Here is a 57,671-nt window from a genome sequence, read left to right as displayed (position 1 = left end):
CTACCGGCGATCTCAAAAAGGAAACCTCTAGCAATGGGGAGATTAAGGTAGTGACTACTTTTTATCCGATGTATGATTTTACTAAAAATATTGTAGGAGACGAAGGGGATGTCTCCTTGATGATTCCTGCTGGAACAGAGGCACATGATTATGAGCCATCGGCCAAAGAATTAAAGAAGCTGCAAGATGCTGATGTCTTTGTTTATAATAATGAAAATATGGAGGTATGGGTTCCTTCAGTGGCGAATGTCTTGACTGAGGGCGGGGTAACGGTCATTAAAGCGACAGACAACATGGTTTTGTTACCAGGTACTGAAGAGGAACATGATCATGCTGAAGAAGATCATTCCCATGAAGGTCACAGTCATGAGTTAGATCCTCATGTGTGGTTAGCGCCAAGTTTGGCGATTAAGGAAGTGTCAGAAATTCGCGATCAATTAATCGCAGCATATCCAGAAAAGGAAGTTATTTTTACGAAAAATGCTGCTGCCTACTTAACTAAATTGACGAATTTGGATCAGTTGTTTAAAGATACGCTGTCTGGGGCAAGCCAAAAAAGTTTTGTTACCCAACATGCTGCCTTCGGCTATTTAGCACTGGAATATGGGTTAAAGCAAGTGCCGATTGCGGGACTATCACCTAGTGAAGAACCATCGGCTGCCAGATTGGCAGAATTGAAAGATTATGTCGAAGACAATGATGTGACCTATATCTATTTTGAGGAGAATGCCACAGACACAATTGCCCGCACATTAGCAGAGGAAGCAAAGGTAGAACTGCTTGTCTTGAATCCTTTAGAAGGGCTGACTGAAGAGCAAATGGCAGCGGGGGCTGATTATGTCTCAATCATGAAGGAAAATTTAGCTTCTTTAAGCAAGACCATTAATTCAGGCACCTCATCAAAGCTTGACTCTGCTGAAGAAACGGAAAAGACTGTTTATAATGGCTATTTTACTGATGGGCAAGTCAAAAATCGCGAACTGGCTGATTGGGCAGGTCAGTGGCAGTCAGTCTTTCCCTATGTGCTAGATAATACTTTAGACCCAGTATTTGAATATAAGGCGAAGTTAAACAAGGATATGACAGCTGAGGACTATAAAGAGTATTATAAAACAGGCTATGATACAAAGATCGATCAACTAAAGATAACAGGGTCCTCCATGACGTTTATTGATGATCACGGGAAATCGATTTCTTCTGAGTACAAATATGTGGGATACAAAATTCTCGAGTATGAGAAAGGCAATCGTGGGGTTCGCTACTGTTTTGAAGCTGTTGACCCAAGCAGTGGGGCCTATCGAACGGTGCAGTTTAGTGATCACACGATTGAACCTAGCAAATCGGCTCATTTCCATTTGTATTTCGGAAATCAAAGTCAAGAGGAGCTGTTGCAAGAGTTAACTAATTGGCCTACATACTACCCTTCAGAGTTATCAGGTTTTGAAGTTGCCCAGGAAATGATGGCTCATTGATGTTTAACAGATTATCGCTTGCGAGACAATAAAGTAACTAAACGAAGACTGTTGAATAAATAGGCAACTATTTGTTTAACAGTCTGTTGCTGTATCACGAAAAATCGCGAATTTTCTGCTATTGCTAAACTTTTTATTGTGGCTTTCATGTGTGATAGTCGCTGTTTTTAGGTCGAAAATCATGGTATACTTTTCTTAATAAGCCTCATGATCTGTTTTTTGAAAGACGTTCAGAAGCTGGTGTGTTTTTCGAAAAGATCGTATTTTTGTTATAAATGTATGAAGATTATTAGGAACTTATTTCGGGGAATAGAATAGGGGAATTAATATGGAAGAGATAATAAAAAATGATTTTGTCTTGTTTTTACAGCGTAAGGTCAATGCAGAATTAGGGACAGTTGGCTATGAGATATTGTTGAGGGATAGTAAAAATAGCCATCGATTCCCTCGTGATAAATTTGCTCAAATACGAAATAATCGTCAGTATTACAATGATTTTTTAATATGGATGACAGATGAGGTCGGCAATCTGCTGAAAAAATATCCCAATAGTTGCTTTTCAATTAATTTTACACGAGCAGAATTGATGTATGATGAAACGATTGACTTATTGGAGCGAAGTCGGCAAATTAGTCATCGGCTGATTGTGGAAGTCACCGAAGAAGTGGTAATTAACTCCAAACTGGTGCCCCATGGCGAAGGGATCTCGTTCACCTCACAATTAGAAAGACTTAAGGCGATGGGGTATCAGATTTCAATTGATGATATTAGCTCAGGACAAAATAGCGTTGGCAATATTTTGGAATGTTTGCCATATATTCACGAATTGAAGATCTCTTATGTTAACTTTGCTAAACTTGGCTTAGAACCGTTGGCTTTGACTAGTTTGATTAATTTTTGGCAATCTTTTTGTGAAAAAAATCATTTGCGATTGGTGATCGAAGGCATTGAGACAGAGGAAGTTTTTAAACAGCTTAAGAATCAGGGGTTAACTTTTTTTCAAGGCTATTACTTTTCAATGCCTTTTCAAGGAGATACATAAGGCTTATCTTTAAATGGAATCAGAGGAACACTTGAAACACTCGCTTATAGTGGGATGCAACGAGACGTTGCACAACGATATGACAGAGGCAATGAATTTGTGCGACCAGCAGGATTTACTAAAATGAAAGGGCGATGTATGATAAATTTAGCAATTGGGGCCAAACTAAAACGGGCTCGAACTGAATTAAAGCTATCTCAAGCTGACGTAGCAGCCTGTCTGATGATCACACGCCAAACCTTATCAAAGTGGGAACTTGGTAAAAGTCTTCCTGACTTGATGAGTTTAAAACAGTTAGCGCTACTGTACGATGTGTCTCTGGATTCTTTGCTTGAGATGGCCAAGGAGAAGATGGAAATGTTATCAACGATTAGTAACGAGGAGCTAAGTCAATTGATGGTAGCTGAGATGTGTCAGCCAAAAGAAGCGACTGATGAGCAAAGAGCTTTTATCTTGGAGCAGGTTATTTCGGTGATCGGATCTCAAGCAGAATGGTGGCATGAACTAATTTGGTTCGCAGTTGATAAGCAACCGATCATACCAAGTCGCTACTATATGCCAAATTACGCCATTACGACTGAGACGTCAAAAACCTGTCAAGCCCTTTTTCCAGGTTATAATTACAAACTGTATTTGTTGACTAAAAGTGATTTTGTTATTATGAACTTATTCGACTGGTTTGAACGGTCTCAGCTTACGGTCTATTCTTTGGCTAAGATGGATTTTATGGCGGTAGGTAAGCTCTATGATCCGTCAATAGTTGCTGGAAATTCTTCCGGAATCTGTTACCGTACTGAGACTGGTCATTTTGATTTAGTATCACTGACATCATCTGAAGCGGCTAAACTTAGTCATGTGCTAGCAGTACTCGATCCACAACATCACTATTTTATTGAACTGGAAACGATGAGTCTGTCTCAGTTTTATAAAAAATATGCCAAAAAAGGGTATCAAGATCGATAAAGGGGATGTAGTAAGGTGGAAATTGACAAACGAAGACTTTATCTGATGGGAACGGTCATTGAACTCTGGGTTGATCACGATCATTCTGAGCAGTTACTGGATCAGGCCGAGGAGATGTTGATCGATTATGAAAGACGATTTAGTGCTAATGACGCCAGTTCTGATTTAATGAGAATCAATCAGCAGGCAGGACACGCACCAGTCAGCGTTCGAGAGGATCTATTTGAGCTAATTCAAAAAGGAAAAGAACAAAGTATTTTGAGAGACAGTTATTTAAACATTGCAATTGGTCCGCTGATTCAAGAATGGCGCGTGGGCTTTAAAGACGCCAAATTTCCGACTGATGGACGGATAAAGCAACTGTTGACTGTGATTGATCCGCGATATATTACCCTTGATGATGAGCGGCAATCCGTCTTTTTGGAAAAAAAGGGCATGGCCATCGACTTAGGCGCTTTAGCTAAGGGATATTTTGCGGACAAAGTGATTGAGTTTTTTAAAAGGCGAGAAGCACGGGCGGGTTTAATCGACTTAGGTGGCAATGTCTTAACGTTTGGCGATGCCCCCAATCATGCAGATGGAAAATGGCGTGTCGCCATTCAGAATCCTTTTTTGCCACGAGGACATTCGGCTGCGATTGTTCTGGTGAAAAATCAATCAGTTGTCACATCTGGGATTTATGAGCGAAGGTTTGAGTGGCAAGGAAAAAGCTATCACCATATTTTTGATAGTGAGACAGGTTACCCGCTTCAATCGGAGCTGGCCAGTCTTACGGTGATTTCTGATGAATCTTTGGTGGGGGAAATTTGGACAACCCGTTTATTTGGTAAAAAAGCGGTCACGGTTATTAGAGAACTAAGAACGGTGGCAGGCGGCGAAGGGTTGGTCATTACCACTGATGGTCAATTAGCTCATACTGAAGGGGTGGTTTTGGAAGATTAAAAGAAGAGAAAAGAGAGGGGGAAATCGTGATTTCCTTCCTCTCTTTTTTACGTGGTCTTAAAATCTTGCTGAAGGTTATTTAGAAAGGTTGTGATTAGTTCTTTTTCTGCGACGATTAAGGTTTTAGAAGCTTGGTGGGCGATAAAATAATCCAAAGATAGTAAATCCAACGGCAAGGGATAGATGTTAAAATGATCTTTGGTGTTGCTAATTTTGACACTTTCTGGCAAAAAGGTGACGCCCATATTTTTCGTGGCCAGTTCAACAATCGTGAAAATATTGTTACTTTCAAGTATGATCTCAGGTTGGACGTTATTTTTTTGAATTAAATAGTCAACCTGTTTGCGAATAGCTGATCCTCTGGTCGTTAAAATAAGCTTTTCTTGTAAGAGTGATTTGATGGAAAGACTGTTTGCTTCAAGTAACCGTTTATCCTTTTGGTACAAGCTTGATGATTCTGGGATAATGGCGTAGTATCCGTGCTGTCCATAATTATGAATGGTTAAATTGGGTGAGATCGTTTCCGGATTTTGCCCAATAAAAAAGTCCAATTCGCCATTCAAAATTTTGCGATCGTTGTGGGAAGGCGTATCTTCATGGAGTTCTATTTTTATTTGAGGATGTTCCTTCACAAAATCAGGCATAAATAATGGCAATAAATAAGTGCCTAAGCTAGCAAGAATGCCAATGCGAATGATATGTTGATCATGTGATGAGTATTGAGCAATTTTTTTACGAAAACGATCTTGCTCTGCTTCTAATGAATACAAGTATTGGTAATAAAGGCGCCCCGCTTCTGTTAATTGAAGTGGTGAGGACTGACGGTTAATGATAGTGATGTCTAGCTCTTTTTCAGTTCGCTTTATCAATTGAGTCAAATAGGGTTGAGAGATATATAAGTCTTTGGCCGCTTTGGTAAAATTTCCGTGTTTTAGCAGCATGTCGAGATAGTATAGCATATTAGGCGAATCAAGGGTCATGGTGCACCTCCTACTGTTTAGTGAATCCATTATAACAAATTTGTTATGGAATGATAGTTAAATAAATATTTCACAAAAGATTACTTGTGATATAAACTACTAACTAAGAAGAGAAATAAAGCAAATTGATTAGAACATCCACAAAAAACTGTCTTATTAAGCATTCATTGTAGTTGTTTGTTATATTTTTCTTAGATTTTATTGTTCATCTTAGCACAAGAAAGGAAGTTGTTTCATGAAATTTATCAGTATTGTTGGAACGAATTCAAATGATTCGACAAATCGAAAACTGTTGCAGTATATGAAAAAACATTTTGCAGAAAAAGCTGTCATTGAGGTTTGGGAAATTAAAGACTTGCCTGCCTTTAATGAACCAGAGGATAAGCTTGCACCAGTGGGGATTGCAGCATTATCAGCTGAAATCTTGGCGGCCGATGGTGTGATTATTAGCACCCCAGAATACGATCATGCGATTCCTGCGGCCCTAAAAAGTGTTTTAGAATGGTTATCTTATACAACTCGTCCTCTGATTGACAAACCGGTGATGATCGTTGGCGCCTCTCATGGTTCTCTAGGTTCTTCACGAGCGCAGGCTCATTTAAGGCAAATATTGGATTCACCTGAACTAAAAGCTCGTATTATGCCCAGTTCGGAGTTTTTATTAGGGCGATCTTTAGATGCCTTTGATGAAGAAGGAAACTTGATCTATGGAGATAAAATAACCGAATTGGAGGAGTGTTTTGCCGAATTTAGTCTGTTTGTGGAAATCACTAATCAATTGGTCAAAGATCATCGATTTAAAGCTAATCAGACCAAACTATTTTCTTGGGAACACCTAGCAGATGGAGGGCTTAACTAATGAAATTTATTGGAATTGTCGGGACAAATGCCGAAGTATCTTATAATCGGATGTTATTACAGTACATGCAAAAACACTTTGATCACCAAAGTGAGATTGAAATTTTGGAGTTGACAGATGTTCCCATGTTTAATGAGTCGGATGATCAGTCAAATAGTGAGGTTATTCAACGCTTTCACACTAAAATTACCGAAGCAGATGGCGTCATCATCGCCACACCTGAGCATAATCATTCGATCCCTTCTGCCTTAAAAAGCATTTTAGAATGGTTATCCTTTAATTTGCATCCTTTGGATGGTAAACCGGTCATGATTGTCGGTGCCTCTTATGATGTTCAAGGGTCTTCAAGAGCTCAATTACATTTACGTCAAGTGCTTGATGCGCCAGGTGTAAATGCGACGGTCATGCCAGGCTATGAATTTTTATTAGGTCGGGCTCATCAGGCCTTTGATACTGAGGGCAACTTAAAAGATGAACGAACCATTGATTTTCTCGAAAGTTGTTTTTGGCGCTTTTTGCGTTTTACAGAAGTGGCCAACTTATTGAGTGTGCCAGAAGAGGTTCAATTTGAATCAGGGGCGTTTACTGTGACGACTCCTGGACACAATGGGGACATTCCGATGGTTGTGACCTTAAAGAATAATCGAATTGAAGACATTAGCATTGATACTTCAGGTGAATCAGAAGGAATTGCGGATGTGGTGTTTACACGTATTCCTAAACAAATCATTGAAGGTCAAACTTTGAATGTGGACATTTTATCTGGGGCGTCAGTGACGAGTAATGGCGTGATCGATGGAGTGGCAAAAGCGATTAAATTAGCGGGATCAAATCCCGACATCTTGAGAAAGCGTCCCAAGGCCCCAAGTGCTTTAAATACTGAGGATGTGGATTATACCACTGATGTGGTCGTTGTGGGAGCCGGTGGAGCTGGTTTGACAGCTGCTGCGAGAGTGCTTCAACAAGGCAAACGAGTGATTGTCGTCGAGAAATTTCCAGCAGTTGGCGGCAATACGGTTCGGACAGGTGGACCGATGAATGCGGCGAATCCTCAATGGCAACAGAGTTTTGCTGCGATACCTGGAGAAAGCCACACCTTGGAAGAGTTGGTCGCCATTGATGAAGCTTCAATTGATAAGGACTATCTTGAAGATTTTCGCACATTAAAAAAAGAGATCGCTCATTACTTAGCCAAAACGTCGACAAGTCGTCCGTACTTATTTGATTCTAATATTTTTTACCGGATTCAAACGTATTTAGGTGGCAAACGCAAGGATCAGCATGGTCATGAAATTGTGGGACAATATGATCTGGTTAAACTACTGACAGATAAAGCTCTTGAATCGGTGGAGTGGTTGGAGTCAATTGGGGTTGAGTTTGATAAAGAAGACGTGACAATGCCAGTCGGCGCTTTATGGCGTCGTGGTCATAAACCTCTTAAAAATGAAGGGTATGCCTATGTCTCTGCTCTCCAATCATTTGTAGAAGATCACGGTGGTCTAATCATCACAGATACTGGCGTAAATGAGTTAATTCTGGAAGAGGGACGCGTCGTTGGCGTTATTGGTAATGGCATGAATGGTCAAAAGGTCACTGTTCGTGGCGAAGCGGTTATTTTAGCATCGGGGGGCTTTGGAGCTAACACTAAAATGTTAAAAGAATACAACACCTATTGGAGCGAAATTAACGATGACATTAAAACCTCTAATTCACCTGCAATCACAGGTGATGGCATTGTTTTGGGGCAAAGTGCTGGGGCAGACTTAGTTGGCATGGGATTCTCACAAATGATGCCCGTCTCAGATCCAGAAACAGGAGCCTTGTTCAGTGGCTTACAAGTTCCACCACAAAATTTTGTGATGGTCAATCAACAGGGGCAACGGTTTGTGAATGAATATGGCAGTCGAGATGCCTTAACGCAAGCGGCGATTGATAATGGTGGACTATTTTATTTGATTGCGGATGATGAGATCAAAAAGACCGCTTATAATACAACTCAGGAGAAAATTGATAAACAAGTCGCAGCTGGCACACTCTTCCGCGATGAGACATTGGCTGGCTTGGCCAGACAATTGGGAATTGATCCTGTTAGTTTTGAAGCGACCATTTTAGCTTATAACAGCTATGTTGATCAAGGAAAGGATCCAGAATTTGGTAAAGATGTCTTTGATTTGAAAGTGACAAAAGCACCATTTTACGCTACCCCGCGAAAACCAGCTGTTCACCATACGATGGGTGGGTTAAAGATTGATGCTAAAACCCATGTCTTAAGTCGTGATGGCCAAGTGATTGCTGGCTTGTATGCGGCGGGTGAAGTGGCTGGGGGGATTCACGCCGGCAATCGTTTAGGCGGGAATTCTTTAACAGATATTTTTACGTTTGGTCGTATCGCTGGTGAAACAGCCGTGACTGAGTTAGCGAATTAAGCGTGACGTGTCATCAACTAAAAATGTGATGGAGGAGAATCATGAGTAAGAATATTAAGCGGTGGCAAGTTTTGGTGGCTTCGACAGTTGTTTTGCTTTGCACTGGTGCGGTCTATGCTTTTAGTGTTTTTGCTGGCCCGATGAGTGCGACCAAAGGCTGGTCAATGTCAGAGATTATGTTAGCCTTTACGATTAATGCAGCAATCGGCCCAATCCCAATGATCTTAGGCGGTTTTTTAACGGATAAAGGCTTAGCGAAATGGGCGATTGCTATTGGTGGGTTGTTGTTTGGTTTAGGCTTTTTTCTAACAGGCTTTGCAACAAGTCCTGCTATGCTCTATTTGACTTATGGGGTTATCGGTGGTTTAGGGCAAGGGTTAGCTTATTCTGGCTGTTTGAGTAATACTATCAAGTTATTTCCAGATAAAAGAGGGTTGGCCTCTGGAATTATTACGGCAGGCATGGGAGGTGCGGCTATTATTGCTGCTCCGATCGGTAATTATTTCATTCAGCAGTTTGATGCACTGTATGCCTTTAGAGTGTTAGGGATTGCTTATATGGTCATTGTGGCTGTGGCTAGCTTTTTTATTCAAACAGCTCCGGCAAATTATCAACCAGAGGGCTGGACTCCTCCGCAACAGCCAGGTGGCAAACCATTAGTTAATAAAAATTGGCAAAACATGTTACGAACACCGTTCTTTTATTTAATTTTTCTGATGCTGTTTACTGGTGCCTTTTCAGGGTTGATGATTGCTTCTAATGCGTCAGTAATCGGCCAGCAAATGTTTAATTTATCTGCTGGAACGGCCGCTTTTTATGTCAGTTTATATTCTTTGAGTAATTGCGCTGGAAGAGTGGTCTGGGGAACTGTGTCAGATAAATTGGGACGAAATCATACACTCTCAGTGATTTTAAGCATGATCATTGTAGCTTTCTTGATCTTAGTGCTTCTGTCCTCACAACTTGGTTTTGCTACAGGAATTGTGATATTAGGACTGTGTTTCGGTGGTGTGATGGGTGTTTTTCCGCCGATGGTCATGGAAAACTATGGACCGGTTCATCAAGGTGTTAATTATGGCATCGTCTTTTGCGGGTACTCGGCGGCAGCCTTTTTTGCACCCAAAGTAGCTGCCAGTATGGCGACAGCGAATAAAGGCGATTTTACTAAGGCCTTTTATGTGGCGATAGTGGTTGCTTTAGTTGGATTTGCTTTAAATATTGTCTATATGCAATTGAAAAAAAGAGTGATAGTTCCGGCGATCTCTTAAAGTGAAAATAGTAAGCCTGGTAATCCACCAACGATTGATTAAATTTCGTCGTTCTTTGGGTTATCAGGTTTATTTGCGTGTCAGCAGGCGCAACCTAATGTTGAATTTGAGGAATTCAGGCATCCATGATATGATAAATGAATTAATAAATATCTACAAAAACGTGTGAAAAAGGATGGTTAAATTAATTTTAGGTGTTCGATAAAACAACGACTTATTTAAAGTTTAGCAAAGGAGATTTTATATGAAAAAGTGGTTAGCGGTTGGTTTGGTGATTATGATATTGGGCGGTTGTTCCAAAAGTGAAAAAGTAGCTGATAGCGATCTCAGGAGCAACAGTCGTCAGGAAGAGACAGCTAATTTGGCAAAAGAGAAAACGTCGAAGAGACGAAAAAAAACGAAACTCTCTACCGAATCTTCGACTAGTGCTACATTGGATGAGAAAAGTGAGAAGACAACAGAGTCAACCGAAGAGAAAAAGGCTCAAATTGAAAAATCAATGACAGTTTTTTGTGATCCAGATGAGAGTCAAGAAGTCGGTTATTTTAATGACGGTCAATCCTTTGGGGCGATTGTTCCAGATTTTAAGGCCTATAATAAAGAGGATGCCTTTGTTATCCTTGGTGAACCATCAATTATTGTGACGGAAAAAAGTGAATTGGTTGCTCGACTGGACTTAGAAGGAAGTGAAATGGAACGGATAAAAGAAGAATTTCAAAAGGAGAAACTGACTGAAAGTCAAGCTAAAGCGTTTATGTTTCAAGCAACAGATATTAAGTTGGTCACTGAGATGGGCTTAGAAGTGGAAGGCTTAATTTATGATGATCCGCAAAAACCGAATGTGTATCTATTAGATGGAGAAGTGGCTTATGTGACGCCTGTGATTGAGTATCTGGAATTTCACGGAAGATTGCCATTGAAATAACAGCATTCAGATCCTCTTGCGAATTGGCAGCTCCGTGGAATTCTTGTTATAATGAATGAGAGGGGATGAGGCAGATTATGGAATTAAGATTATTGCGCTATTTTTGGACGGTTGCTGAAGAAAAAAATATTTCCAAGGCGGCGAAATTACTAGCGATCACTCAGCCAACTTTAAGCAGGCAAATCAAGGATTTGGAAGAACAAGTTGGGTTGCCGCTATTCATCAGAGAATTCAATCACTTGGAATTGACCGAAGATGGCCTCTTTCTAAAAGAAAGAGCCGAAGAAATATTGGCGTTAAACGATCAGTTAACCTTGGCCTTGTCCGATAAGAAAAATCAGCAACTAAAAGGAAGCTTTTCCGTCGGCTGTGTTGAAGCAGACAACTCAGATACGTTGGCCTTGATGTTGGAAGAGTTGGTCAGTGATCATCCTCAAGTACACTTCAAACTTGTCTCAGGAACGAGCGACGATATTTTGGAGAAGTTGGAGAAAGGTCTGTTGGATTTAGCCATTTTACTGGAACCGATCAACACCGATGCTTATGAGTGTTTGCCATTCCCTCGTGACGAACGCTGGGGCTTGCTAGTTGCGACTAACTCTTTATTAGGAAAAAAAGAGTCGATAATGGCAGCTGATTTAATCGGGTTGCCTTTGCTTTGCTCAAGTCGTCAAGAGGTTCAAAAACTTTTGGCAGAGTGGTCAGGAATGCCTTTTGAGACGTTGAATGTGGTCGGGACCTTCAACTTAATTTTTAACGTCTTTGCTTTAGTTGAAAATCAGGTGGGAGCGGCTTTAACTGTTGAAGGAGCTACTGTCAATCATCGTTTTCCGGAGGTGACGTTTGTGCCCTTAGCACCAGAAGTGAAAACCAAGTGTGTGCTTGTTTGGAAAAGAAGATTACAAACGCCTGTTGTAAAAGAGGTTATAGCTCGTTTTAAGCATGCTTATCAAGCATAGTACTATGGGGGCTAAGCATTGGACGAATAATAGTTTTAAGCCTATGATGACATTATACGTGATTATAGGTTTTTTTGGCGTAGGAAAATTTAGGAGGTTGTTAACATGGCAAAGTATGAAGAACTAAAAAATGGCGTTATATTCCCTCCTGGTGAGAAGAATGTGGTCACAGCGGAGTTTTTCACTGGACAGAGTTATCTACACCTATTGATTAACGATCCGGCGATTAGTGTTGGCGTTGCGACAGTGACATTTGAACCAATGTGTCGGAATAATTGGCATATCCATCATGGGGGCTTCCAGCTCTTACTGGTAACGGGTGGAGAGGGGTGGTATCAAGAAGAGGGGCAACCGGCTCGTTTTTTGAAGATCGGTGATGTTGTGACTATTTATGAAGGCATTAAACACTGGCATGGTGCGACAAAAGATAGTTGGTTTGAACATATTGCCATTACTAGTGGGACTGCTGAATGGTTGGAAGCAGTTTCTGAAGAATCGTATCTACAATTAGATAAAAGGGGCGAAAATGATGAAAAAACAAACAGCAGGTCGTGAGAAATTAGGGGAGTTTGCGCCACAATTTGCAGCATTAAATGACGATCTTTTATTTGGGGAGGTCTGGTCGCGAGAAGCACAATTATCGGCTCATGATCGTAGTTTAATTACCTGCTCTGCTTTACTGGCGATGGGGGCACCTCAACTAGAAAATCATTTAATATTGGCCAAAGAAAATGGTGTGATCAAGGCTGAAATCGTCGAATTGATCACTCATTTAGCCTTCTATGCAGGATGGCCAAAAGCGTGGAGTGCTTTTACAATGGCGAAAGAGATTTTTGAGTCATCAGATGACCATTAAGGCGGCAAACTTATCTAAAATTGGTCTTTTGTCAGTGTCATTACTTGTGGTCTCAGGCGGCGCTATCGCAGCTAATATCCCAGCGATCTCCCAAAGCTACTCAGATGTTAGCCAGACGCTAATTGAGTTACTGACAACCATGCCATCGCTTTTTATTATGTTAACATTGCTGGTAGGTCATAAAGTTGCGACTAAAATCGGTTATTCTCGGACTATCTTAATGGGGATATTTTTAGTGTTGATTGCGGGACTTCTGCCTGTCTTCACTCGTTCTTTTATGACTTTATGCTTTAGTCGGGTCCTTTTCGGGATCGGGATCGGTTTATTTAATCCTTTATTGTATGTAGTTTCCACCACACTTTACAAAGGAGCTGAATTAGCTAAAGTTATCGGCTTACAAAGTGCTTTTGAAGGCATTGGCGGCATGGTGATGACCTTTTTGGTTGGTCAGTTATTGATCATTAACTGGCGGGTCTCTTTCCTAGCTTATGGTTTAGCCTTGCCGATTTTTTTATTATTTGCTTTATTAGTGCCGAAAATACCGGCTGTTGAAGCAGACAAAGCTGTGATAACTAAAAAGGCGGATATTTCTGTCTGGGGTTATGCTGTATTGTTAGTAGTAGCGGTGACGGTTTATATGTCATTGACCGTCAAGCTGACTTCGCTATTGTTGACTAAAGGAATAGGCAATGCAACGGATGGCAGTAATTTAATGGCCTTAGTAGGTTTAGGTGCCATGTTAGCTGGTCTCGTGTTTGGTCCAGTTGTGACCAGCTTAAAAAGATGGACTTTACCATGTTCGTTTCTAGGTTTAAGTTTTGCTATGTGTTTAATTGCCGTTGCTCAACATTTAGTCGTAGCTGCTTTCGCAGTTATGTTGTGTGGGTTGTCTTTTCGTACCTTTGTTCCATATATCTTTAATGAAGTGAATCAACCCGTTAATAATGGCCAAAAGAATACAACAGTTTTACTGATTGCCTTCAATCTTGGAGCGGCTTTTGCTCCTGTGACGATCGCTTTCTTTAATCGAATGGTTGTCAATGCAAGCCTCTCGGGCTTATTTCTGAGCGAAGCACTCTTAATGCTCTTGTTAGCAGTAGGGAGTGGGCTATGGTTGTTGTTTAAGTCGAGAATTGAGCGACTCAGAGCCAGCTAACAAATTCTGCGATCTTAATTTAAAGGTGACTAAATTGATAGTTTTACCAACACTCTTGAGAATGGTCATTTTTCAAGAGTGTTTTTGCGAACGAAAAAGAAATTGGTTCCCATGTGTTGACGGAAAAATGGCCCAGGTATAGAATAAAAGAGAGTTAACAGTTGATATTGGAGGGATTTTAATGAAGGGGATACAAGTATCGGCATTTGGTGAAAGCGATGTCTTAACGCTGTTGGACATTGCTGACCCTGTTATGGGGGAAAAGGACATTTGCATTCGGCTGAAAGCAGCTGGAGTTAATCCTGTGGAGACTTATATTCGTTCTGGGAACTATGGGGTATTGCCTAATTTACCTTATACTCCTGGTTCTGATGGGGCCGGCATTATTGAACGTGTGGGAGCAAAGGTGGAAGGTTTTCAAATAGGGGAGCGGGTTTTTGTGTCAACGATAGGTGGTCGTGGGACAGGAACTTACGCTCAAAAAATCGTCTGTGAAGCAGACTCGGTTTATCATTTGCCAGATGAGCTTAGTTTTGAAGAGGGGGCTGCCCTTGGTACTAGTGCTTTTACGGCAGTTCAAGCACTGTATCAAAAGGCTAAAATCCTACCGGGAGAGTATGTTTTGATTCACGGCGCATCAGGAGGAGTAGGCAGTCTTGCCTTGCAATTAGCAAAGTTAAGTGGTTCTATTGTGATTGCCACGGCAGGTAGTCAGAAAGGCTTAAAGCTATTGTCTACTCTGGGAGCTGATGTTGTGTTAAATCATCACCAAGTAGATTATTTGCGAGCCTTGCCGACACTAACCAAGGGTCATGGCGTGGATGTTGTGATTGAAATGTTGGCCAATGTCAATTTGCAGCGGGACCTTGAGATTATGGCAAAACATGGGAGAATTGTGGTGGTTGGCAATCGTGGGAGCCTTGAATTTAATCCGCGCTTGGCCATGAATCAAGAGAGCCAAATTATGGGAATGTTATTAGCTAATATGACAGATGATCAAAAAAGAGAAAATGGCTATCGCTTAAAAGGAGCCTTAAATCATGGGGTAAAACCGATCATTGATCATGTTTTTTCTTTAGCAGAAGCTAGAATGGCCCATGAGCTTGTAATCAGCCAAAGAGAGTCTGCAGGTAAAATTGTGCTAAAAATTGACTAATATGGAGTGATAGTGGTGGAGATTATTTCAGAAGAAATTTTAGGTCAAACAATTCGTGCGCGCGAGCCGATGTCTCATAAAGGCAATTATGGCAGAGTCTGTCTAATTGGCGGTGATCAGCATTATGGCGGCGCGATTATTTTGGCTAGTCAGGCCGCCGTTCATTCTGGTGCAGGATTAGTTACAACAGCGACGATGAAGGTTAATCATGGGCCGTTACATGCCAGACTACCAGAGGCGATGGTTGTCGACTGGTCAGAGTCTGACCGTCTGACCACTAGTATTCAGCAGGCAACTGTCATTTTGATTGGACCTGGTCTTGGTTTAGCGACTGACAGTTTGACCTTACTTAAACGGACCTTGATGTTATTAACCAAAGGACAAATCTGTCTGATTGATGGGTCAGCGATTACGTTGATAGCTGACTATCGCTTGACGTTACCTGATGGGCCAACGTATATATTTACTCCCCATGAAAAGGAGTGGGAGCGACTAAGTGGTCTCTTGATAGAAAATCAAGACCGAGAAAGCAATCGCTTGAGTGTCAATCAGCTAAAGGGCATTGTGGTATTAAAAAAACATCGAACAGAGGTTTACCTGGCTGATGGCATTTGGCAGAACCCTCTGGGGACAGCGGCTATGGCAACTGGTGGAATGGGAGATACCTTGGCGGGGATGATCGCTGGCTTCGTCGCGCAATTTCCCCTAAATAACGCGATTTTAGCAGCTGTCTACTTGCATAGTTATATTGGTGAAAGATTAGGTAAAGCTCACTATGTGGTGTTGCCTAGTGAGCTTATTACCCACATCAGTTCATTGATGAAGCGATTTGAAGGGAACTAAGCTTGAGGTTTGGCCAGTGATTTTAACGGATATTTAATGATTTTTTCTTGGATTTCTCCTTGTATTTGTTTATAATAGGGTTGTAAAAAGCAATGGGGTATGTACTATGGGGAAAAAAATCCTAACGTTTTTTTATTGGGTATTGGCAATCCTAACGATTCTTTTTATTATTGTGGCTTGGCTAATTATTATTGACGTGATTAAGATTGGGATGTAGGGGTGTCAATTATGTAGATAGAAATGAGGTGTAAGTGGCTAAGGAGTTATTTACACCTCGTTTTTATGTATTTTCATCTGTAAGCTATGATATGATTTAAGTGGACATGACTAAATGAAAATGGAGCACAACGTTTATGGAAATCAGAATGGCCAAACAAGAGGATCTGCCCATCCTTTTCACCATGGATCATCACATCGAAACAGACTTTTTAACTCGCGCTGTTTTAGAAAAGCGGGTCTTTGTTGCAGAATTAGCAGGTATAGTGGGTTGGTTGCGTTATAGTTACTTTTGGGAATCAATTCCTTTTATGGATATGTTAGTAGTGGTAGAAGAACAGCGGCATCGGGGTTATGGATCAAAATTAGTCGATTATTTTGAACAGTATTTAAAGGAGCTTGGGCATACAGTGGTTATGACCTCTACTTCGGCTGTCGAGAATAGTCAACACTTGTATTATCAACTGGGGTATCAAGCTGTGGGTGGTTTTTTTCCAGTGGATGAACCATATGAGTTATTATTGAGGAAAGAGCTATCTACTAATCAAAAAACAGGGGGGGCAAGGATAAATACTTGCTTTTTTAAAGGTGAAAAGTTCTTGATACATGACTGTTTGTTTTCTTGTTGTCAGGTAAAGTCAGATAAAGATTCTGAGAGTTTTTTAAAGCAAGGTTAAACCCTTGTTTTTAGTTAGATTACACATAAATAGGAGGTTCGCGATGATTGTCTTACAAGAAATTGATCAATCGAATTATAAACAGTGCGCTCAACTGAAAACTAAAGCCAGTCAAGGTCACTTTGTGGCACCTAATTGGTATTCATTATTGGAAGCCAACTATGAAAGCAATAGAAAGCCATTTGCTATTAGTTCTGAGGGTGATATCATCGGTTTTATCATGTACAGTTATTATCAGGCTGACTCAAGTTATCCAGTTGATTCATGGTGGATCGAGCGTTTTATGATTGACCAGGACCAGCAAGGTAAAGGGTATGGAAAGGAAGGAATATTGGCAGGGGTTAACTGGTTTAAACAAACCATGGATGAAACTGAATTGAGAATCTCGGCAGAGGTTACCAATGAAGTAGCGATCCGCTTGTATCAAAAACAAGGATTTAGTTTGACCGGAGAAGAGGTAGAAGGAGAGAAAGTTCTTTTGTTAAAGTGGTAAAAAGTTAGTGGGTTTTCCAGTGAAGCAGCGATTATTGCCGTTGATATTGCCTCGAAATCTGCCAATATTGAGATTGGCTTTTTGGATCGATTTAGTGGTTCTGTGGTTATTACTGGTAAGGTGGGGGCGGTTGAGTCTGCCTTAAAGGCGGTGATAACGGGGTTAGTCACCATCTTAGGCTTTACCGGTGTGGAGGTAACTCGAACTTGAGTTTATGGAGTGCTTGACCTAATTCAAAGAAGTACCTGATGGTGTGTATTCCGCCATCAGGTACTTCTTTGAGTGTGAACTATTATTGTGGGTCGAACTTGTCCAATAAGCGCCTAAAGAGGGGTGCTAGCATGATATAGAAGCCAAGATTGCCGACAGCATGTAGCAAATCAAAAGACAAACCTTGGATATAATAAGGCCAAAAAGCCGTCATGCCATACATTTTATAGCTGACAAGGCTGATGATGAAGCCGTATAAAAAGCCAGCCAAGAAACTAAAAGCCGTTTGCAATAATAAATTCCGCTTAAATAAGGGCCATTTGGCTAAGAGACCAACTAAACACATGATAATGGCGTAGCTGAACAGTTGTGCGACTGTCCAAACGCCCATGCCTAAATAGAGATTAGTGATGATGACTGACAACAAACTGACGACTAATCCTTGACGAAGACCACGGTAAATGGTCATTATCAGCAAAATCGTGGTCATTGGTTGTACATTTGGAATAAATTGAAATAATAAACGTCCAACTACACAAGCAGCAACCATCAGTGACAGGTTCGCAATTTCCTTGACAGAAAAAACAGATGTTATTTTTGCGTTTTTATTAGAATTTTGCATAGGTAAACACTACCTTGTCCCCATCGTTAAGCTTAGTGTCTTTTGCTCCGGTATTGACCATTTCATCATTGATTGTATAGGTCCAAAATAAGTTGTCAGCAGTACTTTGTTCAACACCTTCAATCGAGGTGATCATGCCACCTTCTTCAACAACGTCGAAATTATCCTGAAGTGCCTCCATTAAGTTAGTTTCTTTGGCAATGGTAATGGTTTTCTGACTGAGTTCTTCATCGTCTTTAATCAAGGAAACACTGACTTCAATTTCTTCTTTTTTGATTGTTTCAGCTGTGGAGCTTGATTCTTTAGTAGCATCTGTTCCATTTTCTTTGGTTGCGCAACCACCCATGATAAGTAAACTCAAGATTAACGATAAACTGACTAGAACAATGCTTTTTCTATTTTTCATTTTTTTCCTCCTGATAGGTTATAGGCCTAGTTTATTATAGCCTATGTTATTTTATACTAATTTGTTGGACTTGTGAAGTCCATCGCCATGATTTTAAAATACCAAGCTGTTAATCAATTCTTTTCGTGGATTTGGTAAGACAATATGATTAATAATCATCGCTTCTTCTTTAGCGCCTTCGATTCCAGCTTCCACGGCAGCTCGAACTGAATCGACATCACCTGTCAGCACAACAAATGATTTGCCAGCAATTCCAGTTGCCAACTGCAAACTAATTAACTCAACATCAGCTGCCTTTACAGCATAATCGGCTGCAATAATTGAGCCTGCTGCTGAGTAGTACTCAATCGCACCAACCGCTCTGGTATCATCAGGAATGTGAGTCATGTTGATCGCACGAATAACTTGCGGATTTATTCTAGGGATTACCAGTTTTCCAACGACATGCATCCCACCAATTCTAGCGCCTTCACTAATTGATCGGTCAATTGAATCAACTTTGCCAGAGATTAAGATATAGTACTTGCCAGGACAGCTGGCCTTGGCTGAAATGAGCTGGCAATCTGCCGCTTTTAACATAAAGTCAACGGCCTCAATTCCTTTAGCAATACTATTTAATTCTAAGAAGCCCAGTGTGTCAATCTCCGTCATTTACGCCACATCCTTTCTAATTTGAATCAATTGGTCACCAACTGCCACAATTTTACCACTGATACTGGCATGAATGGGAGCCCCTAAGGTGTCACCCTCAATGGTTGCAATGAGTTGTCCCTTTTCGACGTGGTCGCCTTTTTGGACAATCGGTTGACATGGTGCCCCAATGTGCATTTTCAAAGGAATGAAGACTTCTTCGGTTTCATATGAAACTAGTTCCGTCAAATCGATGTCAGCGTATTTTTCTAAGCCCATCTTTAGTAAAATATTTTTGGGCGGTGTTTTTTGATACTCACGCATCTCCTGAGGGACAAGCTCAGCACCATCATAAACATACTTAATGCCTTTTTCGGCTAACCGCTGTTTCACATAAATATTAACCTGTCTAGGCGACAGAGACATCGGACAAGCGATGACTTCGCAAATGCCACATTCACAACAAAGAACGGCTTGTTTCCAGACTGGATCATCGTCAATATCTGCTGGAACATCAGTCATTGACAAATGTCTCATAACTTGATGTGGCCGCAATGGGTGCCCGATTTGGTAACGAGGACATAAATCGGTACAAAGGGTACACTGAATACAAGAAGACTTTGCCTGATTGATAATCTGAATCATTTGACGTTCGTGAAGTTTATATAAGTATTCCCGTTCCTCAAGAATGATGATCCCAGAGGTTGTTTTTGTGACGACTTGATCGCTAAAATTAAGATGGTTGCCAATTTTGCCCATCATTGGGCCACCGTTTAAAAAGATAAATTGTTTGAGAGGGGTCCCGCCTGCTAATTCTAAACAGGTCGCAAAAGGCGTGCCAATAGGAACTGACAACATCGTCGGCTGATTGACAGCGCCCGTAACGGTCAACAATTTTTCGGTTAAAGGTTGATCTTCTGTCAGGGCATGGTAAACATTTAGCATGGTAGTGATGTTTGAGACGACACAACCAACTTGCAAAGGGATGCCTCCTGGGGGGACGGTTCTCCCTGTGACTTCAAAGACCATAATTTGTTCATCACCAGCAGGGTAAAAATTTCCCATGGTGTGAAGCTGAATAGGAGCACTAAACTTTGCGATAGCTTTCGTTAAAGAGGCAATTTCTTCTTTGTAATGCTCTTTTGTTACGATCACTATTTGTTCGGCTTCAACTGTTTTGCCAACTTCTGTGATGGCTTGAATACATTTTTCAGCAAAATGCTTCATGACATAGTGATCCGTTTTAAGTAAGGGTTCACATTCTGCCGCATTAATAATAAGGTACTCTGCTTTAGCCTTAAGTTTTTTTGCTGTGGGAAAACCTGCGCCTCCAGCGCCAACAATTCCCGAGTTATGAATTTTTTCGAGTAACATGTTATCACCTACATCTTCAATTTTTTAGTGTAGACGTCATTGTCAGTTCTATTGTAAGCTCTAACATTTTAGAAATCAATGATAATTAGCAGTGGATTTCATTTTTTAAGAAGCCAAAATAGTTAAATGATCCAGCTAAAGAGGGCTGCTAAGCAGTTTTAAATAGCACAAAATTGGTATTTAAAATTTGTGAAATGAATTTAGCCTTTGACTGATCTCCTTAGATTTGCTATGATAACCTTGAGATGACACTCACAATGAGGTGAGAATAAACCAACCATGCAACGATGCAAAAAGAATCTGTTCTTTTTTGTGTCGTTTTTTTGTGACCAACGGAAAATTATAGAAAGGAGAGGAAGATGACTGTTAATTCAACTATCGTATTACCCTCTGGGGTGGTGTTGAAAAACCGCTTATTGTTTGCCCCGATTTCCACTTTGGATTCTGATATAACTGGACGTGCTTCGCAGGGAGAGCTGGCTTTTTTTGCTGAACGAACAGGAGGTGTCGGCGGGATAGTGGTAGCTTCTGCCTATGTTTCCTTAGTAGGAAAAGCTTACGAACACGGGCTGAGTGTGAGCCATAAGTCTCACATTTCTCATCTTAGCCAGTTGGCGAAGATCATCCAAAAGAATGGCACAAAAGCCTTTCTTCAAATTTACCACGGCGGCGCGATGACACATTTTGTCAGACAGCCACAATATTTTTGTGTCAGTCAAGCGTCTGCTAATTTAGGGAATGTGGCCTATACTGAATTGGGAGAAAAAGAGATTGAGCAAATAGTGCTGGATTACGAAAAGGGAATTGAACGCAGTATTTTAGCAGGGTTTGATGGTGTGGAAATTCATGCCTCAAATTCTTACTTACCTCAGCAATTTCTAATGAGTAGTTGGAATCAGCGAACTGACCGTTGGGGAGGAGTGCTTAACAATCGTTTGCGCTTTTTAACGGAGATTATTCAACGGGGATTAAAGGTTATCGATCGTTTGGCTAAAAAACCTTTTGCTTTAGGTGTGAGACTCTCACTGGAAGACAACACCTCGTCAGTTGTTTCCGTTCGTCAACAAAGTTTTCGCGAAAGTCTGCTGATTATTCAAGCCTTAAATGATTATCCATTAGACTATATTCATGTGACAAGTCATGATATTCTACAGACAGTGATGGTTGAGAATCATCCGTATCAAGTGTTGCGACTGTTGAAGGTCATGTCTCCCAAAGTCCCCCTGATCGGTTGTGGAAACTTACTTCAACCTGATGATATTGAGTCGGCACTAGAGAATTGTCAACTGGTATCGGCTTGTCGGCCTTTTGTGTTACTACCTAAGTGGGCTGATCAAATTATTCAGGGGCAAGAGGTGCAACTCCCAGTTTTGAACATGTCTGGGAGTGACCGTCAATTATTGAGAATTCCGCGACGATTGTGGAAGAGTGTCAAAGAATCAACCGATTGGTACTTGTATCGTTAGGAGAGTGGACATGAGGATATTAACAGAACTTCAACAAAGAAATTTACTTTGTGAAGGGGCGATTGGCACGCAGCTTCAAAAACATTGTAGCCTAGTACCTTTAGACTTAGCGAATGAAAGGCAACCAGACTTAGTGAGAGGGCTTCACCAAGCTTACCTTAACGGGGGAGCGGATATTTTGACGACGAATACTTTTCGGGCAGTGACATTAAATAATTATCGTCAGATTGTGGAACGCGGCATTGAGTTAGCGCGATTGGTTAAGCCAGCTTTCATCGCTTTAAGTATTGGACCAGCTGGTTTGGCCCAGTGTACGGAAAAACAATCTGACCTCCTCCTGAAAAGATTTAGTGACATCGGGCGATTAGCTGAAACCCACATGGTCGATTTATTGCTGTTGGAAACATATTACGATCTAAAAGAGTTGGCTGCTGTTGCCGAGTTGCTCAGTCCAATCAAAGTGCCTTTGTTTGTCAGTCTAAGCTTACAACCAGATGGTCGAACATTCGCTGGTGAATCCTTCGAATGTGTGATCGAAGAACTTCGCCAACTTAAAGTTGATGGCATTGGCTTAAACTGTATGACCCTGTCATCAGACGTAATAGCATTGGCGATGAAACTAAGAAGCCAGATAGATTTACCGCTGATAGTTCAAGGAAATGCTGGGATTCCTAAACAAAGCGAAGAGGGTTGGCGCTTTCCAGTTTCCGATCAAAGATTTAGTGAATTGCTCGAGCCACTGTATCAACTTGATTCAGTTATCATAGGTGGTTGTTGTGGAACCTCACCAAAAACAATTCAAGAAATAAGGAAAAGAGGGGATGACATTTGGAAAATAAACAACGGGTAATTCAAGAATCAGTGCCTGGAAGACAGGTGACCATTGCTCATATTATTGCCAATCCCGATCAGAAAGTTTATGAAAAAATTGGCTTGTTGGAGTTTCAGCATCAGGCCTTGGGAATCTTAACGATTACGCCTAGTGAAGCGGCAATTGTGGCCTCTGATATCGCTACTAAGACGGCGGCTGTTCAGATTGCGTTTATGGATCGTTTTAGTGGGGCAGTCGTGATGGCAGGCGATGTGATGGCTGTGGAAGCTGGTATTTCGGCCGTTATTGAAACTTTAGATTCATTGTTAAAGATAAGAGGAGTAAAAATAACTCGCTCATAACTAGTGAAGGTAGTAGGTGAAATGGTGAAGAAAATGATGTTAGTAGGAGCAGTCGGAACCGGTAAAACCACGTTGACTCAGCGACTTAATGGAACAGATATCGTTTACCAAAAAACGCAAGCGATTGAGCACAGTGTTGATATTATTGACACGCCGGGAGAGTTTACTCAAAGGAGACACTATTACAGTGCCCTTCAGGTAACATCAGTAGAGGTTGATGTAATTGGTTTATTACAGAGTGTTAAGGAAAATTTTGCCACGTTTCCCCCTGGCTTTACGACGATGTTTTCTAAGCATAGTATTGGGATTGTTACTAAAATTGATTTAGCAACCTCGACAGATGAGATCGCAAAGGCCATAACTAGTTTAAAAGCGGCCGGGGCCAGACAAATTTTTCAAGTATCAGCGACTACTAATCAAGGGGTAGCTGAGTTATTGGCATTTTTAGCTGAGGAAAAGGAGGATGGAGAATGAAGATATATACCAAAACTGGTGATAAGGGTGACACGAGTATCATCGGGGGTGAAAAAGTAAAAAAATGTGCAAACCGTGTTGTAGCCTATGGTACAACAGATGAGTTAAATTCTCATATTGGGGTGATTATCAGCCAGATGAAAAGCAGTCCTGATATTAAAAAAGATTTGCTCGAAATTCAGCAAATACTCTTTGATTGTGGGACTGATCTAGCAACACCTAATAGCTCTAAAGGATTTCGAACGAATGAAGAACCAACATTGTGGCTAGAGAGCTGTATTGACAAATATTTAGCCTCACCACCAGACATTCAAGAATTTATTTTACCTGGCGGAGATCCCATTGCCAGTCAGCTTCATGTTGCCCGAACGATTGCCCGACGAGCCGAACGCTATGTGGTTGCCACCAGCTTGGAAGAGGAAATTAATGCTGATGTGCTGACATTTTTAAATCGTTTGTCAGATTATTTTTTTGCGGCAGCCCGTTTGGTGAATTTTCGTGAAGGACGTCCTGATATCAGTTATCGCCGCAACAGCCAAGTTTTTTATAACTAAAAAAAGGGGGCATTCACGATAGTAACTATTTTTGAAAGCGCTGATTTTTTTTGTGAAAATAGTTCTTTTGCTGTTGTATTCTATTTTTTGTTATGCTAATATAAACATGTGATAAAGATTGTCTAACGTTTTTTATAGATGGAAGTTTGGTGTAATTCCAACGCGGTCCCGCCACTGTGATAAGCTTATGCTTTAAGTCAGGTCTTTCTATTTTTAACGTGGTACTTACTGTTTCGTGGTAGAACAGAAGGTATGACTAGCGCTTATTTGGCTAGTCGAAGATTTGCCTATTGTTTTGTAACATGTGCCGACTGACAGATTTAATCAAAGGGATTAATTTATCATGGGCTAGTTGTCTCTAATGACAACGGCGTTTCATGCACATAGAGGTGTTATAGACTATAGGCAAAAGGATTGACTTACTCGTTGTAAGTCTTAGCACAACGGTGTGCTTCCCTTGCCTTTTTTTATTTGAATTTTTAAGTTTTAGTTGGCAATGACGCTACCTAAAAGGTCGATTTTGGTCTTTTTAGGTAGCTTTTTGTATTTTTTGGAGGTGGAGAGATGAAGCAGTTAAATTTTAACACTCATATTTTTATCGGTGACGATGCATTGGATTGTTTAAAAGGTTATTCAAATCAACGAATTTGCATAGTGACAGATGCTTATATGGTGGAATCAAACTTAATTGAATACGTCACTCGTTCTATTAACGATACGAATAAGTATGACGTGTTCACCGATATTGTGCCTGATCCAACCATCGATAATGTGGTAAGTGGTGTTGCGACTTTAGCCGAGTTTAAACCAACGATGATGATTGCTTTCGGCGGAGGTTCAGCTATTGATGCGGCCAAAGCCATCAAATACTTTGGTATAAAACTGGCGATTATTTCAGAATTATTATTAATTGTTATTCCAACTACAAGTGGTACTGGATCGGAAGTCACAAATTTCGCAGTCATAACAAACCCGCAAGCAGGGTTAAAATACCCGCTTGTCGATGAGTTGTTGCAACCAGATAAGGCGATTTTAGATGGACGCTTAGTTAAAACTGTTCCGCCGAAAGTTACTGCAGATACTGGCATGGACGTATTAACCCACGCTTTGGAAGCTTATGTCTCCACTGAGGCGAATGATTTTTCAGACGCTTTGGCAGAAAAGGCAGTCGACTTGATTTTTAATTATCTTGTTCGAGCGTATCAACATGGCGATGACATGGAGGCCCGCGAAAAGGTTCACTACGCTTCTTGTATCGCAGGGATTGCCTTTAATCAAGCTTCTCTGGGTCTTTGTCATGGGATGGCTCACACGATGGGTGGAAAATTACATATGCCTCATGGCCGACTAAACGGTGTTCTTTTGCCAACGATCATCCAATTCAATGCCAATGAGAGTCAGCGCGCTTTAGACAAATACGCTCAATTGGCTCGCAAACAAGGTTGGGCTAATTCTCGAGGGAAAGTTGGTGTTAGAAATCTGATCAATGAGATTAGTGATTTGCGGCAAAAGTTGGAGATGCCAGCTAGCTTCGTCGCGGCGGGATATACTTGTGAAGAGATCAAGCCGGTGTTAGAAGTAATTGCCAAAGAAGCGATAAAGGACCCAACAACCCGAACAAATCCTGTTCAACCAAGTACTGAGCAAATAAAAAAAATCGTCTTGAGTTTATTTTGACAGAGTTCTTGGAGGAGCTTATAATGCTAACAGATAGAGAAAAGAGGGCGGTTGGATGACGGATAAACAACGGTTAATTCAAGAATATGTCCCCGGTAAACAAGTTACGCTAGCTCATCTCATCGCTAATCCAACACCAGATAGTTACGAAAAGTTGGGCATTGCAGCGGCTAGTGGGGCGATCGGTATTTTGACTATTACCCCTAGCGAAGCTTCAATTATTGCTGTCGACATTGCAGCGAAAGCTGGCGATATTGAAATTGGTTTTGTCGATCGATTTAGTGGTTCAGTCGTACTCACTGGTGATATTTCGTCAGTGGAGTCAGCTTTAACCGCAGTTATCAATGGTTTAAAAGAAATATTAGGGTTTTCAAGCACAGAGGTCACTAAAACATAGTTGTTTTAATATAGTGAAATATTTAGAGGCAAGGAGTGGATATCGTGAATGGAACGATTATCATTGTTGATGATGAACCTCTTACGAGAGTAGACCTGAGAGATATGTTGGAGTTGGCTAATTATCATGTGGTTGGGGAAGCGGCAGATGGTTTTGAAGCAATTGAAATGTGCAAAAAACACCGACCAGATTTAGTGATTATGGATGTGCAAATGCCACTTTTAGATGGGCTAAATGCTGGGAAAAAAATTATGAGTGAAAAACTAGCGAAATCTATTTTGATGCTGACGGCATATAGTGATGAAGTGAATCGGAAAAAAGCCATGGAGTTCGGCGCAGTTGGTTACTTGGTTAAGCCATTGGATGAAAAGTCTTTTATTCCAATGGTCGAGATGTCGATTGCTAAAGGGATTGAAGTGAGCAAATTGGAAAGAGATGTTGACAGTTTAGCTGAGAAGTTAGAAAATCGTAAATTGATCGAAAAAGCTAAGGGGATTTTAATGTCGACCCATGCTATTAATGAAGAAACTGCTTATCAGCAAATCCGCAAACTTAGTATGGATAAACGGTGTCCAATGATTGATGTAGCAGAAATGATTGTGATTGCCAATGGTTGAAGATGATATTCGCCGATTGTGTCAAAAGTATTCAGAGCTGGATGTCAGTGATATTGATGAAATTATTAAAGAAGCTAATAATATTGAAAAAAGTATTCGGTATCAAAATGAAGATGTTTTTATTGATATTTTATCTGATGTGACAGACGAAGCGATCGTGGTCTATCATCGTCGTCCTAAATTAAAAGAATCGATTTATCAGGAAACCGTTGTTGGGAAAGTAGCAAAACGCTTAAACGAACCAGGCGTTTATCGAACCTTTGAAACGTCTCTTAATACGGAAGGTCTCTTAGCAAAGACGCAAGAGAACAAACTGATTCGTCAGAAAGTCTTTCCCATTCGCAATAATCAGCGAAATATTGGGGTCTTGATAATAGAAGCACCGGTCAATGAAACCATCGGTGAACAATTTTATTTTTCCAATCAAGAGGATGGGTCACAACGTCCTGTAACGCAACCGATTGCCTTTTATAAAAATTTGATTAACAAGTTAGATGAAGCTATTTTAATATTCGATAAAGAGGGGCATTTAATTATCAACAATGAAGTGGCTGAATCGTATTATTATCATTTTGGTTATATGGAAAAAATCAATGGGTTCCACTACGATAATTTATCACTTGACACGTCAACCTTTGAGCAATTATTGTATTTGAGAAATGCTGGAAAGTGGGAGGAAGTTGCTGAAAAAGAGATTTTTTTTGGCGAAACCCACTTTAAAATGAGTCGTTTTTTTGATGATGACACCGAAATGTTTAGCATGATTCTCCACGACAAAACAGAAATCTACAATAAGGAAGTAGAAATTATCACTAAATCGGTGGCCATTAAAGAGATTCATCATCGAGTGAAAAACAATCTTCAAAGTATTGTTTCTTTGCTAAGAATTCAAAGCCGGCGCAGTGAAAGCGAAGAGGTGAAAAAATTACTTCGAGAAAGTGAGACGAGAATTCTGGCCATTTCTACTGCCCATGAGCTGTTGTCTAAACAGATTGCAGATGACATTTCACTCGTATCTGTCTTGGATTTGACGATTAATAATGTTCACCGTTCTTTTCTAGGAAGTAAGCAAATTGCTTTAGAAAAATACATTGATGAGACTATTTTTTTAGACAGCGACAAGACTGTAAGTTTGGCATTGATCGTTAATGAGTTGTTACAAAATAGTTTTGAGCATGGCTTTACTAAAGAAGATCCGCAAAATTTAATTCAAATTGAAGTCACGAAAATTGATGATGACACTATTTCAGTTGTCATTCAAGATAATGGTGTAGGTTATCATGCAAAAAAAAGCAATCGAAGTAGTCTGGGATTAAAAATTGTTTCCAGTTACGTCAAGGAAAAATTGAGAGGTAAATTGCATATTAAGTCCAATCATTTTGGAACCACCACTCGCTTTTATTTTAAGCAGTGATAATTAAATAACCACAAACAACGTTGTTTGTACAATGAGCAAAGACGCTTAAAAGAAATCTGTTATCACTAGCAGATGCATTTTAAGTGTCTTTTTATTTGAATCAAGATTAGGGAGAGGAGGTTACTAAATGTCTGAAGAAACTGTTTTGAGTGTGGGAATCGATTTGGGAACATCAACGACACAGATGATTATATCGAAACTCTATATTCAAAATATGGCATCAGCATTTACGATTCCAAGAATTACCATTACGGACAAACAGGTGGTGTTTAAAAGTGAGATTATCTTCACCCCGATTCTTGCCAATAATTTAATTGACGTTGAAGCAATCAAATTATTTGTCGGCCAACAGTATCAGCAAGCAGGTATCGATAAAGAAGAAATTCAAATTGGAGCGGTCATCATCACAGGTGAAACAGCCAGAAAAGAAAATTCCAGCAATGTCTTACAAGCCTTGAGCGGCTTCGCGGGAGATTTTGTTGTGGCAACAGCTGGACCAGATTTGGAAAGTATTATTGCTGGTAGAGGAGCAGGTGCTCAAAGGTATTCAAAGGAGCATCATACATCGGTTGTCAATTTGGATATTGGGGGTGGGACGACAAATTTGGCATTGTTTTACGACGATGAAGTCTTTGATACAGGTTGTTTAGACATTGGGGGGCGTTTAATTCGGGTGGATCCACAGACCCAGAAGATCACTTATATAGCTCCTAAAATAGCTGAAATCATTAAAGACGAATCCCTTTCAATAACGGTCGGGCAGCTGGCGACAGTGGCGCAATTGATGCCGATTGTTACGTTTATGGTCACATTACTTGAAAATAGTGTGGGAATCGGAGTTGAAAGTCCCTATTATCGTCAGATTATCACCAACAAAGGGATTGAATCCAAGCGAGACATTAAGGCGATTTCTTTTTCAGGTGGTGTGGCAGATTGTCTTGTCGAAAAATTGCCTAATGATCCTTTCAGGTATGGTGATATTGGCTTATTGTTAGGAACGGCTATCGCTCACTCTCGTCTCGTAAAGGAAATACCGGTTATTAAATCTTTGGAAACAATTAGAGCAACGGTTGTAGGGGCAGGTTCACATACCGCAGAAATTAGTGGCAGTACCATCACTTATCGTGAAGAAGTATTGCCAATTAAAAATTTGCCGGTTTTAAAATTAACCCCTCAAGATGAGAAAGGTGATCGTCAAGAATTGGCAGTAGCTATTTTAAAAAAATTGCAGTGGTACCAGCTTGAAAATGATTTTCAAGGGGTCGCACTTGCCATTGAAGGGGAGAAAAATCCGACATTTCAACGGGTTCTTGATTATGCTGGTGGGATTGTTGAAGGGTTAGCCGCTATGATTAATCATAATGAACCACTGGTCATCAGTGTTCAGCAGGATATGGCTAAATCACTTGGCCAATGTTTACATAGCTTATTGCCAACAGGCTATCCCTTTGTTTGTATTGACAGTGTCAGAATGGAGAATGGTGATTATATTGATATTGGCAAACCAGTTGCAGGTGGCAGTGTTTTGCCAGTGGTCGTTAAGACCTTAATATTTAACTAAACAGAACGACTAAATTTCAAATGAATGATGGATAGAAGGAGGAATATTGACGATGATTTTAAAGACAAAACTCTTTGGTACGATGTATGAATTTAAGTCAGTAAAGGAAGTATTAGCCAAAGCGAACGAAGTGAAATCTGGCGACACATTGGCTGGCGTTGCTGCGCGCTCTGCAGAAGAGAGGGTAGCTGCTAAAGTGGTGTTAGCCCAGCTTCAGCTTCAGGATTTATTTAATAATCCGATGGTTCCCTACGAAACTGACGAGGTAACACGGATTATTATTGATGATGTTAATAAGCGAGCTTATGACAAGATTAAACGCTGGACCGTTGAAGAATTACGAGAGTATATTCTTGATTTTAAAACAACTGATTATGATATTAAACAGATTGGTCGAGGACTAACGGCTGAAATGGTCGCCGCTGTGACTAAGTTAATGTCTAATATGGACTTAATTTACGCGGCTCAAAAGATCATCGTGATAAAAACTGCCAATACGACAATTGGTGAAGTTGGTCGTTTATCTTGCCGCTTACAACCTAACCACACAACAGATAACATTGATGGCATTATGGCTTCTGTGATGGAGGGTTTATCTTTTGGGATTGGCGATGCCGTTATTGGGTTAAATCCAGTGGATGATTCGACGGAAAGTGTGATGCGTATTCTGAATAAATTTGATGAATTTAAATCGGAGTGGGACATTCCAACTCAAACCTGTGTGTTAGCCCACGTAAAAACCCAAATTGAGGCAATGAAAAAAGGCACCCCAACGGGTTTGGTGTTTCAGTCGATTGCCGGTTCAGAAAAAGGAAACACGGCATTTGGATTTACTGGAAATGATATAGCGGAAGCGAAAGCTTTGGCTTTAGAAACAGGCGCTGTAGTCGGGCCAAATGTGATGTATTTTGAGACGGGTCAAGGATCAGAATTATCGTCAGATGCACATTTTGATACGGATCAAGTGACCATGGAAGCTCGCTGTTATGGCTTTGCTAAACGCTATGACCCTTTTATGGTTAACACGGTAGTTGGGTTTATTGGACCTGAATATCTCTATGATTCAAAACAAGTTATCCGAGCTGGCTTAGAAGATCATTTCATGGGCAAGTTGTCCGGAATTTCGATGGGTGTCGACGTCTGCTATACCAATCACATGAAAGCTGATCAAAATGATGCTGAGAATTTGGCGTCGCTATTAGCTTTAGCTAATGTTAACTTTGTTATGGGCATCCCCCATGCTGATGATATTATGTTGAACTATCAAACGACTGGGTATCATGAAACGGCTACCTTAAGACACATGTTAAACAAACGTCCGACGAGTGAGTTTGAAAAGTGGTTGGAAAAAATGGGAATTATGGAAAACGGCCGTCTGACTGAAATTGCTGGTGATGCATCAATTTTCTTAAAATAGTAAAGGAGGTATAACGTTAAAATGGTAGATGAAAAAAGCTTGAAAGCAATCATAGAGACCGTCTTAGCAGAAATGACTGGTCATGAAAAAAGTTCAAATGAAGCTGTTGCCACAAAAGAACAGGAGGTTATCTCTGCTGAGGCTGTCAGTTGTCAAATTGAAGATGGGTACATCCCTGATATTACTGAGGTTGATATTAAAAAGCAATTTTTAGTGCCAAATGCGCATGATGAAGAAGGGTATTTGCGAATGAAATCTTATACGCCAGCAAGACTTGGTTTATGGCGAGCTGGTCCCCGCTATAAAACTCAGTCCATGCTTCGGTTTAGAGCAGATCATGCAGCGGCTCAAGATGCGGTCTTTTCGGATGTCTCGGATGACTTAATTGAGGAAATGGGATTTGTTGCAGTTCAAACTAAATGTCAGGATAAAGATGAGTATGTCACTCGTCCAGATTTAGGTCGCCAATTTGATGAAGAGACTCGTAAATTAATCAAAGAAAACACAACTCATGGGGCGAAAGTTCAGATTGTTGTGGGGGATGGCTTAAGCTCTGCTGCAATTGAAGCAAATATTAGAGATGTACTACCAGCGATTAAACAAGGGTTAAAGATGTTTAATTTGGAGTTTGATCACACAATATTCGTGAAATATTCCCGTGTTGGGGCAATGGATGAAATTGGCGAGCTAACAGAAGCTGACTGTGTTTGCATGTTGATTGGAGAACGTCCTGGATTAGTGACGGCTGAATCGATGAGTGCTTACTTGGCTTATAAACCAACTAGTGGCATGCCGGAAGCTAATCGAACGGTAATTTCCAATATTCAGAAAGGTGGAACACCAGCTGTTGAAGCGGGAGCCTACATTGCAGAAGTGATTAAAAATATTGTGGATAAGAAAAAATCTGGTATTGCTTTAAAAGAATCTGAGTAAGCTAGTTGTCAAGCATGGTGAACTAGTGTTAAAAGATTTTTTAAGCAGTCTTCTATGGTTAGCTGACGATCCTTTATTTAGCTCTAAAACCATCAATGAGAATGATGGTAGTAATTAACACTAGTTGACTCTTCGATTTCAGCAAATTTTTAACGCTAAAGTGTTGAGAGTTGAAGGTTGGAACAGCAGAAATTAAGGAGGAAATGTAAATGATAAATGATTCATTAGGGGCAACGGTCCTGAGTGCCAAGATTATTGCTAATGTGGATGCCGGTATGGCTAAAGCCTTAAATCTTGATCCTCAAAAACATCGAAGTATCGGCTTGGTCACGTCAGATTGTGATGATGTCACGTATGTAGCGTTGGATGAAGCGACTAAAAAGGCAGCAGTTGATGTGGTTTATGCGCGCAGTATGTATGCTGGAGCTGACAATGCCAATACGAAATTAGCAGGGGAAGTAATTGGCATAATTGCTGGACCAACACCAGCAGAGGTAAAAAGTGGTTTAGATGTTGTGGTCTATGAAATTGAAAATAGCCCTGGATTTGTAAGTGCAAATGAGGACAACAGTGTTCCATACTATGCTCATTTAATCTCGCGAACAGGGACTCACCTGTCAAAGGAAGCAGGCATTGCAGAAGGGGAGGCGCTGGCCTATTTGATTGCCCCACCGTTAGAAGCAATGTATGGCTTGGATGCCGCAGTTAAAGCAGCAGATGTGAGTGTCGCGGCCTTTTACGGCCCTCCTTCTGAAACAAACTTTGGCGGTGGGTTGCTAACGGGGAGTCAGTCGGCTTGTAAGGCCGCCTGTGACGCCTTTGCTCAAGCTGTTGCAATGGTAGCTGCTAATCCAAAAATGTATTAAAATGACCTCGTAAAGAAAGGGGGCCACAAGAGTGGAAATTCAAGCATTGGGATTAATTGAGGTAAAGGGTTTTTTAGGTGCGATTGCCGCTTCAGATGCAGCCTTAAAAACAGCAGATGTCAAATTGATCAATGCCGAAAAAATTCGTGGAGGGTTAACAACCATTCAATTTTCTGGGGATGTTGCAGCTGTTAAGGTTGCTGTGGAAGCTGGTAGTGCCGCAGCTCGTGAGTTAAATTGTCTTCTTTCAAGCCATGTCATTCCTCGTTTGTCAACTGAGGCATCGCAAATGGTTGTAGACAGTATTCATCAGAAAAAGACGATGGCTGAGGGTCTTAAACCAACAGAACTTAAAGAAGTGGTTTCTGATGATAAACTTAATGAAGCAGTAACGGCAAAAGAAGATCAGTTGAAGAAACCAATCGAAAAGAAACCATCGACGAAAAAGGCAGATTCATCAAAGAAAAAAACATAAAGGAGGGCTAATAACTTGGTGACATTGGCAGATAAAGATTTACTTTCAATTCAGGAAGTTAGAGATCTTTTAGCAGAAGCGGAGCTTGCGCAAAAACAATTGGCAACATTTTCTCAAGAACAAATTGATGCTATTTGCAAAGCTATGTCTGATGCTGCTTATGAGCAGCGGATTAAACTAGCTAAAATGGCTCGTGATGAAACAGGGTTTGGGATTTGGCAGGATAAAGTGGTAAAAAATTCCTTTGCTGCACAGGCCGTATGGGAAACCATTAAAGGGATGAAAACAGTGGGAGTAATTTCTGAGGACCCTATGAACAAAATTTTTGATGTGGCAGTACCAGTGGGAATTGTGGCTGGACTTATTCCTTCGACAAATCCAACTTCAACAGTTATATACAAAGTGTTGATTGCAATTAAGGCAGGAAATAGTATCGTTATTTCGCCTCATCCGAATGCCCTACAGTGTATTGTGGAAACTGTTAAGGTATTAAAAGAAGCCGCTATTGCGGCAGGATGCCCAGCTGGGGCAATTAGTGTCATGCAGACACCCACTATTCAGGGCACAGGTGAGTTAATGAAACACCGTTCAACGAATCTGATTTTAGCAACTGGTGGTACCGCTATGGTTAAGGCGGCTTATTCTTCAGGAACTCCCGCCATTGGTGTTGGACCAGGAAATGGACCAGCTTTTATTGAACGGACGGCAAATATTCCCCTAGCGGTTAAGCACATCATGGATTCCAAAACTTTTGATAATGGCACTATTTGTGCATCGGAGCAATCAGTAATTGTCGAAGAAGTTAGCAAAGAAAAAGTGATGCGAGAATTCAAGAAGAGTGGCGCCTACTTTTTATCTAAAGAAGAAGCCATTATTTTGGAAAAGTTCATCATGCGCGCGAATGGTTCGATGAATCCACAAATTGTCGGCAAATCCGTTCAAGCTATCGCTGAACTGACAGGTTTGAAAATTCCCAAAGGGATTCGTGTCTTAATTGCTGAGGAAGAACGGGTGGGGGCTAAAATACCTTATTCACGCGAAAAGTTAGCGCCAATTTTGGCCCTTTATACCACAAAAGATTGGGAAGAGGCATGTCACTTGAGCATTGATATTTTAAATCATGAAGGTGCAGGTCACACAATGATCATTCACACTGAAGATCAACATGTGGTTAAAGAATTTGGGTTAAAAAAACCGGTCTCTCGCTTGTTAGTTAATACGGGCGGTGCACTAGGTGGCATTGGCGCTTCAACGAATTTAATGCCTGCTTTAACCTTAGGCTGTGGGGCTGTTGGTGGTAGTTCAACGTCAGACAATATTGGACCAGAAAACCTATTTAATATTCGTCGAGTGGCTTATGGTGTCAGAGAATTAGAAGATTTAAGGGGAGTAGATAGTCATTTGGTGGAGTCTACGGACTCTAATCCAAGTCAAGAGCCAAGTGACGACTTAGTCTCACAAATTGTAGAAGCGGTCTTAGCAAAAATGTCGTAAGGGTTTAATAGCAATAAAACATAAATACAAACACTATTAGGAGGAACAATATTATGAACGCAAATGCATTAGGAATGATTGAAACTAAAGGGTTAGTAGCAGCAATTGAGGCAGCAGATGCTATGGTTAAGGCTGCTAATGTTACATTAATCGGTAAGGAACAAGTCGGTGGCGGTTTAGTAACCGTGATGGTACGGGGAGATGTCGGTGCCGTTAAAGCCGCAACAGATGCTGGTGCGGCTGCCGCAGAACGGGTAGGAGATTTATTATCTGTTCACGTTATTCCGCGTCCTCACTCAGAAGTTGACGAAATTTTACCAAAAATGACAGACAAATAAATTTGGACGTCATATGGTGTAAGGGTATCATCTGTGGTACCCTTACACTACTAAAAAAGCGGGTGAAGATGTGGCAGTGATAACTGAAGGTGATCTTCGTCACTGGTTAAGAACGTGGACAATCCAACCATACACGAATGTAATACCATCGGCAAGGCGTTTTTTGAGTGATTAAGGCATCAAGCTAAAAATCAAGTCAATTCCCAGAATTGAGGAACTTCCGGTGACTTATATAACGACTGAGAGTAATCAACAAACATGTCAGCATTAGTATTGGCTCTAGCGGGATTAGACTTGCGAGCGCAAGAAATGACGCCACACCCCAGCTTTTTTACACTGATCGGCTTGGCGATTATTCGTGACTGGATATTAGACAAGCCTGTCAATCAATTGTTATATGGTTGATTATTTAACAGGATGTATATAGTTACTTAAGACAGCTGATTGACTAAACTAACTTAAGCAAACAGTCGAATGTTTATGATTGGACTCCTGGACAAATCGAGCAGCAATGGAAATGTTCAAGTGAGTCAAGATGTTTTTCAAGGAGGTAACGTGATGAATGAAGCGACATTAGATCGAATCGTACGAGAAGTTGTCTCACGCATTCAACCTAAGCAGGACTTTGAAGTAGAGGCCAGTGGGCGTCATGTTCATTTAGATCGCCAAACGATTAACGAGTTGTTTGGTGAAGGCTATCAATTAACGAAAGCAAAAGATTTGTCGCAACCGGGACAATTTGCTTGTAAAGAACGGATTACCTTAGTTGGTCCCAAAGGAACCCTTCATAATGTGATTATTTTAGGGCCAGAGCGACGGCAATCACAAGTGGAAATATCAGGAACAGATGCACTTGCATTAGGAATAAAAGTTCCTGTTAGAGAAAGTGGGGATATTGCTGGAACGCCTGGTATACTTCTTTTAAACAATAACCGGACAGTTCACCTTCATGAAGGATTGATTGTGGCCAAACGACATGTTCATATGACTGTCGAAGATGCTTCCGCCGCTAAGGTAGTTCAAGGAGAAATTGTTCAAGTGAGAATTGACGGAGGCAGGGCGCTCATCTTTGATGAGGTGGTAATTCGCGTCAGTCCTAAGTTTGCCACTTACATGCACATCGATTATGATGAAGCTAATGCCTGTGGGTTTGCCAAAGGAACTAGAGGCTCAATCATCAAAAAGGTGCAAGACGATGCCTGATTTTGAACAATTGGTTGCGTTTGTCACTGAAAAAGTTATGGAGAAATTAGCATATGAGAAAGAGCAGCGGCCACTGTGTGTTTTAGGAGCAACGACAAAAACATTAGTTAAGCGCTTAACAGATGAAGGCTATCAACTAGTGAACCACCCTAGCAGTGATTCGAGTCTGTGCATCGCAGAACTATCATTGGGTCGTTTAGGAAGAATTGCCGCGATGACACCGAAGGATGCTGAAGAGGAGCTGATACTAGCCCATCTATTGACTAAAAAAGAGGTTCTGGTTAATACTTCAGGAAGAACATACGCATCTGCTTTGGGTGACTGTCCTTATAACATGAAAAAGAAAATTAGTCATTTGGAAGAAGAATGGCAACGTTTTGGTGCAATTTTTATGACAAATCCTGTTATTAAAAAGGAGAATAGACTGTTAAGTGTTCATCATCTCCAAGAAGCACTCAAGGATGGCCAGCGAACAATTACTGTGTCGAAAGAGACCATCATCACCCCGTTGGCCAAAGATTTAATTAGAGAATACCAGCTTATACTTATTAAAGAATGAAATGAGGCGTCAATATGTTAATTGGAAAAGTATCAGGAAGTCTGTGGGCGACACGTAAAAATGAAAAACTTAATGGCTTGAAATTTCTCCTTGTAGACATTGAGGAAAAAAATCAATATCGTCAAACGCTTGTGGCTGCAGATAATGCGGGAGCTGGGTTTGGTGATCTGGTCTTAGTGACAACGGGCAGTTCTGCCAGAATCGCTCTTGATGGTGCTGATATACCTGTTGACGCTACTATTGTTGGTATTATTGATTCTGTTGAACAGACGAAGTAGACTTGTAGAAGTGGTAGTTATCATTAAAAGGAGGTTCATCACATTATGGGTATCAACGAAATTATCATGTACATCATTGTATTTTTCATGATTGTTGGGGGAATTGATTATTGTTTAGGTAATAAATTTGGTTTAGGGAAACAATTTGAAGAAGGTATCATGGCTATGGGGTCTTTGGCACTTTCGATGGTAGGGATTATTACGCTAGCACCTGTTTTAGCTGGCATTTTGAAACCGGTAGTCGTGCCAGTTTATGCTGCCTTAGGAGCTGATCCGGCGATGTTTGCTACTACGATTTTAGCGAATGATATGGGAGGCTTTCAACTGGCAGTCGAAATGGCGCAAACCCCAGAAGCGGGTCTTTTTGCAGGCACAATCTTAGGGGCCATGATGGGGCCGACGATCGTCTTTACAATTCCTGTTGCTCTAGGAATTATTGAAAAGAAAGACCACCAATTTTTAGCTACAGGTGTTTTATCAGGGATGATCACCATTCCAATCGGAGCCTTTGTTGGCGGTTTAGTAGCGGGATTTGATGTGATGATGATTCTTAAAAACTTAGTACCAATTGTAATTGTTGCAGGGCTTATCATGTTAGGACTTTGGTTTATTCCTGACGGTATGATCAAAGGTTTTACGATTTTTGGTAAGGGTGTCGTGATTGTTGCTATTTTCGGTTTAGTTGTTGGCGCGATTGAACAGTTGGTAGGCATTACGATAATCAAGGGGACAGCTCCAGTAACGGATGGGATTGAAACCGTTGGTGGGATTGCTTTAACATTAGCAGGTGCTTTCGTTCTAGTTGAAGTCATTACGCGAGTCTTTAAAAAACCATTAATGGGACTTGGAAAAGTATTGAACATGAATGAAACGGCCGCTGCGGGACTCATTGCGACAATGGCCAACAGTATTCCGATGTTTCAAATGATGAAAGATATGGATGATCGCGGAAAAATTATCAATGTGGCGTTTGCAGTTTCAGCTGCTTTTGTTCTAGGGGATCATCTAGGTTTTACTGCTGGAGTTGCCCGCGAAATGATTTTTCCGATGATAGTGGGCAAACTAGCAGGAGGGTTTACAGCTATTTTGGTTGCCATGTTTATGTCTAATCGCTTGACAAAAAAAGCTGAGGCGGTGACGAACTAATGGCTGACAATCAACAGGAATTAATTGAGAAAATAGTGAGAAGTGTGTTACTTGAGAAATTTTCTTCCTTATCAGATTATACTAAAACAGTCGACCCGAGTGGCATCTTATCGGTGAAGCTGCCAACACTTGAAGTTACTGAAGAAGATCGCTTGGATACCGGAAAAGCCGGAGATGTTGTCTATTGCAAAGACTTAGTTACTTTAGCTGAAAGTCCTCGGCTGGGATGTGGGTTAATGGTTATGAAGGATACCACCTTTGATTGGACTTTAGAGTATGATGAAGTGGATTACATAATAGAAGGGACTTTAAGTGTCTTAATTAATGGTCGTCAGATATCTGCTGGACCAGGCGAAGTCTTATTTATTCCTAAAAGTAGTAGGATTCAATTTTCGGTTGAAGGTGATGCGCGTTTTCTATATGTGACTTACCCAGCAGATTGGGCATCCCAATAGCGGAACAAATAGGAGGGGTTTTATGGTTGATATAACTAGGGCTAATCACTTACTGGCTGATTTTCATCAACTTGCAAACACAAAAACGAGTCGAAGTTTTGACAAAACATTCCCTTTAAAAATTGGGATTGATTTAGGAACATCATCAATTGTATTGGCAGTCCTTGATCATCAAGATCGACCTGTTTACGGAAGCTTTGAATTTGCTGAAGTCATTCGTGATGGGCTTGTGGTTAATTATGTGGAAGCTGTGCAGATCGTTTCTCGCTTAGTGAGTGAGGCTGAACAAGTACTTGGGGTGGCCATTGAAAAGGCTGCAACAGCAATACCTCCTGGAACGGTTGGTAATGACAAGAAGATCGTCTCCAATGTTTTGGAATCAGCTGGGATCGAGGTAACGACAGTTATTGATGAGCCTGAAGCAGCCGCTTGTCTATTGGACATGCATCACGGTGGCGTGATTGATGTAGGTGGCGGGACGACAGGAATTAGCATCATCGAAAACGATCAAGTCGTATTGACCATCGATGAACCGACTGGGGGAACCCATATGAGTTTGGTTTTAGCAGGCCATTACCGAATCAGTTTTCAAGAAGCGGAACTGCTAAAACGAGACCATAAGCAAGAACGTGATAATTTTATCATTGTTAAGCCGGTGATTGATAAAATGGCTGAAATCACCAAAACGATTTTGGCTCAACATCCGATTTCTCCACTTTATGTTGTTGGTGGGGCCAGCTATTTTGAAGAGTTTGCCTCGGCATTTTCTGCGTATATTGGGGTTCCAGTTATTCGACCAGATTATCCTCAATTTGTGACCCCTTTAGGAATTGCTAAAGCGAGTATTTTAGACTGATTGGTTTGTTACGATAGACTTTCTGCCACGTTTAATGGTTAGCATGTGAAAAAGCTGTTAGAATAACAGTGTGATAATTAACAGGGATATCAGGAAAAGGTTGCCATTTTCTTGATATCCCTATTTTATTTAGTTAAATAATAACTGTCGTCAAGAAGTGAGCAGATTTCTTCGCTGGAAATAGTTCCGTCTAAGACGATCGAAACCCAATGTTCTTTGTTCATGTGATAAGCAGGGTAATAGCCCTCCTTATTTCTTAATATATCGATTAATTCAGGATTAAGTTTGACGCAAATCAGTTCGATCTGTAACTCTGAGTCCAGTCCTAGTTTATTTTTCGCCACACTCATAATAACTCCATACCACTTTCTATTTCGTTTATGCCTAAAAACAATTGTACTAGGAGAGGAGCTAAATGGAGATTCAGGTAGGGTGCTATATTTCTTTTCAGCATAGCCGAGGATACGTTCTTTTATCATGACAAAGACCTTCCTTTCATAACTGGTAAACTCATTATAGCAAATAAATTCTTTTTTAATGCGGTGAATAGGTAAATTTTGAGAATTACGTCTACTATAATCATTATGAATTCAGTTATTCTCTCTGATTAGCAGCAAATAAACAAAAGAATGGAAGTACGAGGATTTTAGCTATATAATATAAATAGTTTAAACTTGTCCAGCTCCTCTTAGATAATCTAGTGGAACTGGCGTTAGGAAGGTAATTAGCGTCTACAGTAAACTGTCAAAAGAAGTGTGAGAATCATGATGATCTTTAATCACTGGCAAGTGTCAATCGGTAATTTATGTCGTAGATAAGGAGAAGACTAGCTAGTGAACAGGTAAAAATCAGCAGGAGGATGTGAAAAAAATGAAAGTAAACGAATACTTAACAGTTGTGGCCATGGAAGAATGCGCAGAGATCCAGCAAGTATTGTCCAAAGCCTTAAGATTTGGATTTGATGATTGTCATCCAAAGACACCAAATCAAAGTAATGAAGAAGAGATCTTGACGGAATATTATCAGCTGACGGCGATGATTGAAGAGATGCAAAAGCATTCGCTTATTCAGGAATTTTCTCCAGAAAAAATAGCGGAAATAAAAGTGAGTAAAATAGAAAAGGTGTACCACTACATGACTTACTCTAAAGAAAAAGGATTGTTAGAAGACGGAGAATGAGGGGGCATTGTTGTAAACAAATAGCGACTCAAGGGAGTAAAGTCTAAAAAGGAGTTAACATGGTGAATATACTAAAAAGAATGGGGCTCAATTTAAGTCAATCAGCTCCTTTTGTTTTGAGCAATACGATTATTCTTGTGCCATATCTATTGTTTATCAGCTTAAGTGATGGCCAAAGTTGGCTGAATATTTTACCTTTTGTGTTTTTTTATACCTTTCGTATGACTGGTATTTTTTTATTTCGCGGGCTGAGCCTTGGAGCAGATAGTTATAAATTATTGGTGACATCACTTATCTTTGGTGGTGCGGGTTCTTTTTTCGGAGCATTAGGTAGCGTTTATTTTCCTTTGTATATTCTCTCAGGTATCTTATTGGGATTGAGTGCAGCCTGGTTACAACCTGCGAACCTGACCGTAAATTTTCATGAAAAACAGCAAGGGTTTGTTCCCATGACCTTGGCGAACTATCTGGCTGGAGTGGTCCTCTTGTCGTTTCTTTTTGGAAGCATGATTTTTCTGAAAGAGGTACAAATGACACTGGTGTTTACACTTTATGTGTTCTTTTATGCTATGGCTTTTATAGCTGTTAAGGGTTATCCAAACTATCAACTGAAAAAGGATGACCAAAGCCTAGTTTCACGAAAAGAGTTAATCGTATTTGTCGTGTTTTTTGTATTATTATTACTTCTTCGCGGTGGCCGTTTGTTATTTAGGGTAAATGATTTGGCTATTGCCATTGTAGTTTTTTCTTTCATTTTTATTTTAAGCATATTGTCACTAAATAAAATGTCTAAAAAGTGGCACTTACCAGTCTGGCTAAATTTACTTACATTCTTAACTGGCATGGTTGGAAATTTTTTGATTTTATTTGGTTCTTTGTACGTTGGCGTACTTGCTGGATTTGATCAGGTGACCACTCATCTTTACCTGCCCTATGTCTGTGGCGTTGTGATTGCCATGTTTGGCATAAAGTGGATATTAAGATTATTTTCAAAATGGCCTCCTCTCTTAGTGCTAATTGGTGGTTTAGCAGGAAGTCTTCTATTAGTGTTGATTCCTAATTTACCGATGGTTCCTTGGTTTATGATTAGTTTTTTCCGCAGCGGCCTTGGTTCATGGTTAAATACTTACTATTACGAAACTGAAGGAATTCCTATCGATCAGCGGTTGCTAGTGAAATTTACTACTCAAAATAAAGGTAGTTTGACACATCAATTTTTGCTGATGACTATGATTTGGGTGTTGGCAAAATTAAAGGGTCAACCAGGGAAACTGTTGCTTGAATTAACAGGGAAAAAAATGATATCGCCAGTTGAAGTGGCGATTTTAGATGTGACGAAATGGTTAAGTATTGGGGGATTATTAATTGGAATGGGAATTTGTTTATATTTATGGAAAAATCCCGACGGAAAAGTAGCTAAGCGGTCAAATTAATTTAAATTAGTCGAATTTTAAATCATTGAAAACAAGAATTAACAGAGTAATGAATAAAGATAATGTAAATAGTAAAGGGAGGTCCCTTTACTATTACGTTATCTTTATTTACTTTTTATATACGGCATAGTATAACCCGCCGACCATAATGGCGCCGCCAACAATGTTACCGAAATAAACTGGGATGAAATTAAAAATGAATTCTTTCCATGTGGCACCATTTTCAAAAATCGCTGCACTAATAATAAAGACATTGGCCACGCTATGTTGAAAACCGATGGCCACAAATGTTGTCACAGGAAACCAAATACCTAAATATTTGCCAACAGTGTCTTTAGTTCCGTAACAAAGCCAAACGGATAATCCAACAAACCAGTTACAGCCAATACCAGAAATAAACGCTTGGAGAGGGGTAGCCTTAATTTTAGCTGCCGCCATAGTTAAGGTCTCATGCAAATAAACACCTGTCGAAGTTAATCCGACAAGATGACCAAAAAAATACGCAACAAATAAAGAGCCAATAATATTGGCGAAGGTAATCACCACAAAATTTGAGAGAAGCTCTTTTGTTGAGACTTTTTTATCAAACCACGCGGTGGAGACCACAAACATATTGCCAGTAATCAATTCACCTCCACCGAGTAAAATGACAATCAGTCCAATTGGAAAAATCATGGCACCGATTAAACTAGCAAAACTGCCCCATTGATCTGCAATGGAAGAAATAACACGGATGTATGCTAAATAGCCTAGAGAAATCATGGCACCACCGATAAATCCCAGTATTAGTTTAGCTCTCAACGGTTTATGGACTTTAGCTTTGCCTTTTTTTATTGTGATGGCTAGTGTTTCTTCAAGTGAATACATAAAAATGCCTCCAGAAATTATTTTTGACCATAAAGAAGGAGGTCTGTTTAAACAGCCTCCTCCCTGAGTTTAGTGTCTAGCTAAACAATTTTTCAACTGCAGCTTTAACTTCTTCCTCATTTGTCAAATATGGAATGGTAATATGGTCAGTGCCCGCTCTCATTTCATTGTATTCAATTGAGGTTTCGATAGCATGTTCATTTCGCGCCCAGCTTCTACGAGCAACGCCTCCCATTGTGTCCCAAGCAATGGCTGATTTAATGATCTCGTCACATAGTTCACTGCCATCTAAGACCATACCAAATCCACCGTTGATTGACTTGCCAATACCGACACCTCCTCCATTGTGAAGGGCGATCAGACTCATTCCCCGGGCAGCATTACCAGCAAAACATTGCGTTGCCATATCCGCTGTTACATTACTGCCATCTTTAATATTAGAGGTTTCTCTAAATGGTGAGTCTGTCCCAGAAACGTCATGGTGATCGCGACCTAGCATGACTGGCCCAATCTTTCCTTGACGAATCAATTCATTAAATTTAAGGGCAATATTAATTCGTCCAAGAGCATCTTGATAAAGGATCCGCGCTTCAGTTCCAACGACAAGCTGGTTCTTTTCAGCATCTCTAATCCAATTATAATTATCACGATCTTGGTAACGTCGATTAGGATCAATCGCTTCCATGGCAGCTTTATCTGTCGCCATTAAATCTTCATGCTTGCCACTAAGACATACCCAACGAAATGGACCATAACCATAATCAAAGAGCATCGGCCCCATAATATCTTCAACATATGATGGCCAGATAAAGCCATCTTTGTCATCGACGCCATTTTTGGAAATTTCTTTAATGCCAGAATCATAGATAGCTTTCATAAAGGAATTACCATAATCAAAGAAATAGGTTCCTTTACGAGTAAGTGATTTTATGACCTCAAAATGACGCTTAAGTGTCTGATCAATCAGAGTTCTAAAGGTTTTTTGGTCGTCAGCTAAAAGCTGGGTTCTCTCTGCAAAAGTAATACCTACAGGACAGTAGCCACCTTCGTACACATTGTGGCAAGAGGTCTGATCTGATAATAAATCGATATGAATATTTTGTTGATCCATGTATTCTAACAACTCAACAATATTTCCATGGTAGGCGATGGAAGTGGCGGCTTTTTTATCCAAGTAAGTCTTGGCAATTGCAACGGCTTCCGCAGGTGTTTGTGCCAAATTACTGATCCAACCTTGTTCTAAACGGGTATCAATCCGTGACATATCGACTTCAGCAACGATGGTAACTGAATTTGCGATTTCACCAGCTTTCCCTTGGGCACCGCTCATACCACCTAACCCTGAAGTGACAAACAATTTACCCGCCAAGTCTCCTTCATCTGGAATCCCTAATTTTAAGCGGCCAGCATTAAGTAAGGTGTTAAAAGTACCATGAACAATTCCTTGGGGGCCGATATACATCCAACCGCCTGCGGTCATTTGACCATAGTTAGTAACGCCCATTTGTTCAGCGATTTCCCAATCATCGATATTATCATATTCGCCAACGAGCAAACCATTCGTGATAATCACTCGAGGCGCGTCTTTTTTTGATTGGAATAACCCTAAGGGATGTCCAGACTCTACAACCAGCGTTTGTTCATCAGTCATCTCCTCAAGGTACCGCTTAATCAAATGATATTGCATCCAATTGGAGCAAACCTGCCCAGTTTCACCGTAGGTTACTAGTTCATAGGGATAAAGAGCAACGTCAAAATCCAGATTATTATCAATCATCACTTGCATGGCTTTGGCCGCAACACATTTTCCTTTGTATTCGTCGATTGGACGCCCTTGTACACGATCTCTTGGGTACCAACGATAGCCATATATTCGACCACGGGTTTTTAACTCATGTAAGAACTCTGGAATCATTTGCTCGTGGTACTTTTCCGGAATATATCTTAAAGCGTTTTTTAAGGCTAATGTGGCCTGAGCTTGAGATAAACGAAATCCTCTATCTGGTGCTCGCCGAATTCCTTCTTGAAATTTAGGCATGTCAGGTAAGACATCTTCAAGTTTAATGGTCATGGCGTTGCCAATAACTAAGTTATCAATCATCTTAATTTCCTCCTTTAATTGTCAGTGATACTAAAGTTAAGCTGAAAGTTATGTGCTCATTGTAAGCCCTAGTTGTCAATAGAATGACTATTAATCTGTTGTGATTGGTTTTTACTGAGAAAGATCTCTCCAGAAGAAATTAGACGAAAATTAGACTGTCAAGCTTTATAATGAAGCTAATAAAAAAAGAAAAGGTGATAGTATGTTTGCAGATAAACTTTTAGTGAATTTTAGTCAGATATTCAGCCCAATTGATAGGGGAAGACCATTGAGAGGGAAAGAAATGTCAGAGGCTTTGATTATTGAAAATGGCTATATCGCCATCAAAGATGGGAAAATATTAAAGGTTGGGAGTGGCAGTCCTGAAGAGACATTACAGGGGCCGTTAACAGAGATTATTGACTATACGGGAAAATTGGCTTCACCAGGGTTAATCGATTGCCATACTCACTTAGTCTACGGGGGAAGTCGTGAAGGCGAGTTTGCCAAAAAACTAAATGGTGTCAGCTATTTAGATATTTTGAAAGAAGGAGGAGGGATTTTAAGCACGGTTAAAGCAACAAGATCTGCTAGCTTTGAAGGGCTTTATCAAAAATCAGCCCAGCTATTGGATAAAATGTTAATTCATGGGGTGACAACTGTTGAAGCTAAGAGCGGTTATGGACTAGATTGGCAAACTGAAGAGAGACAGTTACAAGTTGCCCAACAATTAAACAACGATCATCCGATTGAGTTGGTCTCAACATTTATGGCAGCCCATGCGATTCCTGAAGCATATAAAAGCAATCCTGATGCGTTTATTCAATTGATCATCGACGAGATGTTACCTAGGGTTAAGGCTGAAAATTTAGCTGAATTTTGTGACATATTTTGCGAAACAGGCGTGTTTACAGCGGCTCAGTCTCGGAAATTATTAACTGCGGCGCAAGAGTTGGGCTTTAAACTGCGAATTCATGCTGATGAGATTGATTCCATTGGCGGAGTCGATGTAGCAGCTGACTTGCAGGCACTAAGTGCGGAACATTTAATGGCGGCAACCGATGATGGCATTCGTAAGATGAGTGAGGCTCATGTAATCGGCAATATTTTACCCGGAACGACCTTTAGTTTGATGGCGGATACTTATGCACCAGTAAAGAAAATGTTGGAGGCGGGAATGGCAATTACCCTTTCAACAGATAGTAACCCAGGAAGCTGTCCAACCGCTAATATACAATTTATGATGCAGCTAGGTTGTTTTAAAATGAAACTGACGCCTATTCAAGTGTTTAACGCCGTCACAATCAACGCGGCTTATTCAGTGGCAAGAGGCGAGTCGATTGGCAGTTTTGATACAGGTAAACAAGCCGACATAGCTATTTTTGATGCACCAAATGTCGATTATCCAATGTATTTTTTTGCCACAAATTTGGTAATGGATGTCTATAAAAATGGGAATCAAATTGTCAAAAACTTTGTTCGCCTGCATTAGTACCTATAGAAAGTAACAAGTGAAGCTCCATTTACAAACTAAATGGAGCTTTTTTCAATAAATTATTGTCAACGCTTGTTTTTCGAAAGCGTTTTATCGTAAAATATGGGTATATACCTTTGAGAGTTAATGGATAATTGCAGTTGAATATCTCTAAAATACGGATGAAAGAAGGTGAGACCTTGAGTAAAGTTGTGTATGGTCAATTATTTGGAAATCCTGAAATTTTCGTTGATGGTAAATTAATTCTATTTTCATTTACAAAGATTAATGCGTTACTGTATTACATGCTTGTCAATAGGAAAGTGAGTCGAGACGAACTGTCAGCCTTATTATGGCCAGATATGGATGAAAAGAATGCGAAAAAAAACTTGCGGAATACGATTTATCAAGCTAATAAGAAATTAGGCGGTGACTATATCTGTTCACCAAATAAGTTTGTTTTAGTATTGAGTGATGAATTACCGATTTCCAGCGATGTTGAGCGTTTTAAAGAAAATCCAGGGGATAGTCTTTCTCTTTATCGTGATAGTTTTTTAAAAGGGTTCTATTTGAAAGAATGCGAAGAATATGATTTATGGACAGAAAAAATGCGTAATTTTTTTGAGAAAAAATTCCTAAATGAATGTTTTCGTCATGTCACTCAAGACATGGAGGACGGACGTTATGAACATGTTGAAAAAAATTTACAGCAGTTGATTAGTCTTGATGAATACGACGAACGAAATTATCAATTGCTAATGAGCTACTATTATGAAGTAGAAAGACATGAAAAAGTAATCGAAGTTTATTATGATCTTGCGGATGTCCTGAATACTGAGTTAGGCATCGGTCCGAGTCAAGAGACCCGAGATATTTTTGAACGTGCCTTGATCGTGATTAACAAAGACAATCCGGTGATTAATCGTCGATTTAAAACCAAATTCTTTGGACGTTTGGCAGAAATTCAATTAATGGAAATAAATTTTATTCATTTTAACCGAAATGAGACTAGTCACTCGATTCTTGTGAAAGGCGACATGGGTGTTGGGAAAACCAGTTTAGTCAGTCGTGTCTTAGATAATGTCCCCCATTTTCATATTTTAGAAACACAGTGTTATGAAGTGGAAAAAAACTATGATTTGCGGGCGTGGCGAAAGATCTTTAATCAGTTATCGCGTTTGATTGAACAAGAGGGAATTATGCAACCAGATCATTGGCATCATACGCTTGATCGCTTTTTCCCTAATATTGAAGATGTCTCTCAAGAGAAACCGATTGAGGATGAGAAACATTTTGATTTAAACATTCTTTCCCAAATCATGATTGAAGCGATTCGGAAACTAAGTTTATCCAAGAAGATCGTTTTGGTTTTTGAAAACATCCAATGGTTAGATGATATGAGTTTCCAATTATTAGTTAGTGCCATGCTTCATCTAAAAAACAAAGAGGCAATTTTCATTTTCACTTCAAGAAATGAGATAAGTTCTCGTGTTTTAACTTTTTTAACTACCATCAACTGTTATGAGTTATTAATTGAGATTTCCTTAGCTCCATTATCTTTAGCGGAAACTCAAGAATTTTCAAGGAAAGAGTTAGTCGATCACCCTATCTCTCAAGATAAATTATTAGAACTATATAAGCTGACTGAAGGCAATTTTTTCTTTTTGACGGAATATTTAAACATGATCCGAAATAACGATCACATTGACATAATGAATGTTCGTATGCAAGATACCTTAAGAGACAGATTTAGTGGTTTAAGTGAAATTGAGACAAAAATCATTGAGGTGGTTGCGTACTTTTACGATTATGTTCCAGTTGACTTATTGGCGGAAATTGTTGATTTACCTGCCATAAAATTGGCAGAGACTGTTGAAAAACTTGTTAAAAGAAATATTTTATTGGAATTGTTTATTAGTGATGAAGTGATGATTTGTTTTAGCCATAACCGATTGAGAGAATTTATTTACATGAATCAGATGACCTCCAAAAAGCGCTTGTTACATAAAGAAATTGCGTATTTAATGGAAAAATCAAGGATGAGTAGTTTGAATGATCATTTGATTTTTGCTAAAATTGCTTACCATTACGAAGAAGCCAGAGAATGGCTGAAGTCAGTGGATTTTCAACTTCGTTATTTGCAAAGCTATTTCAAATTTTATCATGAGTTATTTCCAATAAACGCTGTTCCCAACGACAATTCCATGGTCAATCCTGATAATTGGAAGAAGGGAACGATCAAAGAATTTGAAAAAATTCGTCAAAAATTAGCAGAATTAGAGCCGGTTTATGGAAATGATGAGAGATATTTAATGTTGGGAATGCGTTTTTATAATATGGAAGGCCGGTACCTTATCAGACAAGGAAATTATGAAAAAGGGGTAGAGGATATTCAATATGTTCTTCGTGTTGCCAAAGAACTAAATGATAGCCACTTCTTACTGGAAGGGTATAAACAAATGATTTATTATTGCATCCAAATTGATAATAGTCGAGAGATGCATGATTACCTCGAATTAGGCTTAAGTGAAGCGATTCGCAGCAATAATCACGAATCCATTGGCATTTTATTGCGTTTGAAGGGCCTTAATTATTTAATGGCAGGCGATTTATTTATGGCTGAACGCCAGTTGATAGAGTCCATCAATACGTTTTCCATTACTGAAACGATCAAGGACAAATACAGCATCAACATTGCTGCTGCCTATGATTATTTAGCTGAGATTCGAAGTATCGAAGAGAACTATGACGAAGCCGTTAGATTGCAGCAAATGGCTATTGAACTGTGTGAAAATAAGGGAGCATACTCGAGCTTATCCGTTTTTTATATTAATATGGGCATCATTCTCTTTGGTAAAAGAGAGTATGATCAGGCAAAATCTTTTTTTGATAAAGCATATCATATTTATGAAGAGTTTTCTTCTCTTTGGAAACGGCCACAGCTCGATGCTTATATGTCATTAATCAATCTTTATCAAGGGAATTATCAGGCTGTTTTTGTTTATTTAATTAGCTCCAAAAAATACATGGAACGATTTGCTAATCCACGGGATATCGGGACGATTTATTTTGCAGAAGCTATGATCAAACGCCAATTGGTTAAAGAGAAGCACCATGACAATAAATTATGGGAAATGCTCGATCAAGATGAATGGTTTTATTTCCGGAAAGCCTTAGAATACTTAAGTCCGAATCGCAATAAATTAGAAACCAATCTGTTAAAACGGACGTTTAAACCAGAAGAATTTGCTAATGGTCAAAGATAGAACAAGGAACACCGAGTGATTGAACTTGGTGTTCCTTGTTTATTAGTTAAAGGGGAATGAGGCTCTTTTTTAGCATTCGTAAAGCTACACAGGGGTATTGTTCACTCAATAACCCTAAAGATGACAATAAATAGGAGCCATCGATATACAATTGAGGCGTTTTTGGCATTAAATGTTCTTGTTCTTTTTGTAGAGCTGCTTCCAATATCTCTCTGGCTTGCCCACTATGAATCATGACACCGCCAGTCCCAATTAATGCTGATAAGTGACGTAAATCTTTCCCTTTTTGATAATAAGTATCGTGGTGAGGATGACGTTCTCTTCTGATAGTCCCAGCGTGGCGTTTGACGGCAATTCGCGTCGCAACTTTTGCCATTAAACAATCAAAATCACGTTCAACAATTGATGCTGGGATAAACTCTGGAGTTTGTTCTCTTTTTAAACAAAACTGTCTTATTTGGCGTTCATCATAAGCTTGACCTGAGAAGTCAGAAAAAGAGGCGATGCCTGCCGTTTCCATTAAACTGACAGCAGAATAGCGCATACCTAAATCACCTTCCACTGTTCGTTTTAGGAAAGGTTCAGGCAGGCCTTCATACAATACGTCTTCTTCAGCAGTCAGGCCATTTGATGCTGAATGGACATCTGTAGTTGCGCCGCCAATGTCGACAATGGCTACACTTCCAATTCCGTCTTCATAGCTGGTACCTTCAGACAAAAGCTTGGCAGCCTCCAGAACGGCCATAGGGGTTGGAATAATTGGCGAATCACTCAATTTCGCAATCTCTTCTAATCCCTTAGCATAAATTATTTTGTCGAAAAAAATCCGTCTCAAAAGTTGTCTGGTCTTTGTTGTTTGCAAACAATTGACTTTAGGAAGAACATTTTCCGAAATAACATAATTTCTTTGGGAGAGAATGTTCTTTAGTTCAGGTATTGCTAGCGAGTTACCTGCCACAATGATCGGGATGTCATCTTCTAAGGCTGTTAGTCGTTGAGCACACATCAGAATAAATGATGTGTTTCCCCCGTTTACTCCGCCTGTCAGCAGAATAACATCTGGTTTCAGCGTATTAATTTCTTGAATGTCTTCAAAAGAAAGGGCATAGGCGTAGGTCTTTAGTATTCTGGTGCCTGCTCCTAGAGCTACTTTTCTGGCTGCATCAGCTGTCAAACTATTTGTAAGTCCAATCGCGACCATTTTGAAGCCTCCAAAAGCTGATGAACAGATCAGTGTTTGATCAATTTTCAGTTTATCTATTTTTAATTTTTGGGCTAAGACTCCGTTTAATTCTTGATAACTATCCAGTAGATTAGCCTTACTATAAGTGTTTACTGTGGCTTGACTAATAACTACTTCTTTTTCTCGATCTAACAAAACACCTTTGGTATAAGTACTGCCGAAATCAATCGTCAGGATATAGTAAGTCATGTTTAAGCCTCCTTTAAAATGTCACTATCGTTAAAATTAGATTAAAATTTGATAAGAATTACTGGTCGAATTATTATGAAAAGAATCTAAAAAACGTCAAATTTTGTTATCAGCTAATATGATTGACCTAGATTAAAGAAAGGGAGATCAAAGAGGTGATGCCACCTTTCTGTTATAGCAGTCTGTTATTACGATTCATGATGTCGCTTTTTAATTCGATAACATCACCTAAAACATGGTTTCGCAAAAAGCTGTTCATTTGATTGTTTTGTTTCTTAATGAGAGCTAACTAAATCGTTCTTCATTATAAACTGGATGCGTCAAAAAAATGTCAAATTTAGTCAAGAGGTTTAACAGTAAGTTTTTTTTATGAGTGTTTTCAGCGTCTAAAATCAGGTGGTTTTCCCACTATAATGCTGTTTTAAGAAGGTTTGACAAGTAATTAGTTGGGTGGTAATTTGAGAGTATAGCAAGGGGTTCTCACAAAACCAAGAGAGAATTATCGTTTTTTATTCACGAGGCATTTGGTATGTGATGACTATTTTTAACGGGTATTAAATTTCTTTGACTAAAGGAGAGAGTGAGTTGAGACAAAAACAAGTATTACATGTTAAAGAGATTACGCTATTAGGATTGTTAGTTGCCATGGAGGTGATTTTGACGCGATTTTTTGCGATTGAGAATTCCTTTGTCCGCATAAGTTTTGCATTTTTACCTCTAATGTTAATGGGCCATTTATTTGGACCCTGGGTAGCAGGCTTAGGAGGAGTTGTTGGGGATATTCTGGGAATGTTAATTTTCCCAAAAGCCATGTTTTTCCCAGGATTTACTCTCAATGCTTTTCTGATTCCCTTTATTTACGGCATGATCTTATATCGAAAGGATTTTACTCTCAAGCGGATTGTGATCTCCCAGTTGGTTATTATGGGGACTATCAGTTTATGTTTAACACCGATTTGGCTTAACATCTTGTTTAAAATTCCAATTGTTGAATTGTTGCCTGTTAGATTTTTAAAAGAAGGAATCCTCTTCCCAATTAATGTCTGTGTTAGTTATGGTCTCTTTAATAAAACGTCCTTGGTCACGGTGATGGCGTTAAGTAAGTGAACAATACAATGGGTTCGCAGGGTGAAGGCACTTGTCTTTCCCTAGTATGATAAATGAAAGGAAGTAGTCAAATGGCAAAGTTAGTAGAATGTATTCCAAATTTTAGTGAAGGTCGAGATGAAAGCGTTATAAACGGATTGGTTGAGGTGGCTAAAAGCGTGAATGGTGTCACCTTATTAGATCACTCGTCTGATTCAAGTCATAATCGTAGCGTCTTTACTTTAGTAGGCGATGTGGATGGGATTCAAGAAGTGGCCTTTAAATTGGTTAAGTATGCTAGTGAACACATTGATATGACAAAACAAACAGGGGAACACCCACGAATGGGTGCGACAGATGTGGTACCGTTTGTTCCAATAAAAGATATTACAACAGAAGAGTGTGTGGAAATCTCGAAAAAAGTGGCCCAACGAATTAATGAAGAACTGGATATACCAATCTTTTTATACGAAGAATCGGCCTCAGCTCCTGACAGAGTCAATTTGGCTCGAGTGAGAAAAGGGCAGTTCGAAGGAATGCCTGAAAAACTATTACAGGAAGAATGGGCTCCTGACTTTGGCGATAGAAAGATCCATCAAACTGCTGGAGTGACAGCAGTTGGTGCTAGAATGCCTTTAGTCGCTTTTAATGTTAACTTGGATACTTCTGATATTACGATCGCCAATAAAATTGCCAAAATTGTTCGTGGTTCTGGTGGTGGCTTCAAATATTGTAAGGGAATTGGGGTTATGTTAGAAGATCGCAATATTGCTCAAGTGTCCATGAATATGGTTAATTTTGAAGGGACACCCTTGTACCGCGCTTTTGAAACAATTCGCTTTGAAGCTAAGCGCTATGGGGTATCGATTATCGGGAGTGAAGTGATCGGTCTAACACCGGCGAAAGCACTGATCGATACTGCTGAATACTATTTACAGATTGAAGATTTTGATTATGGTAAACAGGTATTAGAAAATCATTTATTAAACTGAGATAAGGAGAGCTAAAATAATGGAATTAGTTGAGTTGAAAGTTAACGAATTTATGCATGTTTTAGGTTCAGATGAACCTGCTCCAGGTGGCGGATCGGCTTCAGCATTAGCTGCAGCCATGGGTATTTCATTAGTAAAAATGGTAGCTGAATTAACTACTGGAAAAAAGAAATACGCCGAACATGAGGCGTTGATTCAGGAGGTGTTAAAGGAAGCAACGAGTTTACAAGGGGTACTATTGGAGGCTATCGATAAAGATACCCAGGCTTTTAACGTGGTCTCAGCTGTCTTCTCTATGCCGAAAAATACGGAAGAAGAAAAGATGGCACGACGTGAAGCGATGCAATTGGCTTTAAAAGGGGCGGCAATTTCCCCCTATGAAATGATGGAAACCATTGTTAAAGGCTTAAAAGTCGTCAAAAAGGCCGTTGGCAAATCGAATGCAAATGCTGCTAGCGACTTAGGTGTGGCGGCTTTAAACCTAAAATCAGGACTTCAGGGGGCGTGGTTAAACGTCCTGATCAATTTGTCTGGAATTAAGGAAGAAGCCTTTGTTGAAGGGTATCGCGTGAACGGTGAAGCCTTATTAAGAGAAGGGTGCCAATTGGCTGACCAAATTTATGAGGAAATTGTGACATTAGTCTAATGTGAGAAAGGAAGTTAATGACCTACTATGACCTATTTATCAGATATTGAAATTGCCAATCAAGTAACAATGAAACCGATCAAAGAAGTGGCAAAAAGCTTAAATTTAGCTGAAGAAGATTATAATTTATACGGAAAATACAAAGCCAAATTAGATGCTTTGGAATTAGCAAAGATGGCAGACCAAGATGATGGGAAGTTGATATTGGTTACTGCCATCACGCCAACTCCAGCGGGAGAAGGCAAAACAACGACATCAGTTGGTTTAGCTGATGGACTGACTAAAATTGGCAAGAAAGCCATGTTAGCGCTTAGAGAGCCTTCACTAGGACCTGTTTTTGGTGTTAAAGGGGGGGCTGCTGGTGGTGGCTATGCCCAAGTTGTGCCAATGGAAGATATTAATCTTCACTTTACTGGTGACTTCCATGCGATTGGAGCTGCTAATAATTTGTTGGCCGCTTTGTTGGATAATCATATTCATCATGGCAACCATTTACAAATAGACAGCCGTCGCATCACTTGGAAGCGTGTTGTTGATATGAATGATCGGCAATTACGCCATATCGTCAACGGTCTACAAGGGAAAGTTAACGGTGTCCCAAGAGAAGATGGGTATGATATTACGGTTGCATCTGAAATAATGGCGATTTTGTGTTTAGCTAATAATATTGTGGAGTTAAAAGAAAAATTGCGCAAGATTATTGTGGCTTACAACTTCTCTGGTGAGCCAGTTACTGCTGGGGATTTAAAAGCTGAGGGGGCTCTAACGGCCTTACTAAAAGAAGCGATTAATCCTAATTTAGTGCAAACGTTAGAACATACACCTGCTCTGATTCATGGAGGTCCATTCGCTAACATAGCTCACGGATGTAACAGTGTCCTTGCGACTAAGATGTCCTTAAAATATGCGGATTACACAGTGACCGAAGCTGGTTTTGGGGCCGATTTAGGTGCTGAAAAATTTATTGACATTAAATGCCGTTTAGCTGAAATTCGTCCAGATGCCGTGGTATTAGTAGCGACCATTCGAGCGTTGAAAATGCATGGTGGCGTGCCTAAAACGGAGCTTGGCGAAGAAAATGTCACAGCCGTTATTGATGGCTTGCCTAATTTAGAAAAACATCTGATGAATATTCAGGAGGTTTACGGTTTACCAGTTGTTGTGGCAATCAATAAATTCCCTACAGATACTCAAGCTGAATTAACTGCTATTGAAGAAGCTTGTCAGGAACGTGGTGTTGATGTTGTCTTGTCTGAAGTTTGGGAAAAAGGTGGTGCTGGTGGTGTAGCCTTAGCTGAGAAAGTTGTGGAGCTAGCTGAACGTGAGAATAACTTCAACTTTGTCTATGATTTAGAAGATAGCATTGAAGAAAAATTGACGAAAATTGTCCAAAAAGTATACGGTGGCAAAGGGCTTGAGTTAAGCAAAGTCGCGCGTCGAGAAATGGCTGAATTAGAGCGTCTAGGTTTTGGCAATTATCCAATTTGTATGGCTAAAACCCAATATTCCTTCTCAGATGATCCAACACTAATCGGTGCCCCTGTTGACTTTACCGTTGCGATTAAAAACATGAAGGTGTCAGCTGGTGCTGGATTTATTGTCGCCTTGACCGGTGCGATTATGACGATGCCAGGTTTACCCAAATCGCCTGCCTCAGAACGGATTGATGTTGACGAAAATGGGACTATTTCAGGCTTGTTTTAGGCTATAGTATGAACTTAAAAAAACTTAATATAGAAAATTATCATGTGTCAACTTGGAGTGGTGGAGAGACAAAACAATTATTTCTCTCCCCAGTTCAAGGGAGCTATCAAGTCGGGAATTTTGACTTTAGAGTATCCAGTGCATCGGTCAAAGTAGCTGAAACCCATTTTACATGTTTGCCAGGCTATGAAAGGCTGATCATGTCGATTGATCACCCATTAACCTTGTGTCACCAAAGTGCTGCAGGGGGGAAAAAGATCGAACTAACGCCTTATACGGCTCATCATTTTTTAGGTAGCGATCAGACCACCTCATTTGGAAAGTGTCAGGATATGAACTTAATTTATCGTCGTGGTCTTATAGGTAAGTTACAAGCGTGTTCTCAGAATGCATCCATTCGAGCTATGAGTGGCGAATTTGTCTTAGTGTATGCACTGGAGGAGCTTAGAGTGCTACTAAATCAAGGGACTGATATCCGCTCTTCTCATTTAAAGGCAGGTAGTAGTATTGTGATTGAAAGGGTTACCGAAAGTTGTCAGTTGACGCTAACAGCCAAAACTAGAACTGAAAAACCAATAGCAGTTGTGGCAAGTATTAGCGCAAATTAAGAGTTTGTTTGTAACCGATTTCAACATGTTGATGAATCATTTCCGTTTTAGTTGAAGGGAGAAAACTTATGGAATCAAATTTAGATGTAACTGAACTAAACGAAATAGAAGAAAAATCAAAATTTAGTTTAAGCGGTGCCACACTTTACGGGATAAATGCTGTTATTGGATCGGGGATCTTTTTATTGCCACAGACAATCTATCGAGATCTTGGGCCAGCTTCCTTGTTTGCCATGATTTTCGATGCTGTTCTGGTCTTATTATTGGCAGTGTGTTTTGCGGAAGTTGCTTGTTACTTTAATAAAAATGGTGGTGCTTTTCAATATTCTAAAGCTGCTTTTGGGGATTTCTTCGGCTTTATTGTTGGATTATTAGGGTGGTTTGTGACAATTATCGCATGGTCAGCAATGGCCTCTGGCTTTGCCAAGTTGTTAATTGTAACATTTCCGGTTTTAACTGGACAGAATAAGTTGATCAGTATTTTATTGGTGATTGCTTTATCGGTTATTAATAGCACAGGGTTAAAAACTTCTAAAATATTCACTATTGCAATCACAGTGGCAAAATTAATCCCGATCGTGGCATTTGTTTTAATTAGCATCTTCTTTATTAAAGGTGGCATTACCGCTGGAAACTTCACACCATTTTTACAATTAAAAGAAGGGATGAATCTTTCAGATGCGATTGCTTCAACGTCTTTAACGATTTTTTATGCCTTTATCGGGTTTGAGGCATTACCAGTTGTGGCAGGTGAAATGCGGAACGCGAAAAAGAACGTGCCAAAAGCAATTGTTGGCTCAATCAGTATTGTCTCAATTTTATATTTCATCATCATTGCTGGAACGATTGCAATGTTAGGTGTGGGAATTTTAGAAACCGACGCTCCAGTTCAGGACGCTTTTGCTTTGATGATTGGACCTGCTGGTAAGTGGATTATTTCAATCGGTGCCTTGATTTCAATTTTAGGGTTAAATGTCGGAGATTCTATGATGATTCCTCGGTATGGCGCGTCCATATCTGATGAGGGATTGCTGCCAAAAGTGATCGCCAGAAAAAATGATAAAGGGGCACCA

At 40.0% G+C, this 57,671-nt stretch carries 58 protein-coding genes, 1 pseudogene and 1 riboswitch (2 of these 60 cut by a window edge); of the genes and pseudogenes, 50 read left to right on the top strand and 9 right to left on the bottom strand.

The window, feature by feature from the left end:
* The 4 genes from I6N95_RS07595 to I6N95_RS07580 all read left to right on the top strand — a co-directional run.
* Positions 1-1,472: the 3' portion of a metal ABC transporter solute-binding protein, Zn/Mn family gene (locus tag I6N95_RS07595; RefSeq protein WP_209526340.1), read on the top strand. Its footprint begins 61 nt before the window's first position; only the last 1,472 of its 1,533 coding nucleotides appear in the window; its start codon lies off the left edge, out of view; its stop codon occupies positions 1,470-1,472.
* A 328-nt stretch (positions 1,473-1,800) separates the two neighbouring features.
* A complete protein-coding gene (locus I6N95_RS07590) occupies positions 1,801-2,514 on the top strand; it encodes an EAL domain-containing protein (RefSeq protein ID WP_209526339.1) in 714 nt (237 codons plus the stop codon).
* A 138-nt stretch (positions 2,515-2,652) separates the two neighbouring features.
* Positions 2,653-3,477, top strand: a complete 825-nt coding sequence (locus tag I6N95_RS07585) for a helix-turn-helix domain-containing protein (protein ID WP_209526338.1) — start codon at positions 2,653-2,655, stop codon at positions 3,475-3,477.
* Positions 3,478-3,522: 45 nt separating this feature from the next.
* Complete coding sequence (locus tag I6N95_RS07580) at positions 3,523-4,419, top strand: FAD:protein FMN transferase (RefSeq protein ID WP_245249305.1); 897 nt, start codon at positions 3,523-3,525, stop codon at positions 4,417-4,419.
* 47 nt (positions 4,420-4,466) lie between these two features.
* Here the strand turns inward: I6N95_RS07580 and I6N95_RS07575 are convergent, their stop codons facing one another.
* Positions 4,467-5,399 carry a LysR family transcriptional regulator gene (locus I6N95_RS07575; RefSeq protein WP_209526335.1) on the bottom strand — a complete coding sequence of 311 codons (933 nt, stop codon included), beginning with the start codon at positions 5,397-5,399 and terminating at the stop codon, positions 4,467-4,469.
* Positions 5,400-5,634: 235 nt separating this feature from the next.
* Between I6N95_RS07575 and I6N95_RS07570 the strand changes: the two genes are divergently transcribed.
* The 13 genes and pseudogenes from I6N95_RS07570 to I6N95_RS07510 form a co-directional block, all read left to right on the top strand.
* Positions 5,635-6,258 (top strand): NADPH-dependent FMN reductase, encoded by a 624-nt coding sequence (locus I6N95_RS07570; protein ID WP_209526333.1) that lies wholly within the window; start codon positions 5,635-5,637, stop codon positions 6,256-6,258.
* Entirely contained in the window at positions 6,258-8,684 is a 2,427-nt protein-coding gene (locus I6N95_RS07565; RefSeq protein ID WP_209526331.1) for an FAD-dependent oxidoreductase, read from the top strand. Before I6N95_RS07570 ends, I6N95_RS07565 begins: the two co-directional genes overlap by 1 nt.
* A gap of 41 nt (positions 8,685-8,725) precedes the next feature.
* Positions 8,726-9,952 carry an L-lactate MFS transporter gene (locus tag I6N95_RS07560; protein ID WP_209526329.1) on the top strand — a complete coding sequence of 409 codons (1,227 nt, stop codon included), beginning with the start codon at positions 8,726-8,728 and terminating at the stop codon, positions 9,950-9,952.
* A 244-nt stretch (positions 9,953-10,196) separates the two neighbouring features.
* On the top strand, positions 10,197-10,877 hold the full coding sequence (locus I6N95_RS07555; protein ID WP_209526327.1) for a DUF4947 domain-containing protein: 681 nt from the start codon (positions 10,197-10,199) through the stop codon (positions 10,875-10,877).
* Positions 10,878-10,954: 77 nt separating this feature from the next.
* Positions 10,955-11,836 (top strand): LysR family transcriptional regulator, encoded by an 882-nt coding sequence (locus I6N95_RS07550; protein ID WP_209526325.1) that lies wholly within the window; start codon positions 10,955-10,957, stop codon positions 11,834-11,836.
* A 105-nt stretch (positions 11,837-11,941) separates the two neighbouring features.
* Complete coding sequence (locus I6N95_RS07545; RefSeq protein ID WP_209526323.1) at positions 11,942-12,391, top strand: cupin domain-containing protein; 450 nt, start codon at positions 11,942-11,944, stop codon at positions 12,389-12,391.
* The gene (locus I6N95_RS07540; protein ID WP_209526321.1) at positions 12,366-12,692 is read left to right on the top strand and encodes a carboxymuconolactone decarboxylase family protein; all 327 of its coding nucleotides are present in this window, start codon (positions 12,366-12,368) and stop codon (positions 12,690-12,692) included. Before I6N95_RS07545 ends, I6N95_RS07540 begins: the two co-directional genes overlap by 26 nt.
* Positions 12,682-13,848 carry an MFS transporter gene (locus tag I6N95_RS07535; protein WP_209526319.1) on the top strand — a complete coding sequence of 389 codons (1,167 nt, stop codon included), beginning with the start codon at positions 12,682-12,684 and terminating at the stop codon, positions 13,846-13,848. The genes I6N95_RS07540 and I6N95_RS07535 overlap by 11 nt, the downstream gene beginning before the upstream one ends.
* Positions 13,849-14,029: 181 nt before the next feature.
* Entirely contained in the window at positions 14,030-15,004 is a 975-nt protein-coding gene (locus I6N95_RS07530; protein ID WP_209526317.1) for an NADPH:quinone reductase, read from the top strand.
* 15 nt (positions 15,005-15,019) lie between these two features.
* Positions 15,020-15,847, top strand: coding sequence for an NAD(P)H-hydrate dehydratase (locus tag I6N95_RS07525; RefSeq protein WP_209526315.1), 828 nt, complete (start codon positions 15,020-15,022; stop codon positions 15,845-15,847).
* A 353-nt stretch (positions 15,848-16,200) separates the two neighbouring features.
* A complete protein-coding gene (locus I6N95_RS07520; protein WP_209526313.1) occupies positions 16,201-16,740 on the top strand; it encodes a GNAT family N-acetyltransferase in 540 nt (179 codons plus the stop codon).
* A 43-nt stretch (positions 16,741-16,783) separates the two neighbouring features.
* On the top strand, positions 16,784-17,233 hold the full coding sequence (locus I6N95_RS07515) for a GNAT family N-acetyltransferase (RefSeq protein ID WP_209526311.1): 450 nt from the start codon (positions 16,784-16,786) through the stop codon (positions 17,231-17,233).
* An 18-nt stretch (positions 17,234-17,251) separates the two neighbouring features.
* A pseudogene (locus I6N95_RS07510) lies at positions 17,252-17,443 on the top strand (BMC domain-containing protein); the annotation flags it as partial.
* Between the two features lie 82 nt (positions 17,444-17,525).
* Here I6N95_RS07510 and I6N95_RS07505 read toward each other — a convergent pair.
* The 4 genes from I6N95_RS07505 to I6N95_RS07490 form a co-directional block, all read right to left on the bottom strand.
* On the bottom strand, positions 17,526-18,065 hold the full coding sequence (locus tag I6N95_RS07505) for an ECF transporter S component (protein ID WP_209526309.1): 540 nt from the start codon (positions 18,063-18,065) through the stop codon (positions 17,526-17,528).
* Complete coding sequence (locus I6N95_RS07500; RefSeq protein ID WP_209526307.1) at positions 18,052-18,471, bottom strand: DUF4430 domain-containing protein; 420 nt, start codon at positions 18,469-18,471, stop codon at positions 18,052-18,054. Before I6N95_RS07500 ends, I6N95_RS07505 begins: the two co-directional genes overlap by 14 nt.
* A gap of 93 nt (positions 18,472-18,564) precedes the next feature.
* Positions 18,565-19,122: a BMC domain-containing protein gene (locus I6N95_RS07495; protein ID WP_209526304.1), complete on the bottom strand. Its 558-nt coding sequence runs from the start codon at positions 19,120-19,122 to the stop codon at positions 18,565-18,567.
* A complete protein-coding gene (locus I6N95_RS07490; protein ID WP_209526302.1) occupies positions 19,123-20,475 on the bottom strand; it encodes a 4Fe-4S dicluster domain-containing protein in 1,353 nt (450 codons plus the stop codon).
* Between the two features lie 359 nt (positions 20,476-20,834).
* On the opposite strand from I6N95_RS07490, the gene I6N95_RS07485 reads away from it, so the two are divergent.
* The 23 genes from I6N95_RS07485 to eutJ all read left to right on the top strand — a co-directional run bounded on the left by I6N95_RS07485 (position 20,835) and on the right by eutJ (position 39,831).
* Complete coding sequence (locus I6N95_RS07485) at positions 20,835-21,941, top strand: oxidoreductase (protein WP_209526300.1); 1,107 nt, start codon at positions 20,835-20,837, stop codon at positions 21,939-21,941.
* Between the two features lie 10 nt (positions 21,942-21,951).
* Positions 21,952-22,791, top strand: a complete 840-nt coding sequence (locus tag I6N95_RS07480; RefSeq protein ID WP_209526298.1) for a homocysteine S-methyltransferase family protein — start codon at positions 21,952-21,954, stop codon at positions 22,789-22,791.
* Positions 22,770-23,114, top strand: coding sequence for a BMC domain-containing protein (locus I6N95_RS07475; RefSeq protein ID WP_209526296.1), 345 nt, complete (start codon positions 22,770-22,772; stop codon positions 23,112-23,114). The genes I6N95_RS07480 and I6N95_RS07475 overlap by 22 nt, the downstream gene beginning before the upstream one ends.
* A 33-nt stretch (positions 23,115-23,147) precedes the next feature.
* Positions 23,148-23,588, top strand: coding sequence for a EutP/PduV family microcompartment system protein (locus I6N95_RS07470; protein WP_430727529.1), 441 nt, complete (start codon positions 23,148-23,150; stop codon positions 23,586-23,588).
* Positions 23,585-24,142, top strand: coding sequence for a cob(I)yrinic acid a,c-diamide adenosyltransferase (locus I6N95_RS07465; RefSeq protein ID WP_209526292.1), 558 nt, complete (start codon positions 23,585-23,587; stop codon positions 24,140-24,142). Before I6N95_RS07470 ends, I6N95_RS07465 begins: the two co-directional genes overlap by 4 nt.
* 113 nt (positions 24,143-24,255) lie before the next feature.
* A riboswitch (adenosylcobalamin (AdoCbl) riboswitch) is annotated at positions 24,256-24,399 on the top strand.
* Between the two features lie 307 nt (positions 24,400-24,706).
* Positions 24,707-25,819: a 1-propanol dehydrogenase PduQ gene (locus I6N95_RS07460; RefSeq protein WP_209526289.1), complete on the top strand. Its 1,113-nt coding sequence runs from the start codon at positions 24,707-24,709 to the stop codon at positions 25,817-25,819.
* A gap of 55 nt (positions 25,820-25,874) precedes the next feature.
* Positions 25,875-26,216, top strand: coding sequence for an ethanolamine utilization microcompartment protein EutS (eutS, locus tag I6N95_RS07455; protein ID WP_209526287.1), 342 nt, complete (start codon positions 25,875-25,877; stop codon positions 26,214-26,216).
* A gap of 44 nt (positions 26,217-26,260) precedes the next feature.
* Entirely contained in the window at positions 26,261-26,833 is a 573-nt protein-coding gene (locus tag I6N95_RS07450; RefSeq protein WP_209526285.1) for an ANTAR domain-containing response regulator, read from the top strand.
* The gene (locus tag I6N95_RS07445; protein ID WP_209526283.1) at positions 26,826-28,247 is read left to right on the top strand and encodes a sensor histidine kinase; all 1,422 of its coding nucleotides are present in this window, start codon (positions 26,826-26,828) and stop codon (positions 28,245-28,247) included. The genes I6N95_RS07450 and I6N95_RS07445 overlap by 8 nt, the downstream gene beginning before the upstream one ends.
* Before the next feature lie 130 nt (positions 28,248-28,377).
* Positions 28,378-29,811, top strand: coding sequence for an ethanolamine ammonia-lyase reactivating factor EutA (eutA, locus tag I6N95_RS07440; protein WP_209526281.1), 1,434 nt, complete (start codon positions 28,378-28,380; stop codon positions 29,809-29,811).
* 52 nt (positions 29,812-29,863) lie between these two features.
* Positions 29,864-31,228 carry an ethanolamine ammonia-lyase subunit EutB gene (locus I6N95_RS07435; RefSeq protein ID WP_209526279.1) on the top strand — a complete coding sequence of 455 codons (1,365 nt, stop codon included), beginning with the start codon at positions 29,864-29,866 and terminating at the stop codon, positions 31,226-31,228.
* 21 nt (positions 31,229-31,249) lie between these two features.
* A complete protein-coding gene (gene eutC, locus I6N95_RS07430; RefSeq protein ID WP_209526277.1) occupies positions 31,250-32,161 on the top strand; it encodes an ethanolamine ammonia-lyase subunit EutC in 912 nt (303 codons plus the stop codon).
* 209 nt (positions 32,162-32,370) lie between these two features.
* On the top strand, positions 32,371-33,027 hold the full coding sequence (eutL, locus tag I6N95_RS07425; protein WP_209526273.1) for an ethanolamine utilization microcompartment protein EutL: 657 nt from the start codon (positions 32,371-32,373) through the stop codon (positions 33,025-33,027).
* A 31-nt stretch (positions 33,028-33,058) separates the two neighbouring features.
* Entirely contained in the window at positions 33,059-33,502 is a 444-nt protein-coding gene (locus I6N95_RS27385; protein ID WP_347340537.1) for a BMC domain-containing protein, read from the top strand.
* Between the two features lie 18 nt (positions 33,503-33,520).
* Entirely contained in the window at positions 33,521-34,996 is a 1,476-nt protein-coding gene (locus tag I6N95_RS07415; RefSeq protein ID WP_209526692.1) for an acetaldehyde dehydrogenase (acetylating), read from the top strand.
* Between the two features lie 53 nt (positions 34,997-35,049).
* The gene (gene eutM, locus I6N95_RS07410) at positions 35,050-35,334 is read left to right on the top strand and encodes an ethanolamine utilization microcompartment protein EutM (protein WP_209526272.1); all 285 of its coding nucleotides are present in this window, start codon (positions 35,050-35,052) and stop codon (positions 35,332-35,334) included.
* Positions 35,335-35,592: 258 nt separating this feature from the next.
* Positions 35,593-35,739, top strand: coding sequence for a hypothetical protein (locus I6N95_RS07405; protein WP_209526271.1), 147 nt, complete (start codon positions 35,593-35,595; stop codon positions 35,737-35,739).
* Between the two features lie 153 nt (positions 35,740-35,892).
* Positions 35,893-36,537 carry an ethanolamine utilization phosphate acetyltransferase EutD gene (gene eutD, locus I6N95_RS07400; RefSeq protein ID WP_209526269.1) on the top strand — a complete coding sequence of 215 codons (645 nt, stop codon included), beginning with the start codon at positions 35,893-35,895 and terminating at the stop codon, positions 36,535-36,537.
* On the top strand, positions 36,530-37,096 hold the full coding sequence (locus tag I6N95_RS07395; RefSeq protein WP_209526267.1) for a hypothetical protein: 567 nt from the start codon (positions 36,530-36,532) through the stop codon (positions 37,094-37,096). The genes eutD and I6N95_RS07395 overlap by 8 nt, the downstream gene beginning before the upstream one ends.
* 14 nt (positions 37,097-37,110) lie before the next feature.
* Positions 37,111-37,374, top strand: a complete 264-nt coding sequence (locus I6N95_RS07390) for a EutN/CcmL family microcompartment protein (protein ID WP_209526265.1) — start codon at positions 37,111-37,113, stop codon at positions 37,372-37,374.
* 45 nt (positions 37,375-37,419) lie between these two features.
* Positions 37,420-38,520 (top strand): ethanolamine utilization protein EutH, encoded by a 1,101-nt coding sequence (gene eutH, locus I6N95_RS07385; RefSeq protein ID WP_209526263.1) that lies wholly within the window; start codon positions 37,420-37,422, stop codon positions 38,518-38,520.
* Complete coding sequence (locus I6N95_RS07380) at positions 38,520-38,975, top strand: AraC family ligand binding domain-containing protein (RefSeq protein ID WP_209526260.1); 456 nt, start codon at positions 38,520-38,522, stop codon at positions 38,973-38,975. Before eutH ends, I6N95_RS07380 begins: the two co-directional genes overlap by 1 nt.
* A gap of 22 nt (positions 38,976-38,997) precedes the next feature.
* Complete coding sequence (gene eutJ / locus I6N95_RS07375) at positions 38,998-39,831, top strand: ethanolamine utilization protein EutJ (protein WP_209526258.1); 834 nt, start codon at positions 38,998-39,000, stop codon at positions 39,829-39,831.
* A 125-nt stretch (positions 39,832-39,956) separates the two neighbouring features.
* On the opposite strand, the gene I6N95_RS07370 is transcribed toward eutJ, so the two are convergent.
* Positions 39,957-40,310, bottom strand: coding sequence for an MmcQ/YjbR family DNA-binding protein (locus I6N95_RS07370; RefSeq protein ID WP_209526256.1), 354 nt, complete (start codon positions 40,308-40,310; stop codon positions 39,957-39,959).
* Positions 40,311-40,701: 391 nt separating this feature from the next.
* Between I6N95_RS07370 and I6N95_RS07365 the strand changes: the two genes are divergently transcribed.
* Complete coding sequence (locus I6N95_RS07365; RefSeq protein ID WP_209526254.1) at positions 40,702-41,010, top strand: nucleoside triphosphate pyrophosphohydrolase family protein; 309 nt, start codon at positions 40,702-40,704, stop codon at positions 41,008-41,010.
* Positions 41,011-41,072: 62 nt separating this feature from the next.
* On the top strand, positions 41,073-42,443 hold the full coding sequence (locus I6N95_RS07360) for a hypothetical protein (RefSeq protein ID WP_209526252.1): 1,371 nt from the start codon (positions 41,073-41,075) through the stop codon (positions 42,441-42,443).
* Positions 42,444-42,551: 108 nt separating this feature from the next.
* Here I6N95_RS07360 and I6N95_RS07355 read toward each other — a convergent pair whose 3' ends face one another.
* Together I6N95_RS07355 and hutU are read right to left on the bottom strand one after the other, a co-directional pair.
* Entirely contained in the window at positions 42,552-43,310 is a 759-nt protein-coding gene (locus I6N95_RS07355; protein ID WP_209526250.1) for a formate/nitrite transporter family protein, read from the bottom strand.
* Positions 43,311-43,386: 76 nt separating this feature from the next.
* Complete coding sequence (gene hutU / locus I6N95_RS07350; RefSeq protein WP_209526248.1) at positions 43,387-45,411, bottom strand: urocanate hydratase; 2,025 nt, start codon at positions 45,409-45,411, stop codon at positions 43,387-43,389.
* A 202-nt stretch (positions 45,412-45,613) separates the two neighbouring features.
* Here hutU and hutI point away from each other — a divergent pair, with 202 nt between their 5' ends.
* On the top strand, positions 45,614-46,882 hold the full coding sequence (gene hutI, locus I6N95_RS07345) for an imidazolonepropionase (RefSeq protein WP_209526246.1): 1,269 nt from the start codon (positions 45,614-45,616) through the stop codon (positions 46,880-46,882).
* A gap of 182 nt (positions 46,883-47,064) precedes the next feature.
* On the top strand, positions 47,065-50,130 hold the full coding sequence (locus I6N95_RS07340; protein WP_209526244.1) for an ATP-binding protein: 3,066 nt from the start codon (positions 47,065-47,067) through the stop codon (positions 50,128-50,130).
* 46 nt (positions 50,131-50,176) lie between these two features.
* On the opposite strand, the gene glmL is transcribed toward I6N95_RS07340, so the two are convergent.
* Positions 50,177-51,562, bottom strand: a complete 1,386-nt coding sequence (glmL, locus tag I6N95_RS07335; RefSeq protein WP_209526242.1) for a methylaspartate mutase accessory protein GlmL — start codon at positions 51,560-51,562, stop codon at positions 50,177-50,179.
* A gap of 585 nt (positions 51,563-52,147) precedes the next feature.
* On the opposite strand from glmL, the gene I6N95_RS07330 reads away from it, so the two are divergent.
* The 6 genes from I6N95_RS07330 to I6N95_RS07305 form a co-directional block, all read left to right on the top strand.
* On the top strand, positions 52,148-52,669 hold the full coding sequence (locus I6N95_RS07330; protein ID WP_209526240.1) for a folate family ECF transporter S component: 522 nt from the start codon (positions 52,148-52,150) through the stop codon (positions 52,667-52,669).
* Between the two features lie 71 nt (positions 52,670-52,740).
* The gene (gene ftcD / locus I6N95_RS07325; RefSeq protein WP_209526238.1) at positions 52,741-53,640 is read left to right on the top strand and encodes a glutamate formimidoyltransferase; all 900 of its coding nucleotides are present in this window, start codon (positions 52,741-52,743) and stop codon (positions 53,638-53,640) included.
* Positions 53,641-53,659: 19 nt separating this feature from the next.
* Positions 53,660-54,286, top strand: coding sequence for a cyclodeaminase/cyclohydrolase family protein (locus tag I6N95_RS07320; protein WP_209526236.1), 627 nt, complete (start codon positions 53,660-53,662; stop codon positions 54,284-54,286).
* Positions 54,287-54,313: 27 nt separating this feature from the next.
* Positions 54,314-55,990, top strand: a complete 1,677-nt coding sequence (locus I6N95_RS07315; protein ID WP_209526234.1) for a formate--tetrahydrofolate ligase — start codon at positions 54,314-54,316, stop codon at positions 55,988-55,990.
* Positions 55,991-55,998: 8 nt separating this feature from the next.
* A complete protein-coding gene (locus tag I6N95_RS07310; protein ID WP_209526231.1) occupies positions 55,999-56,598 on the top strand; it encodes a HutD family protein in 600 nt (199 codons plus the stop codon).
* A 68-nt stretch (positions 56,599-56,666) separates the two neighbouring features.
* Positions 56,667-57,671: the 5' portion of an APC family permease gene (locus I6N95_RS07305; RefSeq protein WP_209526229.1), read on the top strand. 333 nt of this gene lie beyond the right edge of the window; the window shows 1,005 of its 1,338 coding nt (coding positions 1-1,005); it begins with the start codon at positions 56,667-56,669; its stop codon lies beyond the right edge, outside the window.

The organism is Vagococcus allomyrinae, from assembly GCF_017829975.1.
GTDB classification, from domain to species: Bacteria; Bacillota; Bacilli; order Lactobacillales; family Vagococcaceae; genus Vagococcus_D; species Vagococcus_D allomyrinae.
This window is presented reverse-complemented; position numbering and strand designations above follow the sequence as displayed.

Bases quoted from the DNA above. Each gene is read 5' to 3' on its own strand.
- I6N95_RS07550 (WP_209526325.1), top strand. From the start codon at position 10,955: ATGGAATTAAGATTATTGCGCTATTTTTGGACGGTTGCTGAAGAAAAA.
- I6N95_RS07545 (WP_209526323.1), top strand. From the start codon at position 11,942: ATGGCAAAGTATGAAGAACTAAAAAATGGCGTTATATTCCCTCCTGGT.
- eutD (WP_209526269.1), top strand. From the start codon at position 35,893: ATGAATGAAGCGACATTAGATCGAATCGTACGAGAAGTTGTCTCACGC.
- I6N95_RS07560 (WP_209526329.1), top strand. From the start codon at position 8,726: ATGAGTAAGAATATTAAGCGGTGGCAAGTTTTGGTGGCTTCGACAGTT.
- eutL (WP_209526273.1), top strand. From the start codon at position 32,371: ATGATAAATGATTCATTAGGGGCAACGGTCCTGAGTGCCAAGATTATT.
- eutS (WP_209526287.1), top strand. From the start codon at position 25,875: ATGACGGATAAACAACGGTTAATTCAAGAATATGTCCCCGGTAAACAA.
- eutJ (WP_209526258.1), top strand. From the start codon at position 38,998: ATGGTTGATATAACTAGGGCTAATCACTTACTGGCTGATTTTCATCAA.
- I6N95_RS07310 (WP_209526231.1), top strand. From the start codon at position 55,999: ATGAACTTAAAAAAACTTAATATAGAAAATTATCATGTGTCAACTTGG.
- I6N95_RS07355 (WP_209526250.1), bottom strand. From the start codon at position 43,310: ATGTATTCACTTGAAGAAACACTAGCCATCACAATAAAAAAAGGCAAA.
- I6N95_RS07315 (WP_209526234.1), top strand. From the start codon at position 54,314: ATGACCTATTTATCAGATATTGAAATTGCCAATCAAGTAACAATGAAA.
- I6N95_RS07460 (WP_209526289.1), top strand. From the start codon at position 24,707: ATGAAGCAGTTAAATTTTAACACTCATATTTTTATCGGTGACGATGCA.
- I6N95_RS07445 (WP_209526283.1), top strand. From the start codon at position 26,826: ATGGTTGAAGATGATATTCGCCGATTGTGTCAAAAGTATTCAGAGCTG.
- I6N95_RS07570 (WP_209526333.1), top strand. From the start codon at position 5,635: ATGAAATTTATCAGTATTGTTGGAACGAATTCAAATGATTCGACAAAT.
- I6N95_RS07390 (WP_209526265.1), top strand. From the start codon at position 37,111: ATGTTAATTGGAAAAGTATCAGGAAGTCTGTGGGCGACACGTAAAAAT.
- I6N95_RS07575 (WP_209526335.1), bottom strand. From the start codon at position 5,399: ATGACCCTTGATTCGCCTAATATGCTATACTATCTCGACATGCTGCTA.
- hutI (WP_209526246.1), top strand. From the start codon at position 45,614: ATGTTTGCAGATAAACTTTTAGTGAATTTTAGTCAGATATTCAGCCCA.
- I6N95_RS07555 (WP_209526327.1), top strand. From the start codon at position 10,197: ATGAAAAAGTGGTTAGCGGTTGGTTTGGTGATTATGATATTGGGCGGT.
- I6N95_RS07380 (WP_209526260.1), top strand. From the start codon at position 38,520: ATGGCTGACAATCAACAGGAATTAATTGAGAAAATAGTGAGAAGTGTG.
- glmL (WP_209526242.1), bottom strand. From the start codon at position 51,562: ATGACTTACTATATCCTGACGATTGATTTCGGCAGTACTTATACCAAA.
- I6N95_RS07370 (WP_209526256.1), bottom strand. From the start codon at position 40,310: ATGATAAAAGAACGTATCCTCGGCTATGCTGAAAAGAAATATAGCACC.
- eutC (WP_209526277.1), top strand. From the start codon at position 31,250: ATGGTAGATGAAAAAAGCTTGAAAGCAATCATAGAGACCGTCTTAGCA.
- eutH (WP_209526263.1), top strand. From the start codon at position 37,420: ATGGGTATCAACGAAATTATCATGTACATCATTGTATTTTTCATGATT.
- hutU (WP_209526248.1), bottom strand. From the start codon at position 45,411: ATGATTGATAACTTAGTTATTGGCAACGCCATGACCATTAAACTTGAA.
- I6N95_RS07470 (WP_430727529.1), top strand. From the start codon at position 23,148: ATGATGTTAGTAGGAGCAGTCGGAACCGGTAAAACCACGTTGACTCAG.
- I6N95_RS07405 (WP_209526271.1), top strand. From the start codon at position 35,593: ATGTCAGCATTAGTATTGGCTCTAGCGGGATTAGACTTGCGAGCGCAA.
- I6N95_RS07520 (WP_209526313.1), top strand. From the start codon at position 16,201: ATGGAAATCAGAATGGCCAAACAAGAGGATCTGCCCATCCTTTTCACC.
- I6N95_RS07490 (WP_209526302.1), bottom strand. From the start codon at position 20,475: ATGTTACTCGAAAAAATTCATAACTCGGGAATTGTTGGCGCTGGAGGC.
- I6N95_RS07320 (WP_209526236.1), top strand. From the start codon at position 53,660: ATGGAATTAGTTGAGTTGAAAGTTAACGAATTTATGCATGTTTTAGGT.
- I6N95_RS07365 (WP_209526254.1), top strand. From the start codon at position 40,702: ATGAAAGTAAACGAATACTTAACAGTTGTGGCCATGGAAGAATGCGCA.
- I6N95_RS07500 (WP_209526307.1), bottom strand. From the start codon at position 18,471: ATGAAAAATAGAAAAAGCATTGTTCTAGTCAGTTTATCGTTAATCTTG.
- eutM (WP_209526272.1), top strand. From the start codon at position 35,050: ATGAACGCAAATGCATTAGGAATGATTGAAACTAAAGGGTTAGTAGCA.
- I6N95_RS07535 (WP_209526319.1), top strand. From the start codon at position 12,682: ATGACCATTAAGGCGGCAAACTTATCTAAAATTGGTCTTTTGTCAGTG.
- ftcD (WP_209526238.1), top strand. From the start codon at position 52,741: ATGGCAAAGTTAGTAGAATGTATTCCAAATTTTAGTGAAGGTCGAGAT.
- I6N95_RS07580 (WP_245249305.1), top strand. From the start codon at position 3,523: ATGGGAACGGTCATTGAACTCTGGGTTGATCACGATCATTCTGAGCAG.
- I6N95_RS07540 (WP_209526321.1), top strand. From the start codon at position 12,366: ATGAAAAAACAAACAGCAGGTCGTGAGAAATTAGGGGAGTTTGCGCCA.
- I6N95_RS07585 (WP_209526338.1), top strand. From the start codon at position 2,653: ATGATAAATTTAGCAATTGGGGCCAAACTAAAACGGGCTCGAACTGAA.
- I6N95_RS07480 (WP_209526298.1), top strand. From the start codon at position 21,952: ATGAGGATATTAACAGAACTTCAACAAAGAAATTTACTTTGTGAAGGG.
- I6N95_RS07395 (WP_209526267.1), top strand. From the start codon at position 36,530: ATGCCTGATTTTGAACAATTGGTTGCGTTTGTCACTGAAAAAGTTATG.
- I6N95_RS07565 (WP_209526331.1), top strand. From the start codon at position 6,258: ATGAAATTTATTGGAATTGTCGGGACAAATGCCGAAGTATCTTATAAT.
- I6N95_RS07505 (WP_209526309.1), bottom strand. From the start codon at position 18,065: ATGCAAAATTCTAATAAAAACGCAAAAATAACATCTGTTTTTTCTGTC.
- I6N95_RS07590 (WP_209526339.1), top strand. From the start codon at position 1,801: ATGGAAGAGATAATAAAAAATGATTTTGTCTTGTTTTTACAGCGTAAG.
- I6N95_RS07495 (WP_209526304.1), bottom strand. From the start codon at position 19,122: ATGACGGAGATTGACACACTGGGCTTCTTAGAATTAAATAGTATTGCT.
- eutA (WP_209526281.1), top strand. From the start codon at position 28,378: ATGTCTGAAGAAACTGTTTTGAGTGTGGGAATCGATTTGGGAACATCA.
- I6N95_RS07435 (WP_209526279.1), top strand. From the start codon at position 29,864: ATGATTTTAAAGACAAAACTCTTTGGTACGATGTATGAATTTAAGTCA.
- I6N95_RS07465 (WP_209526292.1), top strand. From the start codon at position 23,585: ATGAAGATATATACCAAAACTGGTGATAAGGGTGACACGAGTATCATC.
- I6N95_RS07485 (WP_209526300.1), top strand. From the start codon at position 20,835: ATGACTGTTAATTCAACTATCGTATTACCCTCTGGGGTGGTGTTGAAA.
- I6N95_RS07530 (WP_209526317.1), top strand. From the start codon at position 14,030: ATGAAGGGGATACAAGTATCGGCATTTGGTGAAAGCGATGTCTTAACG.
- I6N95_RS07515 (WP_209526311.1), top strand. From the start codon at position 16,784: ATGATTGTCTTACAAGAAATTGATCAATCGAATTATAAACAGTGCGCT.